Origin of the sequence: Paenibacillus sp. FSL H7-0690 (genome assembly GCF_037980415.1) — a bacterium.
Lineage (GTDB): Bacteria > Bacillota > Bacilli > Paenibacillales > Paenibacillaceae > Paenibacillus_AQ > Paenibacillus_AQ odorifer.
Window position 1 is genome coordinate 2018503 of the sequence record NZ_CP150281.1, and the last position, 57671, is coordinate 2076173.

Here is a 57671-nt window from a genome sequence, read left to right on the forward strand (position 1 = left end):
CGATCTTGGAGCTACGTATAATGCTGACAAAACAGCCACATTGAAATTATGGGCACCTAAAGCAAGCGGAGTCGTTGTAAATCTTTACGATAAGAATGACTCTAACGTGCAAGTGGGTAGTGTTGCTTTAACACTCGGCGAGCAAGGGGTTTGGTCAGTCCAGCTGAAGCCAGCTGATTTGACAGGCACAGCGGCAACAGATGTAAGGGGCTTCTTTTATCAATACGAAGTAACGAATGACGGTGTAACCCATAAGGTCCTTGATCCTTATGCTAAATCAATGGCGGTATTCACTGTTGATACCACAGGTGCTGCTGGTGCCGGCGGGGATACAGTGGGCAAAGCGGCTATCGTTGATTTAAGCCAGACGAACCCTGATACCTTTGGGTATGCTGATATAAAAGGCTACGAAAAACGTGAGGACGCCATCATCTACGAAGTCCACGTGAGAGATTTTACATCAGATGTATCGATCGAGGATAGTCTGAGTGGGGAAAGATGGGGTTCTTATAGCGCTTTTGAAAAGAAACTTGATTATATTAAATCTCTTGGTGTAACGCATGTTCAGTTGCTTCCTGTGATGGCTTGGTATTACGGGGATGAGACGAAGATGGGGACTAGAGAGCCAGAGTATTCCGCAAAAAACAATGAATACAACTGGGGGTATGATCCTCACAGCTATTTCTCTCCGGACGGGGCTTATTCACAGAATCCTGCCGATCCAGAAGAGCGGATTAAAGAATTAAAAGGTTTGATTGATGCCGTGCATGAAGCTGGAATGGGTGTCGTTCTGGACGTAGTGTATACTCACATGGCTAAAAAAGAATTTTTAAACGACATCGTACCTAATTATTATGCCTTCCAAGATGCAAACGGCAACTTTATCGGGGGGTTCGGCAACAATTTAGCCACCAACCATAAAATGGCTGAGAAGCTGATGGTTGATTCGGTAAAATACTGGTTTGAAGAGTATAAAATTGATGGAATGCGCTGGGATATGATGGGCGATGCGACAGCTGATGCTGTTCAGCATGCTTATGATGCCGCGGCAGCAGTGAATCCGAAGGCACTCTTTATTGGTGAAGGCTGGAGAACATTCGGCGGCGCTGCGGCTGATCCTTCTCTCGCTGGGCAAGGTGCAGATCAGGATTGGATGGACAAAACGGATAGTGTCGGTGTTTTCTCCGATGAATTCCGTAATGAATTGAAGTCTGGTTATGGTTCTGAAGGTCAGCCTAGATTTATTACCGGTGGAGCACGTCCGATCGCTACAATCCTGGACAATATTAAAGCTCAACCTTCGAATACACCAGCAGATGATCCGGGTGATATCGTCCCATACATCGAAGCTCATGATAATCTGACACTTCATGATGTCATAGCACAATCGATCAAGAAGGATCCGGATATTGCTGAGAATGAGCTTGAAATTCAGCAGCGGATCAGATTAGGAAATATGCTCGTATTAACTTCTCAAGGTACAGCCTTTATCCATGCCGGTCAGGAATATGGGCGGACTAAGCAGTGGAAGGGCACAACGGATCCTGAGGATAAATTCACAGAGATGTTCGACAATAACAACCAATCGTTTGGCTATTTCATTCATGATTCTTACGATTCATCGGATGCAGTTAACATGTTTGATTGGACCAAAGCAACGGATGAATCTAAGTTCCCGGTACAGAACACGACAAGAAAATATACGTCGGGTCTGATGGAGCTGAGAAAATCAACGGATGCCTTCCGATTGGGCGATAAGGATTTGGTTGACTCTAACATTAACCTGATCCCTGCTCCAGAAATGAAGGATAACGATCTTGTCATCGGTTATTCCAACAAAGCAACAGATGGTACTGGCATCTATTATGTCTTCATGAATGGTGACAGCACAACTAGAAAGCTGACCTTATCTGAGGATTTGACGGGTGGTCAAGTGCTTGTGGACAACGATGAAGCTGGTGTTACAGCGATACCGGCTGCGCAGCAGACAGGTTTTATTTTGACAGCAAATTCAATTACATTAGAGCCTTTGACGGCTGTGATTATTCAAAAGGAAGCTTCACCAGCTACGCTTACCTCTTTGGAAACAGATAGTGCAAGCTACACGCTGGCAGCAGGCAATACACATCAAACCGCTGTTTTTGCGAAATATGATGACAATAGCAGAAGTAATGTTACTAAGAAGGCTACTTACCTTTCCAATAAACCTGAAGTGGCTACAGTAACTGATAAAGGTCTAGTCAAAGCGGTTGGGCTAGGAACGGCAACCCTTACTATCTCTTATGAGGGTGTTTCCACAACCGTCACCGTTAAAGTTACTGACAAACGATATGTTCAATTCACTTATACCCGTAGCGATAAGGACTATAAGGATTGGAATATCTGGGTTTGGAACACTGGAGCTAAAAATGACCAGATTGATTTCACAACCTTTAAGAATGGCACAGCGAGCGTTCTGATTGAGGTTGCGGAGAATGCAACAAGCGTTGGATTTGTCCTGCGCAAAGGTACGGATTGGAACACGGGAAAACAAGACTATCCGGACGATCGTGTCATACCGTTGACCCCTGGTGAACCGTTCACTAAGGTGTATGTAACCAGTATGGTTAAAGAGCTTGATATCAAACCAAGTATTAGCGGCCCTATTTTAAAAGATGGAACGATTACTTTCAGATACCGCGACGACGCTTTGTTCCGTAATGGAAATATGGACGCAATAACAGCTGCTAAAGTAAAAGTGAACGGCACTTCGTATCCAATGATCTATGATCCGGCTAACGAGTGGTTCACTTATACACTGGCTGATTTAAAAGAAGGTATGTATAAATATACTTTCTTGATTACTAAAGACGGCGTCACTACCGAAATTACAGATCCAAAGAATACGGTGAATGATGAATCTGTTATTGATTATCATCAACCTGTCGTTACGATTACGGCATCCGTAAGTCCAGAGGCAGTCACATCCAATCAGAATGCTGTTGTAAGCATCAACGCTTCCTCTTCGGAAGAAGTAACTTACTCTGAAGCATATATGGATTTAACCAATCTTGGAGGACCTAGCAAAGTTAAGCTGGATACGGAACTCTTGAAACAAACGGTTGCTGTGAAAGACACGGTGTCAGCGGGCATCAAGGATATTCCGATTACGCTCGTAGACCAATACGGCAATGCACATAAGGAAAAGGCTACACTTGAGGTAAAAGCAAGAACCTATACAGGGGATAAGCTGGATTTTGATTGGGATGAGGCCCGGATTTATTTCGCGCTTACAGACCGGTTTAAAGACGGTGACCCAACGAATAATGAGAATGTAAATAAAGATCATCTGGAAGCTTATCATGGTGGAGATTTCCGGGGGATGATCGACAATCTCGATTATTTGCAAGAGCTAGGAATTAACACGTTATGGATCACGCCAATCGTAGATAATATTGATTTTAACAAAGGCGTTGACTTTGGCAGCGAACAATATGGATACCATGGGTATTGGGCAAAAGATTTTACCAAGCTCGACGAGCATCTTGGCGATATGGCAACCTTCAAGGAGCTAATCGAAAAGGCGCATGACAAAGGGATCAAGATCATGGTTGACGTTGTACTCAATCATACGGGTTACGGTCTGAAAGCTGAGGATACCTATCCGACAATTACAGCTGAGGATAAAGCACGTTTCGAAGGGATGCTGCGCACGGATGGTGTATCCGCAGATACAGATCCAATTAAGGGTGAGCTTGCTTTCCTGCCAGATTTCAAGACGGAAGATCCAGCCGTTCGTGAAAAAATTATCGCTTGGCAAACAGGCTGGTTAGACAACGCACGTACGGAACGTGGAGACACGATTGATTATTTCCGTGTGGATACAGTCAAGCACGTGGACGATACGACTTGGAAAGCCTTTAAAAATGCACTGACAGCGATTGATCCAAACTTCAAAATGACCGGCGAATACTTCGGTGGAACCATTGATAACAATGGTGGAATGCTCGAAACTAGCCAGATGGATGGTCTGCTTGATTTTGGATTTAAAGATGCAGCCAGAGATTTTGCAAATGGTAAGGTAAACAGTGTGGATGCTTATCTGCAGGAACGTGAATTAAAGATCGACAATACGAAGATGATGGCTCAATTCCTGAGCAGTCACGATGAGAATGGTTTCTTGTCTGATTATGTGGGAGGCGATAAAGGCAAGCTGAAGATTGCTGCAGCTCTGCAAATTACCGCCAAAGGACAGCCGGTAATATACTACGGAGAAGAACTGGGGAATTCCGGAAGCAATGCTGGAAATATGTCTGAAGGTCAATTCAGTGAGAACCGTAAGGATATGCCTTGGGATCAATTGACGGCAGAGAAGCCACTACATGACCATTATCAAAAGCTGTTGAATATCCGTGCGAAGTACTCCAAAGTGTATTCCAAAGGTGCGCGCACGAAGCTCGCAGGTTCAGATGATTCAGGTTATTTAGCTTTCAACAAATCTTATGAAGATGAGAACGTAGTGACGGTAATCAATACTAAAACTAGTGGGAATTCTGTAACGATTCCAGTACCGTTTGCTGCCAATTCATCGGTAACCGATGAATACAGCGGTAAAACATACATGGTTTCCGAAGATCAAAAGGTAAATATTGATCTGCCAGGCAGAGATGATGGAGGCACGGTTATTTTGGCGGAGGTATCGGATGTTGTACCGACACCAACGCCGACACCAACGCCGACGCCGACACCAACGCCGACACCAACATCGACGCCAACGCCGACACCAACGCCGACACCAACATCGACGCCAACACCAACGCCGACACCAACACCAACGCCGACGCCGACACCGACACCAACGCCAACGCCGACGCCGACACCGACACCAACGCCAACGCCGACACCAGAAGTAACACCGTCGCCTGAGGTGACACCAACACCAACATCGACGCCGACGCCGACGCCGACACCAACGCCGACGCCGACACCAACGCCGACGCCGACACCAACGCCAACGCCAACGCCGACACCAGAAGTAACACCGTCGCCTGAGGTGACACCAACGCCAGAAGCCACCGCGGCACCAACCTCTGGAGTTGTTGTTAACCCTAGCCCTACACCGCCAGCGGATACTCAGGTTGTGAATGAGGATAGCTTGAAGAATGGTAAAGACGGCAAGGTGCAAATTGATGTTGTTGCCGGTAAGACAGCGGTACGCTTACCTTTACAAGCTGCACAAATACTAGGAACTAATGATCTTGTGTTTAAAATGGGAGATCTGTTAGTTACTATCCCTAGCCAGCTTTTAAGTACAATGCCAAGTTTAGCTTCAGGTATTGATGGGGTAGGTGCCCAAATCTTGCTTGAACTGAACCCACTGGCGCAGTCTGCTGCGAAAGCCATAGTAGACGGTTTAAACAAAGACAGTGCTCATGTTAGCTCTCTTTCCGATGTATTTGAATTCAGACTTAGCGTGCTGATGAAAGACGGTACTCGGATTGTAATTAAGCAGTTCGATGAGCCGATTACGATCTCATTCAAGATTAAAGGGCAATTCAACAAGGACTTAATCGGAATCTATTATTTAAGTGATAATGGCGGGTTAGAGTACGTGGGAGGACAGCTGAATGGAGAGGTGATCACGGCACAAGTCACACATTTCAGTAAGTATGCTGTGCTTGAAATCGATAAGTCGTTCAAAGATGTTCCTGCAACCTATTGGGCATTTAAGGCGATTCAATCACTTGCCGCCAAACAAATTGTGTCAGGGGTCACTACCTCTGAGTTTGATCCGAAAAGTAATGTTAGCCGTGCGGAATTTACAGCACTACTAGTACGTGCACTTGGCTTAAAAGCGGAAGGGCAGGTCCTGTTTACTGACATCAGGTCAGATGCATGGTATGCCTCATATGTAGCCACAGCTACTAAGCTGGGTATTGTTAGTGGACGGAGTAATAATATTTTTGCGCCAAATGCATCAATTACCCGTGAGGAAATGGCTGTTATGGCGATCCGCGCACTTGAAATGAAGTCTGGTAAGAAGCTTGAACCTTTAGCAGCCTCTACGGCATTTACTGACGCTTCAAGTATTAGCAAGTGGGCGGAAGCCTATGTGAAGACTGCAGCAGACTTAGGACTCCTGCAAGGCCGAGAGAACAATCGATTCGCTCCAAAAGCATGGATGACCCGCGCAGAAAGCGCACAGGTTATTTATACGCTGCTGAGCAAGTAGGCTAAACTAAGGTGTGCTGAATTCTGGCACCCCTTAGTTTGAGCAGCGGTTAGCATTTTAGTATGCTCCAAAAGAAAACAGGGTATCCCGAAGCGATTATCGCTTGCGAGATACCCTGTTTTGTTATGCTGTATGGCTGGGCAGTGGGAAGAAAAGAAATCTTTTAGATGATTGCCTTTAGGATAGCGAATCCATAGGCTGGCATTTTCACGATCAGCTTGCTGCGTTCTGTGCGCATTGTTTCGCCTGTAAACAAGTTCTCCCAATCCCGCTCGTCTACGTCAATACGGAAGGTCTGAGCGGTCTCTTCACTGTTGATTAGTACCACAATCGTCTGCAGATCCAGCCGGCGCTCATAGGCTAGTTTGCTGCCTTGTTGTCCTGCCTCCAGGAAGGTAAATGTACCTGTGCGGAGAGCAGGGTGGTCGTTGCGTATTTTAATAAGCTGACGATAGAACTCGAAGAGCTCTCGATCCTGCTTTTCAGGGTTCCACTCCATGCATTTGCGGCAACCAGGGTCACCTTCACCGTCCATGCCGATCTCGTCACCGTAATAGATGCAGGGAGTGCCCATAAAGGTGAATTGGAACAGTGCCGCTAATCGCATCTTGTTTTTGTCTCCAGCAGCCAGCGTAAGCAGTCGTGGAGTATCGTGGCTGTCCAGCAGATTAAAAGCAACTTCACTAGCCTGCAGCGGGTAGCGTGATAACTGTTTACCAATGGAATTGGCGAATCCTTCAGCATCAAGAGTGCCATTCACAAAGAAGTCAAGGACGGCGTCAGTGAAAGGATAGTTCATAACGGCATCAAATTTATCGCCTTCCAGCCAAGGTGCAGATTCATGCCAGATTTCCCCCAATATGTAAGCCTCAGGATTAGCACGTTTAACCACCTTGCGGAATTCCCGCCAGAAATCATGATCCACTTCATTGGCAACGTCCAGACGCCAGCCATCGATCCCGACTTCTTTGATCCAGTATTCTGCGACTTTCAGTAAGTATTGTTTAACTTCAGGGTGTTCTGTGTTTAGCTTTGGCATTAGCGGTTCAAAAGCAAAGGTGTCATAAGTAGGGACACCGTTTTCAATCTGAAGCGGAAACTTGCGAATATGGAACCAATCTTTAAAGGCGGAAGCCTCTCCTTTTTCTTGAACATCTACAAAAGGAGCAAAGGTTTTGCCAGAATGATTGAATACGGCATCTAGCAGGACACGAATCCCACGTTTATGGCAGCTATCGACGAGCTTTTTTAAAGTCTCAATATCTCCAAAATGCGGATCGACTTTCATATAGTCTTCTGTATCGTATTTGTGATTAGTAGTTGCATCAAAGATAGGTGTGAAATAAATAGCAGTGATCCCAAGCTCGTTAAGATGATCTAAATGATCAATAACCCCTTGCAGGTCGCCGCCAAAAAAATTGGTTGGTGTTGGTTCGGAGCCCCATGGCTGAACATTTTCCGGATCAAGGCTCGGGTCACCATTTGCAAAGCGTTCTGGGAAGATCTGATAAAAAACAGCGTCCTTTACCCAGGCAGGCGGAGCGAATACGTCAACGCGGTTAATGAAAGGGAATTCGAACAGCTTGTTTGGGTTTTCCGGCCGCACCGTTTGAAAGTCACTTTCGGTCATCCAAATTCGTTCGTTATCTTTTTGAAGTAAGAAACCGTATTTCAAGCGGCGGTAGAGAGGTACTGAAGCACATTCCCAATAGTCAAACATAGCATCGGAGGTGAAGAGGGTCATGGGAATTAGCTCTTTTGTGGTATCCCAAGCATATTTATCTCCAGCAAAGGCGAATACTTCGGTTAAATCCCCTTTTTTAGCGCGTAGACGCAGGTGAATCGTACTTTCATTATAGGCATAAGACCAATTTAACCGCGGACGATGATACACTGCTTCCAGTAACATGATAAATCCTCCTAAAGTTTTGTTAGCGTTACTTCCTCGGATACTTCGGCAAAACCACATCGAAAGCATAGGCTAAGTTTTGTTAGCGCTACTTCCTCGGATACTTCGGCAAAACCGCATCGAAAGCATAGGCTAAGTTTTGTTAGCGCTACTTTCTCGAAAGCATAAACTATTCCCGGACGATACTCCACAGAGCGCGTGGAATGTAGAATGTCGCTATTGTTATTGGTTGCACAGTTTTTTATGCAACATGCACTAAATCAGTAGCAGAGTAGCACATAACAAAGAGGCACAACCACCGCGAAGTAGCTTGCCCGAGGTTGTACCTTTGATAAGTAACATTGCCTTTTAATTATATAGAACAGGAGGCAGACAAGGGATGTTGTGCTTCATGCTGGACAGCCTCTTAACGTTTTGGATTATAGCATGGAATAAAAGGGCTTTCAATACTCTTGTTCAAACCATTGCACTAAATTTCACTAAAGTAAACGAGCATTGTGTAGGGCAATTTATGAGAAATCTCTTGAAATAGAGAAAATGTGGCATATTAGGGGCAAATAAAATAGATATTCCAATAATAAACACATGAATTATCGACTAATTAAAAGATATCATGTGAAAAATGGAGATATATGCCTATAATGTATATCAAATAATGGAAAATGACCCAATACAGTATATGCAAACGTTTTTAAAAACAATCGTTACTGTTGTATGATGTACTCATGAATGAAGCGCTTTCTTACCTGTGAAATGCAGATACAGAAGGAGCAAGCTAAAAGAAGAACTTTTTTTTTTAGCCTTTCTGAAATCGTTTGCGCAGATTGCAGCACTACTATTTTCCATCTTACGTTTTTAAAAATTGGGAGGGGTTAAAGTAATGAAATTGAAAAAAATGATGGTTATCACCGCAGCTTTCTCAATGGCTCTGTCCGTTACAGCATGCGGTTCCAACAACAACAGTACGAATAACGGGGGCAACAACGCAGCAAAAGCTACTAATAATGCTACTACAGAGACTGCAGCGCCAGAGAGCACAGATGCAGCAGCAACAGATGAAATTGTACCTGAAGATGGCGCAACTCTAGTGGTATGGGAAAGTAAAGAAGAAAGACCTTTTGCAGATGAGATTGCTAAACAGTTCACAGCAAAATATAACGTTCCAGTCAAGGTTGAAGAATTGGCACCACCAGATCAAGTAACTAAACTTACTCAAGATGGTCCTTCAGGATTAGCGGCAGACGTTATTCTTATCCCTCACGATAACTTAGGTAAAGCGGCAAGCGCGAGCTTGGTTCTTCCTAACGATGTCTTCGGTGAAGAAACAAAAGCTAACAATACTGAAGCTTCGATTATCGGATCTTCGTACGAAGGCGAATTGTATGGTTACCCAAGAGCAGCAGAAACTTATGCATTGTTCTACAATAAATCGCTTGTTAAAGAAGCACCTAAATCATTTGATGATGTTCTTGCATTCAGCAAAACATTCACGGATAAATCGAAAAATAGATATGGGATTATGTGGGAAGTAGGAAACTTGTACTTCAACTACATGTTTATCGCTTCCGATGGCGGATACCTCTTCGGTAAGGATGGTACGGATAAAGATGATATCGGTCTTGCTAACGATGGCGCAATTGCAGGACTTAAAGAATTTGTGAAACTGAAGGAAGCATTGCCAATTAAGAGTGGTGATATCAACAGTGATATCAAACGCAGCTTGTTCAACTCTGGTGATGTAGCTATGGATATCACAGGTCCATGGGAGCTTGGAGGATACAAAGAAGCTCTTGGTGACAACCTTGGTATTGCTCCAATCCCTACAGTGAATGGCAAAACAGCAATTACATTCTCTGGTATTAAAATTTTCGCAGTTAACTCGTTTACTCAATATCCGAATGCTGCTAAATTGTATGCGAATTTTGCTTCAAGCAAAGACGCTCAGCTGTTACTGAACAAAACGATTGGTTCGGTTCCTACAAACAACGAGGCGCTTCTTGATCCACAGATCTCTAGCGATCCATATGTCTCTGTTTTTGCAGAACAAGCTAAGAACTCCCAACCGATGCCTTCTATTCCTGAAATGGGTAACGTATGGAGCCCAGTGAATGCTGCCCTTCCAGAAATTTGGGATAAAAATGGGGATCCAAAAGCAGCAATGGACAAAGCTGTACAACAAATCAAAGATTTGAATAACAGTGCATCCCAATAAGGATCATAATTCACTGTCTTAACAGCATACAGTGAATCAAGCTGCCCGCCGCATGTTTAGCGGCTGGCAGCTTCTTATTTTCACTCGGAGAGGAGAACGGAAGCGAAATGCAACGACATCGCACGAGGGCCGCAATACTGTCGACGATTTTTATGGGATTGGGACAAATATATAACCGCCAATTCGTTAAAGGAATATTATATTTAGCCGTAGAAGCTGTAGCCGTTTTTTATTTTATTGAGAACCTTGCCAACTCTTTATGGGGCATCGTAACACTAGGAGAGAATCCGAGTCGTCTGGTTAAAGTGAAGGGGATCGCCAAGATGGTTACCGGTGATCACTCGATTTATATCATGATCCAAAGCTTGATCACCATCCTTATTCTTATTCTATTGATTATCGCCTGGTATTTGAATATCAGAGATGCTTACAAGATTGGAGAAAAACGTGATAACGGTCTTCAGGCAAACACTTTTAAACAAAGTGTTCGTTATATCCTGGATTACAAGTTTGCTCAAGCGTTTCTAGTCTTGCCGGGCATTGGTGTTCTATTCTTTACGATTATGCCAATTATCTTCATGATCCTGTTGGCCTTTACGAACTATTCCGCACCTGATCATCTTCCACCCGCCAAATTGGTGGACTGGGTTGGATTTCAGACCTTTCGTAATTTATTGGTCCTTAAAACATGGAGCCACACTTTTTATGGTGTATTAACATGGACAATTATATGGGCAGTTCTTTCAACCATTACTACATACTTCGGAGGACTGTTGGTCGCTTTGCTGGTGAGTCAGAAGGGCATTCGCTTCAAAGGAATGTGGAGAGTAATTCTGATTGTGCCTTACGCGGTGCCACAGTTAATCTCGCTTCTGCTCATGCGCAACTTATTTAACGGTCAATTCGGGCCTATCAATCAATACATGGGGTATTTTGGATTGGATGGATTACCGTGGCTGACTGACCCATTCTGGGCTAAGGTTACCGTAATTATCGTTAATATGTGGGTAGGTATTCCTGTTTCTATGCTGCTTATCATGGGCGTTCTGACTACTATCCCACGGGATATGTATGAAGCTGCTGAGGTGGATGGAGCCTCGGGTTATCAGAAGTTCCGTATCGTAACGTTGCCGATGGTATTGTTCTCTACAGCACCAACCTTGATCACGCAGTTTGCAGGTAACATCAACAACTTTAACGCGATCTTCCTATTAACTGGTGGTAGTCCGGTAAATGGTGACTATCAATATGCCGGTTCTACGGACTTGCTAGTAACCTGGTTATACAAATTAACGCTAGATCAGAATAAAAACAACATGGCTTCGGCAATAGGGATTATTATCTTTATCATTGTCGCTTCATTCTCCCTGTACAATTACCGCCGGACAAAGTCATTTAAAGAGGAGGATATGATCCAATGAGCAGAAAAGTCGCGAACATTATTCGCTTAGCAGGTAGTTATATTATCTTGATTGCTTTGTCGATAGCTGCACTCTATCCTGCCCTTTGGATTCTTTTAGCTTCTTTCCGACCTGGTAAATCATTGTACAGCAAAACGTTTATTCCCGAGCAATTCACTTTATCACATTACAGAGAATTGTTCACATCACCCAGCTATATGTTTGGGACTTGGTATGCCAATACCTTGAAAATAGCTGTGTTCTCGATGCTTATCGGGGTAGTTCTTACTTTGTTAACCAGTTATGCCGTATCCAGATTCCGGTTTAAAGCGCGTAAAACAGCGTTATCCACCGTATTGATTCTTGGTATGTTCCCTGGTTTTATGAGTATGATCGCTATTTATATGCTGCTTAAAGAGTTTAATTTGCTGGATACACATATTGCGTTAATTATCGTTTATGCGGCTGGGGCGCCGCTGGGGGGGACCTTTATCGCCAAAGGGTTCCTCGATACGATTCCTCGTTCCTTGGATGAGGCCGCTCGTATTGACGGGGCGAGCAATTTCGGAATATTTATGCGAATCATCTTACCTTTGTCACGTCCTATGATCACATATATGGCGCTGACTCAGTTTGTTGGACCATGGGTGGACTTCATTTTTGCGAGACTCATTCTGCGGACTAAGGAGAACTGGACAGTTGCAGTGGGGATGTGGGATATGGTTAACACCAATCAAAACACTAACTTTACCTTGTTCTCTGCGGGTGCGGTTTTGATCTCCATTCCAATTATGATTTTGTTTGTATTCTTGCAACGTCTGCTAGTAGATGGCTTGACAGCAGGAGCTAGTAAGGGGTAAACCCATTCGCTCGCTTCATGCTAATAAATGATCAGGGTACAGCCTTTATACAGAAATGGAGGGCTGTACCCTTATTTCGTCATGGGGAGTGAACTTAATGAAAAAGTCCTGGACTCTATATTTTAAATCTGTTGGAGTTAAACTGTTCGTTATTTTATTTAGTTCTATAGTTCTCTTATCCTCCGTGCTAGGATTGACTTCCTATTTTGCCGCTAAAAATATCATTACGAATGAGGTTGCTGCAGCCTCCACACAATCTGTAGTTCAGGCAGCGGACAAGCTGGATTTTGTGCTGTCAGAGTATGAGGCACTATCAAGGCAGTTTGCACTCGACTCTGTGTTAAAGGGTGATTTAGAAAAAATAAATAGTGGCGAGCTTACAACTGTGGCCAAAGCGGGGGCTGAAGATCGGATTCGCAGAAAGCTGGACTTGGTAAAAGGGTCTGATGAGCGGATGTATGGCGTCAGGCTGGTATCCAAGAGCTTGGTAGACTCAGAATCTTATAAGTCTGCTGGTATAAGTGGGATTCGTAGTGATGAAGGCATTTCCGCAAGATTAGAGCAAATTGCCGCAGCTAAAGGAGAGCCAGTCTGGTTTCCCGTTCGTGAGAAAGGCTTTTTTGATGCTTATACTGAGCCATCCTTAACTATGGGGAGATTGCTACGTAATCTTTTACATCCCGAAGCGGAGTATTACATGCTAATCGAAGTGAAAGGGAAGGCCATGACTGAAATGCTGTCTAACCTTCAGATTGGGATGACCGGTGAAATTCGTATCTTGAGTGCGGATGGCAGCATTGTGTATGGTGCGGATCATGCCAAGCTGGGTCAACCCTCTTACATAAAAGTTTCAGAAGAACAAGGGAAAGAGCAAAATCATTCATTTACAGCGGAGGATGAGAACGGAAGTTCTCAGCTTGTTGTATACCAGCCCCTGGCGACTGCCAAGTGGATGCTTATGGGGTATGCTCCTGTCAGTGATTTTACTAAGTCTGCGGACAAGCTTTTATATATCACATTTTCTGTGGTGCTGGCGGCAGCCTTAATAGCACTACTAATTGGTTATATTCTTGTTCGATTGGTAGGGCGCCCGCTGGGTAAGCTGGCAATCTTGATGGAGGAAGGAGAGCGTGGGAACCTACAGGTACGAACCAATTTCAAGGGCAAAGATGAGATTGGCCGCTTGGGTCAAAGCTTCAACAAAATGATGGAGCAGATCTCCTTACTTGCAAGGCAGAGCGGGAATTCGGCAGATGAGGTCCTCCTTACTTCGGAACAATTAGTACAAGCATCAAGTACAATCTCCCTCCATGCCAGAGAGGTTGCGACCGCTACCGGTGAGATTGCAGCGGGGTCAGCCAGCCTCGCTGTTGAAGCCGAACGCAGTTATCACAATGTTGAGATTATCGGCAACAAAATGAGTGAAGTGACGGAAATAAATACAGTGATGGACCATTCAGCAGAACGGGTCATTGAGGTTAGCAATCAAGGTACAGAGCTGATGAAGCTGCTGGTAGAGCAAAGTGAGTCTACGGTAGAGATGATCAATCGAATTCAAGATAATTCTACTAAGCTCAGAGAAAGCACTCATTTAATTCGCAGTATACTCAGCCCTATGATTGCTGTGAATAAGCAGACCAATATTTTGGCACTAAATGCTACCATAGAAGCAGTTAGAGCAGGTGCGGCAGGTAGAGGGTTCATAGTGATTGCTGATGAAATCAGGCAGCTCGCTAACCAGTCGAATGAATCGATTCAATCGGTCTCCAAGATCACGGAAGAGATTGGTCTACATATCGAGAACACCGTTAAGGATATCAATGAAGCCGCTCCTAAGTTCCGTGAACAAATCTCTTCTGTAAGAGAGTCGTCAACGATATTCGCGAGTGTCAAAGAGGAAATGGAACATTTCATGAAACATATTAGTGAATCTTCTGCTTCTGTCCTCGAACTGATTGAGTTCCAGCGTCAACTCGGTGAATCCATGGCCAGCGTAAGCTCCATCGTCCAGCAAACCACTGCTTCGACGGAGGAGGTAGCTTCTATGTCATCTCAGCAATTCACGGTTAGTGAGGAATTGGTTGCCCTATCGGAAAAGCTGGAGGGCTTGGCAGCCGATCTTAAGCACTCTTTGGTTTCTTTTCAAGTATGACAATATTATTCTAATAGAGACGGGCAATTTTCCAATATAATGGAGAGTTGCTCGTTTTTGTTGATTTGATTGCTATCGGACGTTATCTTGTCTTCGAAGTGGCTAAAGAGATACACTTGTATTAAGTAATAAATGAAGAAAGTAGTGATCCATTGACGAACTTAAATCTGAGCCCCAGCGGGAGTCTTTTTCAGCAGGTTTTAATCGAGGGAGATTATAGTCCTCATTTTTTTGCTTACTATTATAAACAGTGGAATAACTACAATATGTCTTACCATCAGCATAATTCAACGGAAATCATGTATTTGATCTCAGGAAGTTGTATCGTGGATGTCCGTCCAAGCTCAGGAGGAGAAGAGAGAGTTCGGCTGAAGCGGGGAGAATTGATCATTTTAGACGCGAATGTTCCGCATAGGCTGATTGTTGAAGAGGGGGCACCTTGTCGGATGCTAAATGTGGAATTTGGCTTCATGGAATATAGAGGGGTTGCACCCTCTGTTGGCAAGCTAGCCCGTAAAGAAACGGCGCTCGCAGAAATGCTGCAGCTTCCTTTTTCCAGTTTAGTAATGCCTGATCCGGAGGAAATCTATCATGTTCTAAAGGGACTTGTGTTAGAGCTTGATCAGAGCGGCGGAAAGGGTGGAAGTATGGTTGATTTATTATTTTGTGAGCTTCTGTTGCGGTTATCCAGACTTCGGCAAGAGCAGCTTCATACCAGCCAACAGCCCTCGCAGCTTTATGTGCGCCGGAGCATTGAATTCCTGCATCAGAACTATGACCAGAACATTCAGGTTAAGGACATCGCTGCCGCAGTTAATCTGCATCCCGGATATTTGCATCGAATTTTTAAGAGCCATACGGGTCGGACGCTCAGCGATTACTTGAATATGCTGCGAATGGAGAAAGCGAAGATGCTGCTTGGGCAGAGCGACATCCCGATTGCTGAAATTGCAGATTACGTAGGAATTAGCAGCAGGCAATATTTTCACCTTCTTTTTAAAAAATACGCCGATTGCACGCCTGTAGAATTCCGCAATTCCATTGAGCGTCACGCCTGGAGTTATGAAGAGTATGATTTTCAGTAGATAGGTTAGGATTTTTGACACCTTCTTTCAAAAGAGGTCATGATATTGGTTACGCTTTCCTTAGGTCCCTTGCTACAATGGACAGGAACAACCAATTCATTACCGGAGGATGGTAACCATGTCATTTAAAGTGTCTTTTATAGGGGCAGGCAGCATTGGATTTACCCGTGGATTGTTGCGGGACTTACTAACTGTACCGGAATTTAAAAATATCGAAGTCTCATTTATGGATATTAACAGCCACAATCTGGAGATGGTCACGGAGCTATGCCAGCGTGATATTAAGGAGAATGGTTTAAATATACAAATTCAGGCGACAACGGATCGCAGAGATGCACTGAAGGATGCTAAGTACGTATTTTGTACTATTCGGATGGGTGGGCTTGAAGCCTTTGCTACGGATGTGGACATTCCCTTAAAATACGGAGTCGATCAGTGTGTGGGAGATACTCTGTGTGCGGGTGGCATCATGTACGGGCAACGCGGAATTGCGGAGATGCTGAATATTTGCCGTGATATTAGGGAGATGGCAGCACCGGATGTACTTTTGCTTAACTATTCGAATCCGATGGCTATGCTGACCTGGGCCTGCAATAAATATGGTGGTGTTCGGACCATCGGTCTATGTCATGGTGTACAGCATGGGCACCAGCAAATTGCAGATGTGTATGGTCTTAAGAAATCCGAAGTTGATATTATCTGTGCGGGCATCAATCACCAGACCTGGTATATTTCAGCAAGTCATGAGGGGAAGGATCTGACCGAAGGTCTTTTAGAGGCTTTTGAGAAACATCCGGAATTCAGCCGTACGGAAAAAGTGCGCATCGATATGCTTCGTCGCTTTGGCTACTATAGTACAGAATCCAATGGACACTTAAGTGAGTACGTGCCATGGTACCGTAAACGCAGTGATGAAATTATGGATTGGATCGATCTGGGGAGCTGGATTAACGGAGAAACTGGCGGTTATCTGCGTGTCTGCACGGAAGGTCGGAATTGGTTCGAGACCGATTTTCCAAACTGGATGAAAGACCCGGCATTGGAGTATACGAAGGAAAATCGCGGGGAAGAGCACGGCTCTTATATTATAGAAGGATTGGAAACGGGACGAGTGTACCGGGGGCACTTTAATACAGCGAACAATGGTGTAATCTCTAATCTGCCAGATGATGCCATCATCGAAGCACCGGGATATGTAGACCGGAACGGGATCTCCATGCCATTGGTAGGTGAATTGCCGCTGGGTCCTGCCGCCGTATGTAACGTGAGCATTTCAGTGCAACGTCTGGCGGTTGAAGCAGCTGTACACGGCGATGATAAGCTGTTACGTCAGGCATTTATGATGGACCCACTCGTTGGTGCCGTATGCAATCCAAAAGAAATCTGGCAGATGGTCGATGAGATGCTCGTCGCAGGGGAACAGTGGCTGCCTCAATACAGCGAAGCTATTGCTAAAGCCAAGGAACGTTTGGCTTCAGGAGAGCTTATCCCAACGAACGCTAACAACGAGGGCGCTGCTCGCCTGAAGGTGAAGTCGGTGGATGAGATGATGCAGGACCGGGAAGCAGCGAACAAAAATGCTGGTGAGTCTGATAAAGGCAAGGATAGAGAGAAGGTTCATTAGGCTGTAGCGTGAAAGCTGTTTAACTATAAATAACCTCCACATTCCAGAGTTTGGGATTGGAGGTTTTTTTAGGATGGAAGTCTAAGAGGGGAAAAACAAAACAGCAGTCATAGCTTACGAAAACAAGCTGACATGGGTGGGGAGTACAAGTTTATCGGTACCGATCCAAATTGTGAAATTAGGTTTATAGTAGGAGTTATTATGTAACTGAAAAAAGAAAGTTAGTTTAATTTCACTGGCTTATTTTTTTATCTATACCGTAGCGCCGAGGGCTACAGTAATCCCACACAGTTGCCCTACATACTATACTGACGCATTCCTCGATACTTACGGACTCAGATGAGCAATTTGCCCATCCCCGATACTTGCGGACCCAGATGACGCTATTCGCCCATCCCCGATACCTACGGACCCAGATGACCCTATTTGCCCATCCCCCGATACTTGCGGACCTAGATGACGCTATTTAGCAATTTATCACCTTTGGAGCGTATTATCGGACTCCAGTGCAGCTATTGCTCAGAATGAGGCTCGTTTTTGGTATTTTTCGTGCTAATAGTAGCTATGGGGTCCGCTAGGAAGCCAAATATGCGATAAAGCTACGTATAAGGTCATCTGTGTCCGAAAGCGCCGAACCCCCAGTAATCCCTCAGTTGCCCTAATTGGATTTCCAGCGCATTCCCTGATACTTACGGACCTAGGTGACACTATTCGTCTATTCCCCGATACTTGCGGACCTAGATGACGCTATTCGCCCATTCCACGATACTTATGGACCCAGATGACGCTATTCGTCCATCCCCGATACCTACGGACCTAGATGACTCTATTTAGCAATTTATCGCCTTTGGAGCGTATTATCGGACTCCAGTGCAGCTATTGCTCAGAAAGAGGCTCTTTTTTGGTGTTTTTCGTGCTAATAGCAGCTATGGGGTCCGATAGCAATCCAAATGTGCGCTAAAGCTACTTATAAGGTCATCTGTGTCCGAAAGCGCCGATCCCCCAGAATCCCACAGTTGCCCTACATACTATTCTGACGCATCCCCGATACTTACGGACCCAGATGACCCTATTTGCAAATTTATCGCCTTTGGAGCGTATTATCGGACTCCAGTGCAGCTATTGCTCAGAATGAGGCACGTTTTTGGTGTTTTTCATGCCTATAGCGGCTATGGGGTCCGATAGCAAGTCAAATATGCGATAAAGCTACGTATAAGGTCATCTGTGTCCGAAAGCGCCGATCTCCCAGAATCCCCAGTTGCCCTAATTGGATTTCCAGCGCATTCCCTGATACTTACGGACCCAGATGACGCTATTTGCCCATCCCCTGATACTTGCGAACTTAGATGACGCAATTTACGAAGTTTGTTGTTTTGGTCAAGAAGGTGAGACGCCAAAAACGCGGATGTTCCATCAGCCATTTTTGGCTTTTGGGACATCCGCGTTTTGGAGTGGGGGATTAAGAATTAACCGTACCTTTTGGACTAAAGAAGGTCTTCAGCGCCTGATACACTTCTTTTTTGTCTTTAATGACGTAATGCATGAATTGTTCATGTTTCAGATGGCGATAAGCTGACATCAAGGTACTGCTACGATTGTATTGGTTCACCTCACCGTAGCCGAACATATTGCTTCGTTTCAGCAGTTCTCCGATCAGCTTCACGCAACGTTCGTTGTCGGAGGTGAGATTATCACCATCGGAGAAGTGAAATGGATAAATGTTGTACTGCGCAGGCGGGTAGCGGCTATCGATAATTTCAATCGCTCGCTGATATGCCGAGGAACAAATCGTTCCCCCGCTTTCGCCACGGGTGAAGAAATCATGCTCACTGACTTCCTTAGCCTCCGTATGGTGGGCGAGAAAAACAATCTCTACCTTCTCATATTGGCGGCGCAGAAAACGGGTCATCCAGAAGAAGAAGCTGCGGGCGCAGTATTTTTCAAATGAACCCATCGAACCTGACGTATCCATCATCGCAATAATGACCGCATTGGAATGAGGTGTTCTAATATCATCCCATGTTTTGTAGCGCAGATCATCTGGGCTGATACTGTGAATGCCGGGATTTCCGCTGCTTGCATTGCGTCGGAGATTCTCCAGCAGCGTACGTTTTTTATCGATGTTGGACATCATCCCTTTTTTACGAATATCGTTAAAAATAATGGATTTGACCTCGATCTCTTCCTTATTCTTAGGCTTCAGATGAGGCAATTCCATATCCTGAAACAGAATGTCCTCCAGATCTTCCAGATTGACCTCTGCTTCCACGGTATCTTGGCCCGGCTGATCGCCTGCTTTTTCTCCTTTACCGGGCTGTGCCGATTGTGAATCGCGCCCAAGCACATCGCCAACCTGACTTTCCCCGTCCCCCTGTCCTACATGCTTCTGTTTACGGAAGTTATAAATAATCCGGTATTCATCCAGACTGCGAATCGGAACCTTCACAATCTGCTTACCGCCTGACAAAATAATATTTTCTTCGGTAACGAGGTCAGGCAAATTATCCTTGATGGCTTCTCTGACCTTTTGCTGATGGCGTTCCTGATCCTGATGACCTTTACGATGAAGGGACCAGTCTTCTTTTGAGACTACGAAGGAAAAGGGACCGGATGATTGCGACAGGATGACCACCTCCCATGGAATATGAATGTTGATTGAGGGAATTTTTTGCAAAGTATATATTTGGATCCCCCGCAAAGTACCTGAGTACGCATAGAAAGCAAAGCCTCACTTTGTGGGGATGTTTTGGGGTTGTAACTAAAGTATATTCATGGGGATGAGGGATATGTGATTTCTTATTCACTGATCTCATCTACGGTTAGCACATAGCTGTTAGATTGGCTTTCGCCAGAGTAGTTACGTCCATCCATATTGAAAGAGAATTGAGCATTTACGGAGCCCTTAAGGAAACGACCCATTACCTGTTCACTCACCTGGACAAAATAATGAATGTTAACCATAGATGCAGCATTAACTACCCCCAGCGGCAAGGTGCCGGCAAATGAAGATTGTGGATTCGGAACTCCATCAATCACAATGCTGTTGGGATCAAGAAAACATTTTTCCGGGGTTAGCCGATTCAGAGATATTTCCGCAGGCCAATTTCCGCTATTGGTTAGTGAGATCCAGCATTGGACTCGCTCTCCTGCTTCTACAATAGTTGGTTTTGCATGGACTACGAGTGAAATGACAGGTGTGACTACTAGGGTGGTAACTGTATTGGAACGAGAGGTTTGCCGTACGGTCCGTCCGTCTGGAAGCACAAAGGTATACTGAACACTACCATGGTTTTGTACGGCTGCGATTTCATGAATGTTAATGGCTGCAGGTATACTCACTTGAAAAACTACAACTGCTGTAGTTCCGCCTCTTAAAGTACCTAACTGGATGCCTTCAGCTGGTCGTGCACCTTTTTGCAACACTCCATTTAAGAGAACACTATCCCATACGAAAAGAGTACCTGAAGGTATGGCATCTGTTAGGACTGCATTTACAGCCAGATTCCCGTTGTTCGTTACCGTAAGCTCATATCTCAAATTATCGCCCGGAGCTGCTGTAACATGATCTACTTTTTTGCTAATGGTGACCCCCGCTTGGACAAGTGAGACAACCGCAGTGTTACTTTCGGTCGTAATTGTATGCTCATCGACTGAATAGGTGACAACCGCGCTGTTGGTTAAGGCCAACGAGGGAGAAAACTCTGTTACTCGGACACGAAAAGTAATATCAACGCTTAGGTCTGTGTCCAGGGAACCGAGTAATATCCCCTGTGCCGGGTCTGATTCTGGGTAATAAATCCCACCTGCGATGACACTCCCCGGTATAAACACCGCCCCGTCTGGAATAGAAATTGTTGCACTGATTTGAGTTAAGAGGCTGTTTCCTTCATTTGTAAGCCGCAAGGTGTAAGTGACTACATCCCCTATAAAAGAAGTCGGAGTACTTGCAGACAAGGAGGTCGAGAGCTGGTAGGAGCGTAAAGAAACCAGCACAACGTTAGACGTAAGCTCACCTTTAACGATTCTTCCCTCCGGTGTGGAAAAAGAAAAACGGCCCAGCGCTTTATTTTGCAGCACTAGGGAAGACGGCAGGGAAATGATGACGACTTGAAAGGCGATGCTCACTTGACTCTGCGGTGCAATAGAACCAAGGGGGATGCCTGAAGACGGTGTAGCCCCCGGAAGAGGCACACCGTCTCTGAGCACACTGTTGGAAATAAAGGATACACCTTCTGGAAGAATGTCAAACACCGTCAAAAAAGCATCTGTATTTCCATTATTACTGGCTTTAAAGGTATACACCAAAGTGTCGCCTAAAGAGGCGTGGAGTTTATCTGTACTCTTCAGCAATGAAAGCACGGGGCCCACGACCGGGGTGTTAACGGTATTGGAATAGACAATTCCGTCAACACCCGCTGCCGAGTTGAAGAGTACCATGGACTGATTGGTTACGACAGGTTGGGTACGTGAGCCGGGAATCATAACGCTACTACCTGAACCTGGAAGGTAATGGTTGAAGAAGCACCTGCAGCAATTGTACCAATTGCGATTCCCGAAGCCGGACTGCCACTAGGACGTGGGGCTCCATCTACGGTAATGCTTCCCGTTACGAACTGGCTGCCAGCTGGAATAGGGTCAACCATGATGACATTATTAACTGGTGAAATCCCTAAGTTGGTGACAACAATCGTATAGGTGATGATATCGCCCACAACCGCATCAATAGAAGTAGTGCTCTTAACCACACTTACGTCTGGTGAAGATACAGGGATAATTAGGACGTTTGAGACAGAGGATCCCGTGAGTGAACGTCCATCTGGTGGTGTGAATGTGAAATTTGCTGTAGCTTGATTGACTAACTGTTGTGGCGAAGGGAGGGAAGCAATAGTAACCTGCAACGTAATGGTTACTGTTACTGTACTTCCCGGAGCTACCGACCCAATACTTAAGCCAGTAGCCGGATCTGATCCTGGTTGTGGTACCCCATTCACGAGCACGCTGTTTGGAACAAAGACAGCTCCGTTCGGAATGGTATCGGTAATAACTACATTTGCTATGAGGTTACCAGTATTTGTCACATTTAAGGAGTAAGTAATCGTATCTCCGACAGTTGCGGCGGTTCTGTCCGCCCCTTTGACAACTACAATGATAGGTTGATATACCGGAATAACAAGTGTATTTGAGAATGAAGATCCTGAGAATGCGCCGGAGGTGAAACTGACGGAAGCTTGATTACTAAGTGTTGCAGGATTAGGCAGCACATTGACAATCGTGTTGAACGAGACTTGGAAAGATGCTCCCGGTGCAAGAGTACCGAGCGAGATCCCGTTCGCTGGGTTGGCGCTAGGGCGTGGAGTGCCATCTACGGTCACGCTGCCTGCGACAAAGCTAGAGCCCGCAGGTATTGGATCACTGAGGTTAACGTTACTGATATTTGCTATTCCACTATTGGTAACAGTGAGGTTATAAGTGATGGTATCGCCAACAACGGCATCGGTAGCTGTCGAAGATTTAGTGACGATAACGTTCGGTGAGGATACTGAGATTGTTGTTGTATTGGAATTGATCGAATTGTTAAATGTCCGTCCATCTGGAAGTGTGTATGCAAACGCGACGGAAGCTTGATTGAGCAGCTGTTGGCTTGCCGGCAATGTTGTGATAAGCACTGAGAACATTACAGATAGGCTTCCATTCGCGGAGATTACCCCCAGTGGGATCCCGGCAGCTGGGTCTGCTCCTGGAGCAGGAGCGCCTTGAATGAGTACACTATTTGGAATAAACGTTGTACCCGCTGGAATGGTATCACTCAGGGTTGCTAAAGCTCCGTAGTTACCTGTGTTGGTCACATTTATAGTATAAGTAATCGTATCCCCAACGGTAGCATTGACTGAATTAGAGCTTTTTGCTGCTGCAAGAATAGGCAGATAGACAGGCGTCGTGACGATATTTGAGAAGGCTACATTTGAGACAACACCTGAGGTGAAGCTGACTGTTGACTGATTATTTAACAATCCGGTAGGCGGCAGTGAAACTACATTTACGGTAAAAGCAACAGTTACGGTTACACCAGGTGCTATGCTGCCTAGGGTTACTCCAGTAGCTGGGCTGACTCCTGTACGAGGCACACCGTCCACAAGCACGCTGCCTGTCACAAAGGTGGTGCCGGCAGGAAGGGCGTCTGTGAAGACCACATTATTTACAGTGGCAATCCCGTTATTAGTTAAAGCTATGGAATAAGTGATCGTGTCACCGACTGTAGTTGATGTTGTGGTTGTAGTTTTAACTACAGCAATATTAGGTGAGGAGACCGGAATAGTGACGGTGTTAGAGAGTGCAGACCCATTAAGTGTACGTCCGTCGGGTAAGGTGAAGCTATATGCTGCGGTTCCTTGATTGACCAGTTGCTGAGGACTAGGCAATGAAGTGATGTCAACCGTGAAAATGACTACGGTCGTTCCTCCAGGCTGTATTAATCCAGCTGCAATTCCGGTGGAAGGATCCGCTTGCGCTAAAGGGAGGCCGTTGATGAGCACACTATTCGGAACGAAAGTCGTACCTGCGGGAATATTATCCGTCAGTATTAAATTAGCAGCATAGTTTCCTGTGTTACTCACTGTCAGTGTGTAGCTAACGGAATCGCCAACCGTGGCATTGGCTGTACTAGCACTCTTGACTACGGCAATGTTCGGCTGGAACACAGGGACTGTAACGGTATTAGAAAAAGTGGAGCTTGAAATAACGCCTGAAGTGAAGGTAACGGATGCCTGATTGATGAGTGAAGCTGTAGGAGGGACGGAGGTAACAGTAACACTGTAAGTAACCAGCGCTGATGCACCAGCTGCTAGAGTGCCGATAGATATCCCCGAAGCGGGGTTCGAATTCGGGAATGGGACTCCGTTGACAGACACGCTGCCTGTTACAAAAGTACTTCCTACCGGTGTAGGATCATTGAGCAAGACGCTAGTAACAGATTCTATACCATTATTAGTTATATTGACGGTGTATGTGACTGTTTCACCAACAGCAACTGATGTTGAAGTAGTGCTCTTGGTAGCGACAATGTTAGGAGCAGAGACTTGCAGTGTGACAGTGTTAGACACAGCAGTCCCAGATAACGGTCTACCGTCAGGCGGAGTAAAGGTAAAGCTTGCAGAAGCCTGATTACTAATCTGCTGCGGTGTTGGCAGGGAGATGATATCAACGGTAAAGCTGACTGCAATACTGGCACCAGGAGCCACATTTCCTACAGCTATCCCTGTATCTGGGGCTGAGCCGGGTTGAGGCATACCACCTACAATGACACTATTAGGAACAAAAACTGTACCTGCTGGAATGTTATCAGTTAGCGTAAGATTTGCAGCCAGATTACCTGTGTTGCTAACAATCACTGTGTAGATGACAGAATCACCGACGACTAAAGCATCGAAATCGCCGTCTCCATCAGCGGCACTTTTTACTAAGGAGATTTGGGGCTGAATAACTGGTGTAGTTGTGATATTAGATGAAGAAGAACCGGAGAATACACCGGATGTAAAACTGACAGATGACTGATTGTTAATCTGTGATGGTATCGGCATCGTTATCCTCACCTCGAATGTTACGGTAGCTGTGGCGCCAGGGCTCAAACTACCGATTGGAATGCCGGCGAACGGAACTGCTAGCGGCAGGGGAGTGCCACTTACAATTACGGTTCCGGGAATAAAAGCGACATTCTCAGGCAGAGGATCACTGAGAATGATATTGCTTACTGTTGCAATACTATTGTTGGTCAATACAGAGGTAAAGGTAAGGATATCACCAGTAACAGCAGTAGCAGCGTTTACGCTTTTTACAACACTGACGTTAGGGGCAGATACTGGGACAGAGAGCGTATTGGACACTACATTTCCTCCGAGCTGACGCCCGTCTGGAAGAGTAAAGCTATATGTCGCTGAAGCAGAGTTTAGCAATACTTGTGATGGAGGTAGGGCTGTGATTGTGACCAGAAAACTTACGGTGACACTATCACCAGGAGCGAGCGGTCCAACTGGAATGCCAGTTGCCGGATTATATCCGGGCAAAGGTGTTCCTCCAATAATGACACTATTCGTGTCAAACACGGCTTGGGGTGGCAGGATATCAGTTACTAATAGAGTAGCTGCAATATTCCCGGTGTTGCTGATCAGGATGGAGTATGAGAGAGATCCCCCTACAGATGCCTGTGCTGCATTGGCGCTTTTGACCATATTAAGGATGGGCTGAAATACAGGTGTTACTATCGTGTTTGAGAGCGAAGAACCGGTGAACGCCCCAGAGGTGAAGGAGGCACTGGCTCTGTTTGTAAACTGTGCTGGACTTGGCAAGGAAGCAACATTCACTCTAAAAGACACCGTGACAGAGCTGCCCGCGGCGATACTTCCGATTGCTATCCCTGTACTTGGGTTAGCCGCTGCAACCGTCGAACCGTTGACAGTCACACTGCCTGCTACAAAAGCTCCCCCCGTAGGAATAGGGTCAGAGACAACAACATTAGTGACAGTGACGCTGCTTGGGTTGGACACTATGACTGAATAAGTAAGATTTTCTCCAACTGCTACATTAGTTAGATTTGCAGTTTTGGTTAGTGTAATGTTTGGAGCGGAGACCGGAATGGTTAGGGTATTGGATAGACTGGTCCCGGAGAATGATCTTCCACTTGGCAGTTGGTAGGTGTAATTGCTACTGCCTTGATTATTCAGAACAGGTGGAGCAGGCAGAGATTGTACAGAGACAAGAAAGGTCACAGGAACAGCTGCCCCTGAAGCTAAAGTGCCTAAGTTAATTCCTGTAAGTGGAGAGTCAGCAGGTCTAGCAACACCGTTAACAGTTACACTTCCCGAGACAAAGGCGCTTCCTGAAGGAATATTGTCGCTCAGGGTTACAGCCGCCCCGATATTTCCAGAATTCTGAACATTTAACGTATAAAGAATATTGCTCCCTACAGTTGCACTGGATACGTTCGAGCTTTTTGCAATTTGGATTACAGGCTGATACACGGGAGTTGTAGTCGTGTTTGAGACTGAAATGCCAGTAAAAGCACCCGAGCTAAAAGAGGCACTAGATTTATTCAATAGCTGAGCGGGATTTGGTAATGAGATAACGTTGACTTGAAAAGTGACGGCGACGGAGCTTCCGGGAGCGATGGTACCGACAGCAATCCCTGTTCCAGGATTAGCTGAGGGTTGTGATACACCGGCGACGGTGACACTTCCGGGAACCAGCGATGTACCCGCAGGTATGGTATCTGAGAGTGAAACGTTGGTAACTGCTGCAATTCCGTTGTTACTGATTACTGAGGTGTAGAGCAGTATATCTCCGACAGTTACGTCGGTGAATCCAGCGCTTTTGACTACGGTAACATTGGGTGTTGTAACGGGAATAGACAAAGTGTTGGACGAGGCCGAACCAGCTACCGTTCGCCCATCTGGAACTTGAAACGTATAAGCGGCGCTTGCTTGGTCAACCAACTGCGGCGGTGAGGGAAGACTATTCACGATGACCCGAAATTGAACAGTAGAACTGCCACCGGCGGCAACCGTACCGATAGCAATCCCTGTGGCAGGGTTACCAGCGACAGGATTTCCATTGACGGTGAAGCTGCCTGCGACATAAGAGCTGCCTGAAGGAATATTATCCGTAAGTGTTGTTACCGCGCCGATATTTCCTGTGTTCGTGATTTGAAGAGTATAGGTAATTTGATCTCCAACCGTAGCATTGGTGGTATTGGCTGATTTCACAATGTTAAGGACGGGTGAATATACAGGTAAGGTTACTGTATTAGATGGAATGACCCCCGTCATGATAGGGCCTCCGGCTACACTTTGAAACGTAAAGGCAGCGTTGGCAGTATTTGCGATATTTTGTGGACTTGGCGGCAATGAAGTGACTTTGGCTTGATATGTAACCGTTATTGAACTGCTTAAAGCTAATGAGCCTAATGGGATTCCTGCTGTAATATCAAAAGTAGGCCTTACGACGCCAGCAACGACTACGCTTCCAGTTACAAAAGTGGATCCTGCCGGCAGCGCATCTGATAAAACGACACTTGCTGCTCCCGCTGTTCCTGTATTACTGACAGTCACCGTATAAGTTACCGTATCACCGACTATGGGGCCGGCTACATTAGCGCTTTTAGTGAGGTTTATTTTAGGAGCATTGATATCAACCTGTATGGCATTACCGTTGAGTACATAAGCATCGCCTGAGGTGGTTAATTGTAATACGGCTGAAGATTGATTGTTTATCAGCCGTGCGGAGACGTCAACGTTGGTAATGTCCCAGCCTTGACGGCCACCGATAATGTTGGTCCCTGGGTTTCCATTTATTTGATTGCGGTTTCCAAAGGTACCTGTTGTGTTTAGATTACCTGCATCATTGTTAATCTGTGACGCAAAAAAGTTGTTGGCAAAGTTATTAGGTCCCGATAAAGCAACAAGTGTAGCTGAGGTTGGACCAAATAACGCTTGATCCCCCGAACGGTTGGCATCCCCCTCCTGTGCGCTGAATAACGCTCTGCCGCCAAGCGCACCTGTAATTGGTGTTGCGAAGCCTGTGATCGTAGTTGAAACTGGGGCTGAGTTTGCCTGTACAAGTATTGCACCTGCCCGTAGGGACATATTGCGAAAAGGTAAGGCTGTATTTTGGTAGATTACGCCTAATGTCCAGCCAGCATGGTTGGCCGTGGAATCACTAGGGATAACAATCGTACCCACTACACCGCCAGTGGTGTAGGTGCCGGCGCCGCCTTGTTGGATAATGCTGGTCACGTTGGCGGAACGAACATATGCTGATGCACCACCTCCCAAATCGACTACGTTGCTCGTTGCTGAATCGGGAGTAACGCTGAATGTAGTGCCAGCAGGAGTTATGAAGGAGACAGGGTTGTTAATGGCCGAACTGAGGTTAACGGTTCCGTTAATATAGGTACCGCCCCATATCAGTTCTGCATACAGCACTGTGCTGCCAGATGGTAGGACTAGTATGGCTGCTGAACTGTTGCTTGTATAAAGACTAGTAGTTCCGCTAGGATAGGAACCAAATGTCGATGAAGTATTAACAGTAGTAAAGCCACCGATGCTGTCTAATGTCCCTGGCACTCCGATCGTATCGGAGCGGCTAAGTCCAAGCGTGTTGCCGGTAAATGTGATAGCACCGGTCGCATTGATCGTTGCCCGTACGACTAGTGGAATGATTCTCACCTCCTTCGAGGTTGATTTTGGCCAAAAGTGAACCGTCCTATAGTTAGGACGGCACAGTTAATACCTGTATGTTAGCCTATGATACAAAATGGGTATTAGTGTATGTCCCATCTTAAAATTATAGAAAAAAATGTCTGTTTTGTGATTTAAGTCTTCGTTCGACAAGAACATGAGGTTCAGGATAATGACTTCTGCTCATCAGCTCCAGCTCCTGATCAGTGATATTGTGCTTGACTACGACAAAATGGTACATGATTTCATGCACTACATTTGCTTGAAGGGTCTTTAGTATTTCTAGTTCTTCAGTTTCGTAAAGCGGATCTTCATAAGGGTGTTGATAGAATAACTCCATCCGCAGCAACCGATAATCGAAGGGTGGTGCGGGTACAGGGTAGTCTGGAATAGCTGGGCATACTGGACCGGATGGGGGTTGGAAGAAGGATCCCGTAAAATGCCGGGGGGTATATTCGTCAAACTTCTGCTTAAAGGAAGGATTGGACATATGGGCAAAGCTGTGGGCATAGGGTGCTAGAATGCAAACAACTGCTTTATGGATGCTAATTCTGTGAATTTCCGCCATGGCTGCGAATAAATTGTCCACATAAGGCAGGACACGGCTAGCCATAACAAATTCAGCACTATTGTCAGGGAGAGGAATCTCTTGGCAAATATCACAGACAATATCTACAACAGGACCCGCGATCCGATCGATCCCGAGATAACCTGCTTCCTTATTAGATCCACAGCCGATATCGATTTTCAAGGGGCTCACTCCTTTGGGATAAATCAGGCTCACACTATTGTATTAATACCGCTGTAGCCTGCATCCGACGGATGCCTAATAGAGGCTGGAAGTTATCTAAAATTACTTCATATGAAACTTTCATAGAGTGGTTAACGTTATAAGAGTATACTTATGAAGATGACTTTGAAAATAATCGCCACATAGAGGAGGCACTCAACATGAAAAAACAACGTTCATTACCCGCCATAGCAGCGATTGCTGCCTTAACATTTGCCTTAACCGCTTGCGGTGGGAATAATTCGGCACAGACTTCAGGAGAACCGACTGCAACACCTTCTCCAACTCCAACCGAGAGCGCAAGCACAGCTGAGCCTACAGAAGCTCCAAGCACTCCCGTACCCACTGAGAACCCAAGTACAGCCACACCAACCGAAAATCCGAGCACAGCTAAACCTAGTTCTACTCCAAAAGCTGAAGGTAAAACAATAAAAATGACGGCCGTTTATATCGGACAAATAGATAGTCATTCCGTTGAGATTGCGACAAAAGAAGGTCCAACCGCTTTTGAGATTTCAGCTGGAATGGAGAGTATACTTGATACTTTGAATTCAGATGATTCCGTGGTTATTGAATACGTGGAAAAAGCAGTGGAGGGCGATCCGTCCGTCAAGCAGCGTGTGCTGACAAAGCTGGCTCTAGCAAAATAATTGAAGGTATTGATTTGTAAATAGAGGGTGTCTCAGCAATCATATAGTGGTTGCTGGGACACCCTCGTATTTTTTAAGCATAGTTCTTGCTCAAAACACTAAACTTTGTTTGATCGATCACAGTCCGCATACCTAGCACCATTATGGATTAGGAGCCACACTATTGGAACTAGCAGCACCACTAACGGAACTAGTAGCCCACTAACGGATCTAGTGGACCATTAACAGAACTAGAATCACCACTATGGATGTAGCAGCCCACTAACGGATCTAGCAGCACCTAGTAGCCCCACTAACGGATCTAGTAACCTCTATATTGGACTCAGCATTATCGGACCCAGCAGCCCTTAAACGCAGCTTTTCCCTACATTTAATTCGCTATCGGACCCCATAGCAGTTATTTCTATGAAAATCGCTCAATATGATCCTTTTTTAATGCAATAGCGTCACTGGGGTCCGAAACTGTGCTCCAAAGGCGAAAAAAACGTAAATAACGTCATCTGAGTCCGTGAGCCGCGGATGACGGGGAAAACTCAGCATTATCGGACCCAGCAGCCCTTAAACGCAGCTTTTCCCCACTTTTGATTCGCTATCGGACCCCATAGCAGCTATTGCCATAAAAACCGCCCAATAGGATCCTTTTTCGATGCAATAGCGTCACTGGGGTCCGAAACTGTGCTCCAAAGGTGAAAAAAACGTAAATAACGTCATCTGAGTCCGCAAGCCGCGGATGAGGGATAGGATCCAGCATTATCGGAATTATCATCATCGGAATCAGTATTATCGGACCCAGCAGCTCTTAAACGCAGCTTTTATTCACATTTGATTCGCTATCGGACCCCATAGCAGCTATTGCCATAAAAATCGCTCAATATGATCCTTTTTCGATGCAATAGCGTCACTGGGGTCCGAAACTATGCTCCAAAGGGCGAAAATCCGTAAATAACGTCATCTGAGTCCGTGAGCCGCGGATGAAGATGAGGACTCCCCAATGCAGATTTTAGATTCATACATAAATAAAGGTATCCTCACAACCCGCTCAAAGTTGTTGGGATACCCTTTTTAATGAAGTTAGCATGTTTAAAAGAAGCTTAAAGCGTTCCAGCATTGACTAGGAAGGTTGTAATAAGCAGCATAAAGAGTAAGATAATAACACCATTGACTATCGTGCCAATAATGCCAAACACCTTGCGACGTTTCCGAATGGAAAGCCCAATGATGCCGATGACTACACCGATTACATTAAGAGCAGCCAGAATAATAACCGTTAATCCTAGAAGCATTATGAATTGCGAGGACTGGCTTAATAGTTCGGAATTCTCATTAACCAATGAAGAAGACTTCATTATAATAGAGATAAAGATGGCTGCATAGCCGATGATCGACACGAGACAGATAATGAACGAAGCAATACCAGGTCCAGAATGTTGAAGATCATGTTCTACTTTTTGATGCGTAGATGATAAATCAGCGCTTGGGTAATCCGGATGAGGGTTGGGATTTCCCACCTCTGCCGCAGGTACGTCTGATTTTGACAGAGAATTTAAGTCCATGGTTTGCACTCCTTGAGAGATTAGAATGAAAATGTTGTTAATATCCACTTTTTCATATTGATGCTAAAAAAGCAACCCCTGAATGAGGCAAAATAAAAAATGACTGCTGGAAATAGGAACTGGCATTACGTTATGATAGAATGAGTCTAAAATTAAGGGGGTGTAATCATTTGCAACGGAAATTTATGGCCTGGGGGGCTGTGCTAGCAATGCTGGCAGTAGGAATTGGTGCTTTCGGTGCCCATCTACTAAAACCAGTGATCAGTGAAGACTATATGAAGGTATATGAGACTGGTGTGCAGTATCACTTGGTACATGCGCTGGGGGTAATTCTCATCGCACTGGCTGTGGGCCAATGGGGCGAAAGTGCCCGATTACGTTGGGCGGGCCGATTGTTAATTGCAGGTACCATTTTGTTCTCTGGCAGTTTGTATGTTCTGAGTATCTCCGGAATTAAGGTGCTAGGAGCGATTACACCTATCGGTGGGGTATGCTTTATAATTGGCTGGTTATGCCTTGCGATAGAGGGATTTTCACGTAAAACGTCGTCTTAGTTGTTAAAAAAAGAAAGACCAATAAGCACCTGTTCCCCAAAGAGGGAGGGTGCTTATTGGCTTGTAACGCATGCGCTTACAGAAACTCGTCGATTTCATTTAGATTAAAGCTGTACACCTGCTTCTCATCCACATGGTAGACACTTATAGAGTTGGCTGCTTCATCAAAGTTTAAAATACGACAGGGCATGGACACTTGTTTCCCGTACCGGTTCGCTCGTAAACGTACCAATTGATTATTCTGAATATACTGACGAATCTTCCCGTATGCATCAGCTGGCGTCTCAATGGCCGTTTGCTGTGCAGGCGTTTCTGCCTGTTTTTTTATCGGTGTATCCAGCTGCTTCTTCGTAGATTTTGGAGGCAGCTTTAATGAAATGGGAGGAGCAGAGTTTTGATTCAAAGCTAGTTTAGCGGAGCGTAGCAAGCTGTCAATGGTTCTCCCTAATTCAAGACCGGAGTTAATGTTGAAATCTGTGATATGGTCATTATTGTTCAACATTTCGAGCAGAAATTGCAGTGCAAGCGGGTTGGTACGGGCATTAATCAGGATGTCGACGTTAAATAAATAATTGCCGTCTGTGCGTTGTAGTTTCTCGTCCATAAATCCCCCAGCTTTTCGTTTAGAACATCTCTGAATGGTTACAGGAATGTAATTAACTATAACATTAAACATGCAATATTCATATACCCAGGACTACTGGAATAGGGACTATTATACTGCATTTTATACTAGGCATAGGACTACCGTCAGCACACCCACAGGAAAATTAGCATACATATACAACGTGGATAGTGAAAAAAAGGAGGTGCTGCTATTGGTTACTATGGAGCCTATTACAGTAGGTGAACATACGCTGATCGGGGTAGAGGTTAAGCTTCCCAAAACTACACTGCTCTCCATCAGCACGAACCGAGGTTATATTATGTGCGGTGCACTGGATGTCGGTCTCCTCAATGAAACACTTAGTGATCGGCATATCATCGCAGCTCGTGCGGTGGGTGTACGGACGCTTGCCCAGCTTTTAGCTGCCCCGTTGGAGTCTGTAACGATAGAAGCAGAGAGTCTTGGCATCGTACCAGGTATGACGGGTGCGGAAGCGTTACTTCTTATGGTCTGACCGGAAAATTTAACAATTCCAAACAAACGGGGCTTAGGCCCTTTTTGTTTGTGTGCAAGTATTCACATTTAAGCATAATCGGGTGTGTCTTTGCTAATGCTAGAACAAATAAAGGTGTTATGGAAGGCTTCTCCTTGTTTCGTATTACAGGTAAAAGGGTAAATTAAGAATAGACAAGTTACTACCGGACGAAGGAAATAGTAACCGGTAAATATAATGGATAAGGTAGGGATCATCTCATGGCTAAAGCATCGAATAAAGTAAATACAACTTCACTGGAACAGATCATGAATCGTCAGGTTGCTAACTTAAATGTCCTGTACGTAAAAATTCATAACTTTCATTGGTATGTCAAAGGAGAACAGTTCTTCTCCCTTCATGTGAAATTTGAGGAATTATATAATGAAGTAACCCTTCACATGGATGAAGTAGCAGAACGCTTGCTAACCATCAAAGGCAGTCCGGCAGCAACATTGAAAGAATATTTGGAATTAGCTACAATTCAAGAAGCTACAGGTAAGGAAGATACACGGGGAATGGTTCAGTCTCTGATTGAAGACTTCGCCACCATCTCTGAAGAGCTGACAGAAGGCATCGAGCTTGCCGAAGAAACCAAGGATCAGCCAACCTCAGATATGTTCATTAAAATCCGTAGTGATCTGGAGAAACACCAATGGATGCTACGTTCGTTTCTTAGCTAATCATTAAGCTGTTTGAATAAGGCTTCCTGCGGGAAGTCTTATTTTTGCGTAGTCTTATGTTTAATGAAAATCTTCTCTGAGTCACAAGTGATTAGCTAAAGAGAAATTTGTAAAAAAACAAGGTTTGATATAAAATTAGTGAGAATCATTGATAATCATTGTGATTCAATTTATAATAATTATAATGTGATAGAAAATCTAATTGTGCTGGGAATCAGGATTATCCTGTTTCAATACAACTTTTGATTTCGCAAATCGATCAATGGAGGGAATAATATTATGGCAGCAGAATTTGTCATTGAGGGTCTTAAAGCGACGATTGAGGGAAAAGAAATTTTGAAGGGGATTAACCTTCAAATGAAAGGTGGCGAAATTCACGCCATCATGGGACCAAACGGTACAGGTAAAAGTACTTTGGCTTCGGCGCTAATGGGTCATCCTAAATACGAAGTAACTGATGGAACTGCAACTCTTGATGGTGAAGATCTTCTGGAGATGGCTGTTGATGAACGCGCACGTGCAGGTCTTTTCCTTGCAATGCAATATCCAAGCGAAATCTCTGGAGTAACTAACTCCGACTTCTTGCGTTCTGCCATTAATTCCCGTCGTGAAGAGGGAAGCGAAATCTCGTTGATTCGTTTTATTCGCCAAATGGAAGCAAAGATGAAAGAACTAGATATGAACCCTGAGTTTTTACACCGTTACTTGAACGAAGGCTTCTCCGGTGGTGAGAAGAAACGTAATGAAATTCTACAAATGATGATGCTGGATCCAAAAATCGTGATCTTGGACGAAATTGACTCCGGTCTTGATATTGATGCTTTGAAAATTGTAGCTGAAGGCGTAAACTCCATGCGGAGCGAAGAACGCGGCTTCTTAGTTATTACCCACTATCAACGTCTTTTGAACTACATCAAACCTGATTATGTTCACGTTATGATGCAAGGTAGAATCGTGAAATCCGGTGGTCCAGAGCTTGCACAGCGTCTGGAAGCAGAGGGTTATGAATGGATTAAAGAAGAACTCGGAATTGAAGATGAAACTGTAGGGCAAGAAGCGTAAGAAACGCCAGGAAGGAGGAGACCACTATGACGACACAGACCATTCTTCCGGTGGATGCCGAACGCTTGAGCGAATTATCGCACAGCAGCGGCGAACCGGGTTGGCTGAAAGAAAGCCGCTTGAAGGCACTAGAATTGGCAGCTACTCTGACACTGCCTAAATTAGAGAAGACACGGATTGATCGTTGGAATGTCAATAATTATGGTAGCTATAAAGCAAGTGAACCTTTTGCTTCGCTAAGTGATGCACCTGCATCTATTTCTTCCTTGATCAAGGATCAGGAGGAAGGCAGCCTGATTATTCAACGCAACTCCGGTGCAGTATATACACGTATCGCTCCTGAGCTTGCAGAACAGGGTGTTATTTTTACAGATCTACAGACAGCTGTTAAAGAACACGGAGATTTGGTTCAACGTTACTTGCATAAAGCCATTCAGCCAGACGAACATTCTATCGCAGCGCTTCATGCTGCATTGTGGAATGGTGGAGTATTCCTCTATGTTCCTAAGAATGTTGTTATTGAAACTCCGCTTCAAGCAGTGCTGTTAACGGATGATGCGGAAGCTACTTTTGTTCCACACATTCTGGTCGTAGCTGATACTAACAGTTCCGTAACCTATGTAGACAACTACGTATCGGATAAAGAAGAAGCTGGACTACACAATGGTGCGGTAGAGGTATTCGTGGGCGCTGGCGCTAAAGTTCGTTATGCCACAGTGCATCAGCTTGGTGTAGATACTACAGATGTAACTTATCGCCGGGCTGTTGTTGAGAATGACGGAGTCATCGAATGGATCGTTGGTGAGATGAACTACGGAGATACTGCGAGTGATACCAAGTCTGTGCTTAAAGGCAACGGTTCTAGCTCCGATGCTAAAGTAATTGCAGTAGGTACGGGATCACAGAAACTGAATTACACCACTCAAGCTCAGCATTTTGGCAAAAGCACACCAAGTGACATGATCACTCGTGCAGTTATGCGTGATTCTGCTACTTCTATCATCAACGGAATCACCAAGATTGAGAAAGGTGCTACTAGAGCGGACGGCCAGCAAACGGAAAAAGTATTGATGCTGAGTCCAAAAGCCCGTGGTGACGCCAATCCGATCCTGCTTATTGATGAAGATGATGTTACAGCCGGCCATGCCGCTTCCGTAGGACAGGTCAATCACGAGCAAGTCTTTTACCTAATGTCCCGCGGAATTACACGGCATGATGCAGAGACTCTGATCATCTACGGCTTCTTGGCTCCTGTTGTGTCACAAATTCCACTGGAGGGACTGCGCAATCAGCTCCAATCTCTTGTGGAAAGGAAGTTAGTGCAATGATTAGCAACGCCATCCGGGAGCAATTTCCCATACTGAACCAAAATGTGAACGGACATCCACTGGTCTATCTGGACAGTGCTGCTACTTCACAGAAGCCTCGGAAAGTAATTGAGGCGGTCAAGTCGTATTATGAGTGGGATAACGCCAACGTACACCGTGGCGTCCATACTTTAGGCAGCCGAGCAACCGATGCCTACGAGGGAGCCCGGGAGAAGCTAGCTAAGTTTATTAACGCCCGCAGCACTAAAGAAATTATCTTTACACGCGGAACAACTACAGCCTTAAATCTTGTGGCCTCTTCTTACGGACCCTCTGCTGTGGGTGAAGGCGACGAAATCGTCATCACCTTAATGGAGCATCATAGTAATCTGATTCCATGGCAGCAGCTCGCTAAGAAGACAGGTGCTACATTAAAATATATACCGTTGCAACCTGATGGAACGGTTACGTTGGAAGCTGCCGAGCAGACGATTACGGATAAAACCAAAATCGTTGCTATCGCTTATGTATCCAACGTTATGGGAGTAACTCATCCTATTAAAGAGCTTGCGGCTATTGCTCATCGTCATGGTGCAGTAATTGTCGTAGATGGTGCACAAAGCACACCACATTTGAAGGTCGATGTGCAGGATCTGGATTGTGATTTCTATGCACTATCTGGTCATAAAATGCTCGCACCCACCGGAATTGGCGCTTTGTATGGCAAGAGAGCACTTCTCGAAGCCATGGAGCCTGTCGAATTTGGTGGCGAGATGATCGATGATGTGGGTCTTTATGAATCCACATGGAAAGAACTGCCTTGGAAGTTTGAAGGCGGTACGCCGATCATAGCTGGTGCTGTTGGTCTAGGTGCAGCCATTGATTTCTTACAAGAAATCGGTTTGGATGAGATACACCGCCATGAGAAAGCTCTTGCAGCGTATGCAGAGCAACGTCTCTCGGAGATCGAGGGTCTGAACATTTATGGTCCTCGAAATCGTGAAGTCGGCGTTGTCACCTTTAATCTGGGTGACGTTCACCCGCATGATGTCGCTACAGTGCTAGATGCGGAAGGGATTGCCATCCGCGCTGGACATCACTGCTGTCAGCCGCTGATGCGCTGGCTGGAAGCCAGCTCTACAGCACGTGCAAGCTTTTATCTGTATAATAACGAGCAGGATGTAGATCGACTGGTGGACGCTTTAATCAAGACAAAGGAGTACTTCGGCTATGAACTTGGATGACTTATACAGACGCGTAATTATGGATCATTATAAAAGTCCTCGAAATCGCGGTTCATTTGAAGATGATGCTCTAAAAATTGAACTGAATAACCCAACCTGTGGTGACCGGATTACTCTTCAGCTTAAGGTAGAGGATGGAATCGTAAAGGATGCCCGTTATAATGGTGAAGGCTGTTCGATCAGTATGTCATCGGCTTCGATGATGACTGAGGCGATCAAAGGACAAACGGTTGAACGTGCGCTTGAACTGGCTGATAACTTCTCCTTACTGATGAAGGGTGAAGACGTGGATTTTGGAGATTACGAAGACATTGAAGCCCTTTCGGGTGTGAATAAATTCCCTGCGCGGATCAAATGCGCAACACTGGCTTGGAACGCACTTCGTAAAGGAATTGACGAAGAAGAGCAACATAAATAACAGTAGAACAAGGAGGCTGACACCATGGCTAAGAAAGCGCCTGATATGGAAGAATACCAGTACGGGTTCCGTGATGAGCATAAATCGATATTCCAGTCTGGTAAAGGTTTGACGGCCGAAATTGTTAAAGAAATTTCAGCAATCAAAAATGAACCACAGTGGATGCTTGACTTCCGCTTGAAATCTTTGGAGCAGTTCCGTAAAATGCCAATGCCAACATGGGGCGGCAATATGGATGATTTGGACTTCGAGGATATTCAATACTATGTAAGACCTTCAGAGAAGCAAGGGAAGACTTGGGAAGAAGTTCCTTCCGAAATCAAAGAAACCTTTGATAAGCTGGGGATTCCGGAAGCGGAACAGAAGTTCCTCGCCGGCGTTTCGGCACAATATGAATCTGAGGTAGTCTATCACAGCATGCAGAAGAGCCTTGAAGATCAAGGGGTTATTTTTACAGATACCGACACTGCATTGCGTGAGCACCCAGAGCTTCTGAAAAAATATTTCGGGACGATCATCCCTCCAACCGATAATAAGTTTGCCGCACTTAACAGTGCAGTTTGGTCAGGCGGCAGCTTCATCTATGTTCCTAAAGGTGTGAAATGTGAAGTTCCTTTGCAGGCTTACTTCCGTATTAACTCTGAGAACATGGGACAATTCGAACGTACTTTGATCCTTGCTGATGAAGACAGCTTCGTGCACTACGTAGAAGGATGTACTGCTCCAATCTATAGCACGAACTCTCTGCACAGTGCGGTTGTTGAAATCTTGTGTATGAAGAACGCCCGCGTTCGTTATACCACAATCCAGAACTGGGCTCCAAACATCTACAACCTCGTTACGAAACGTGCGGTTGCAGAAGAGAATGCTACCATGGAATGGGTCGATGGTAACATCGGTTCCAAGCTGACCATGAAATATCCTGCGGTTGTTCTTAAAGGCCGTGGTGCTAAAGGTTCAGTACTATCCATCGCGGTAGCAGGTAAAGACCAGCATCAGGATGCGGGTGCCAAGATGATCCATTTGGCTCCAGATACAACATCCACCATTGTATCGAAATCCATCAGTAAACATGGCGGTAAAGTAACTTACCGTGGTCTAGCTTCCTTCGGCCGTCAAGCAGAAGGTGCGAAATCGAACATTAAATGTGATACGCTGATTTTGGATAATGAGTCCACTTCGGATACTATTCCTTACAATGAAATCATGAACGATAACATCGTTCTTGAGCATGAAGCAACCGTGTCTAAAGTTTCTGAGGAGCAACTGTTCTACCTGATGAGCCGTGGCCTCACAGAAGCAGAAGCGACTCAAATGATCATCATGGGCTTCATCGAGCCGTTCACAAAAGAACTGCCGATGGAATATGCGGTCGAAATGAACCGTCTGATCAAGTTCGAAATGGAAGGTTCAATCGGTTAATAAGAGCGCTTATGAATGGAGGCCCGTCCTCCTAACGCTTATATATTTCTTCAAAGCATCCGTAGATATTTTTCTGCGGATGCTTTTTTATTGGCACAATTGAAAAAATCCCCGAATGCTCCGGGGACACACCTTTAATATTTTTAATTATCCATTTCCGGCAACGGCAATTCCACTGAAGGATCTGGCTCCCAGAGATGCCGTTCTAATTGCTGATGCTACAATGGTGTATTGGATCTGGCCGGTAAGCACATCGGTCGAAGGCGGATAGTCGACAGCGGTTATTCCAACCATTTCATATTGGGTCGTTGTATTATTAATGTTTCCGGGGTAGGTTGTACTAAAAATTAATATATTATTGCGGTAAATACTAAAAGTAACATCATTCTGAACTATAATGCTGACATCAACACTAAGTCTGGCAAAAGCATTCAATGTGACTCTCACTAAACCTGCATTGGCAGGGGTAACATTTACTGTCTGAAGTCCAATGTCACCGAAAATTGCACTTGAACGAACTAAATTAAGACTTTGTGAATCCATAGTGCTGCCCTGTGAAATTCGCATATCAAGAAACTGTATACTCATCCTATTCACCTAACCTCTCATTGTAGATTTTATATTTTATGAGAGAAAGAATAGAATGGTGTGTAAGATACAACCAGATAGCGGGGTGATTATATGAAACGCTGCTAAAACCCAATTATAAACAGAACCCCCGCCAATCACTTGGCGGGGGTTTTTATATGGTATAGGTTACTGTTTTGCCAGATCATTCACTTCTTTACTAAAAGCCTCTGAATATTGATTAAATTTACCTGCATCAAGTTTTAAGCTGTTATCGTTTGCTTTTGGAGGTGTCTCCTGGATCTGTTTATATAAAAGATCAATTTCTGGGGAAAGCTTGGCCCATATTTTTTTTATAGAATCATACTTAATATCTAACTCGTTCATATATGTATCGTATTCTTTTTTCTCTTCCATGGCTTTGCCAAGCTGTTCGATCGTAAAGTCAATGTCCATGCTCGCTCCTGTACTGCTTGTACCACTTCTAGTGTATGAGATAACATCTACAAACCCAACATTCCAAATGTCAGCAATAACAAAATTGCTTATTTCTCTTAGCATTTTTTCAGGTGAGGGTGCTGTATCAGTTTTTGAGGAGATTTCCCCGAAATTAAACAAGTTTTTAGATTCGTTGATCGCTGTGTTTGCGTCCGTAGGGTTATTGTTATTTGTATTGCTACACCCTGAAAGAAGGATAATGGCGATAATACAAGATAAAACAAGCTGCTTTTTCAATATAGTTCCCCTCCATAATATAAGTAAAAAGTGTTGTATTACTATATTACGGTAAATTGTGGTAAAAGTTTTACATCTGAAGCAAATTTAAGACGGCGAAAAAGTGAACTCTTCGTAACCCGGAATAAATTCCAATAATTATGCAAAAAACCGAATAAAGGTCCTCCTAATATTACACGATGATTACAATAATCATGTAGATTCTTAATTCATCAGGATTAAGGAGGAAACACGAGCATTTTAAGATAACGAGGGCCCTTTATATCATGTAGATGCTGCTTTTTTCCGAAATAACCGCAAAAACGCGCAATTCTCCCCTTTGCCGCATTAAATTATGGATGATACACTGCTTAAAGTCACTAAATTGTAAGCGCTAAAAAAGCTAGCTTACGATGTAACATTTGCTTTATACAAAAAAATGCTTACTAAGTAAGCCTTAAGGAGGAGAGATATGGATGTTCTCAGGCAACTGCGCGGTTATTATCGGGAGAAGCTGCATTTTCTGATTCTTTCGATTATATGTTTGGCCGCTGCAACTGCAGTGGGGCTGATTACCCCCAATTTGTTAAGAAAGCTGATCGATGATGTTATTGTGCCACTTAAGTTTACAGAGGTGCCAGTGCTCGCATTGAGCGTGTTAGCTGTAGTAATAGTAAAAGCATGCCTGCAGTTTGCACATGGATTTTTTGGAGGACGGCTAGGTAACTTTCTTGCATACCGGCTGCGTAATGCTTGTTATGAGAAGCTGCAATTCCTATCTTTCCGTTATTATGATACCGCGAAAACGGGAGATTTGATGTCCCGGCTAACCGGAGATTTGGAAGCGATTCGTAACTTTATCGGTTTCGGTTTTGCTCAGTTGCTGAATGTCTTTTTTATGGTCATTTTTGGTTCGATTATGATGTTCTCACTCAATTGGCAGCTTACTCTAGTAACTTTGATTACGATGCCCATCCTGGCGTTTATTGCGCTAAAATTCGAGTCTAAGATTCACCCGGCCTTTCAAGAGATGCGTCTTGCACTCAGTTCTCTGACAACGGCTGTACAGGAGAATATCACGGGTGTGCGCACCGTCAAATCATTTGCGAGAGAGGCTCATGAAGTAGAGAAATTCTCACACCGCAACGAACGTTATAAGAATAACCAGATTTTTGCCGCTGAGCTCTGGAGTAAGTTTTTTCCGGCGATGGAGTTTTTAGCATCGATCAGTGCAGCTATTCTGCTTGGAGTAGGTGGAACGTTAGTTATTAAGGGGAAAATGTCACTAGGCGAACTGGTTGCTTTTTTCAGCTTAATTTGGTACATCATTGGACCGATTTGGGGTCTTGGATTCCATATTAATAACTATACACAGTCCAAAGCATCGGGAGAACGTGTATTGGAAGTACTTAATCAGAATATTGATGTGAAGGATAAAGAGAACGCCCGTGAACTGGTACCTTCTGAGGTTAAGGGAGATGTAGCGTTTAATCACGTCACATTTGCTTATGGGAACAAAATGCCTGCGGTTACAGACATTGATTTTGAGGCCAAATCTGGTGCGGTTATAGGGTTCCTTGGAGGTACGGGCTCTGGTAAATCGACCATTACACAGCTGATGATGCGTGCTTATGACGTTAATGAAGGCAGCATCACACTGGATGGGATGGACATCAGAGAATACAATGTTCGCAGCTTGCGTTCACAGATCGCGACGGTCTTTCAGGAGACCTTCCTGTTCTCCTCCTCAATTCGCAACAACATCTCCTATGGGTTGAAGAATGTAAGCATGGAAGAAATTATCCGAGCTGCACAACTTGCCAAAGCCCATGATTTCATCATGGAGATGGAAGACGGTTATGACACTGTGGTGGGTGAGCGCGGAATGGGTCTTTCCGGTGGACAAAAGCAACGGATTGCCATCGCTAGAGCGCTGCTTAAGAATCCGCGGATTCTTATCCTCGATGATGCGACCAGTGCAGTCGATATGGAGACGGAGCACGAGATTCAAGCCGGATTCCAAGAGGTCATGAAGGGGCGCACTACACTTATTATTGCCCATCGGATCTCCTCCTTGCGCCATGCGGATCAGATTATCGTCATGAACGAAGGTCATGTGCAGCAGCGTGGTACCCATAAAGAGCTAATTGAAGTGCCGGGTCCTTATCAGGATGTATACCGGATACAGTATGCTGATTATCTGGCCAGAGCGACCGGAAGAGGGGAGGAGTGAGGCATATGAAACTTGAAGCCAAACCAATGACCGCTACGGGAGCAAAAAATAAAGCAGCCGAGCAGCAAGAACTGGATGAACGTTTTGTATATAAAGATGATGATGTCATCGATAAGGCTTTTGACTGGAAGCAATTCACCAGACTGTTCGGGTACATGAAGCCTTATGCAAAGCAGATGCTTCCATTGGTGTCCATCATGATGATTCTGGGAACCATCACGAAGTTGACCGTCCCGTTCCTAACAAGTTTAGCCATTGACCGTGCGATTGCGCCAAAGGTAGGGAATCCCAGCTTATCACTGCTTTATTCGCTTACAGCTGGGGTAATCGTCTTATATCTGATTCAATGGATTGCGGGAGTGTACCGGATTAAATATACGAACATCATAGGCCAAAGAGTGATTTATGATTTGCGCTCAGATTTGTTCAAGCATATTCAGAAGCTCTCCTTTAACTTCTTTGATAAACGACCGGCAGGTTCGGTATTAGTACGGGTAACCAATGATATCAACTCTCTGCAGGATCTGTTCACAAACGGGGTTGTCAATCTGATGATTGACTGCGTGCAGCTTATGGGGATTACCATTATTCTGCTAGTGATCAACTGGAAGCTAGGTCTTGCAGTAATGGTCACGGTTCCGATTATGTTCTTTGTTTCAACTAAGCTGCGCCAAAAGATTCGGATCGCTTGGCAGGACGTGCGGATGAAGAACTCCAGAATTAATTCTCATTTAAATGAATCGATTCAAGGAATCAGAGTCACACAAGCCTACACTCAAGAACAAGAAAACATGAATTATTTTGATGTTATGAATACCGACAGCAAAAAATCCTGGAACAAAGCCTCTGCGATGAACCAGGCGTTCGGTCCGATTATTGAGGTCACAGGTGGTTTTGGAACAATGATCCTCTTTTGGCTGGGGGCTTATCTGATCCAATCTGGAGAACTCACAGTAGGTATGCTGGTAGCATTCAGTTCTTATGTCAGCAATTTCTGGGACCCGATTAATCGCCTTGGGCAGATGTACAATCAGCTGCTTGTGGCAATGGCTTCCTCGGAACGGATCTTTGAATATTTGGATGAGCAACCGGCGGTGCAAGATAATCCTGGTGCTAAGCCAATGGGAACGATTCGTGGGGATATTAACTTTGAAAAGGTCATTTTTGAATATGAAAAAGGCCGGGCTGCACTAAAAGGTATTGATCTGGATGTTCAAGCAGGACAGTCGATCGCGCTCGTAGGTCATACAGGTTCTGGTAAAAGTACGATCATTAACCTGATTGGCCGGTTCTATGATATTAAGAGCGGCCGAATCACGATAGACGGTGAAGATATCCGCGGGGTTACGTTAGACAGCCTGCGAAGGCAGATCGGAATCGTGCTGCAAGATACCTTTATTTTCTCGGGAACGATTCGGGATAATATCCGTTTTGGCCGTCTGGAGGCTACAGATGAAGAAGTGGAAAATGCCGCAAAAGCCGTGGATGCCCATGACTTTATTATGAAGCTGCCCGGAGGGTATGAGACTGAGGTGGAAGAGCGCGGTAGCGCATTGTCGATGGGACAACGTCAGCTGCTCTCCTTCGCCCGGGCGCTTTTGGCAAATCCGCGGATACTAATCCTGGATGAGGCAACTGCCAGCATTGATACGGAGACGGAGCTGAAGATTCAGGAGGCACTCAAAATCCTGCTTCAAGGCCGAACCTCCTTTATCGTAGCGCACAGACTCTCTACCATCCGTCATGCGGATAAAATAGTCGTCCTCGATCACGGAGAGATTAAAGAAGAAGGAAACCATCATGAGTTGACATCCCGTGATGGGGTATACAACGGTCTGATCGAAGCGCAATTCCGCTTCCTATAGACCGACAGAACGGAATAGAACAAAACAAAACAGAACAGTACAGAACAGAACAGAACAACAGCTCATTCCCGTTGCTTAGGCAACTGCGGGGTGGGCTGTTTTTTATAGGGATATAGTGATTAAGGTGGTCGGGGCTTGGTGGATCAGAGTAGAGTGGAATATGGCAGAGGTATTACGGAACAAGGCAACCGAAGAACGGAAGAACGGAAGAACGGAAGAACGGAAGAACGGAAGAACGGAAGAACGGAAGAATGGAAGAACGGAAGAACGGCAGAACGGAAGAACATAATGCAGCAGGGTAAGATTTCTATGATTCAGTTACTTGGGGCGTTTGGATACCCTGCCCGTCACACGCAGCTCAAACATTTGTGCACAAATATCTTGATGCCATTGTAGATCAGCTGTCTGTTCCGCTAATAGGATTTCATTTTGTAATCGGGCCATCTCATAGCAGTAGGTTGCGTTAATTTGCAGGCACTGCTGTTGCTCCGTTTCCTCAGCAGCAGTAAGCTGCCGTCTACGGCTCAGGGTGAACAACTCGGCAAGGCGTTCATGGACAGGAAGCATGCTTTTTTCCTCCTATAGCAATTTAAAACCACATATTAGTCTCGCCATTAGAAGAGGAATTCAAACGTTACGTCAGATAATTAAATTGAGGGGCCTTACTATGTTGAGGGTAGGGAGGAACTATCTTAGAAGTCAGAAGGAAACAATAGAGGTGAGAGAGGTGAGAGAGGTGAAAATTGAGGAATGTTTAGGAGTAATCTGGAAACCAATCTTTAGTTGCAGTTTGTACAATAGAAACCATCATTCTCGTTATAAAAATACTGTTAATTGCACTTTGTGCAGCTATTTTCGAGAAATGTGCTTATAAAGAGCATTTTCCTTAATTCTAATTGCACAAAGTACAACTAAATCACAATTCAGCTCGCTAGACATGGATTCTGTTGCACAAAGTACAACTAAATCAGAATTCAGCCTGGTAGACATGGGTTCTGTTGCACAAAGTACAACTAAAAAATCCCCCGTAGTTAAACCGGGGGATTTAGTGTACAAACAGCAGCTCTGAACCTTCTGCTAAGCAACGCAGGACCTCAAGTAACGCCCTAGTCCATGTAGATTTCCACAATCGTAACGTTACGTTCGCGGGCTAGATCGACAAATAATCCATCGATCTTTACCAGCGGACGGAAAATATCAACTGGATTGTTCATGATAATCACACCTGTATCCCCCGTGTTCAGTAACACACGCTTGCCGATAAAGTTGGGCATTAAATGTTGTATAAAGGCTTGAACCGTTCTGCCGTTCAGCTTACCAAAGCTGAGGTCATTTAGTTCACGTAGGACAGAAATAAGCTCTTGCTTGGACTGATAGACGCGTTTAGAAGTCATCGCACTATAGATGTCAGCTACAGCAGCAATTTGCGCATAAGGATGAATCTCGGATTTGGTTAGCTTATTAGGATAGCCAGAGCCGTCCTCACGTTCATGATGCTGTAGGGCTGCCAAAGCTGTATGTGAGTCATCCATCGAATTGCGGATAATTTCGTAGCCGTACTTAGTATGTAGTTTAACTTCTTCGAATTCTTCCGCGGTTAATTTCCCAGGTTTATTTAATAGAGCAGGTGAGATTCTACATTTTCCAATATCAATTAAATATCCAGCTCGTCCAATCTCATAGCATTCTTGTTTGGAATACCCAAGCCAGATTGCAATATAATAAGAGAGCATACCTACCTGCAAAGAGTGGTTGTAGGTATAATTATCTTCGCGATCGAGCAGAAGCAGCAGGGAGACTACATCCTTTTGCTTGTCCAACGATTGAAGTGAAGGCTGAAGAATGTCGTTAACCACGGATTGGTTAAAGCTTCCTTTTAATAGTGCTTCCATATAAAGATTCTCAAAGCCGTCAATCATGGTATCAAAACTAGTGGTCACCGTCTGAATAATTGAAGGTCTGCTTAATGGGGCAGGTTCTTCCACTAACGTCTGGATATCAACATAATCAACTCCATGCTGCATCAGCTTGGCGATATCATCTATCTGGAGCAGCGATCCCTTTGGTAATACATGCAGACCTCTTGAACTATAAGCGTCTGAGTTGAGGTGATTACCAGGTTTTAGATCCGAGACGTGTACTCTCAATGCCTATGCCACCTTTTATCCGATTTTATCCAGAATATCAACAAAGTGCAGATTTTTCAATGAAAAAGGAGTGAAGATTAATTGTGGAGGGAATCGGCAGCCTTTTGTTCAGAGCCTACCCAGTGCTGGCCTGATTCATTGATGTCTTTTTTCCAGATAGGGACGGTCTGTTTCAGCAGTTCAATGGCCCGACGACTAGCCTCGTAACAGGTATCGCGATGAGGGGTGGAGACAGCAATGATAACGCTTGCTTCCTTAAGACCAACAAGCCCAATGCGGTGGGAAATCGCGCAGCGTGCATTCCAGCGATTCTGTACCTCATCACCAATTTCTTTCAGCTTATTTAAGGCCATAGGAATATAGGCTTCATAGTCTAATGCTGTTGTGCGTTGTTCTCCGGTCATTTCGCGTGTAGTTCCTACAAATAATAGGGATGCTCCATGATTGGCATCGAGGACGGCATCCAGAAGCTTCTCAGCATTTAATGGCAGATCCGTTATGCTATAGAGGCCGTCAGGAGTGCTCTCATATAAAGAACCATTCTCTCCCCCGGAAACGGGAGGGATTAATGCAACTTCGGCAGACTCGGTGATGAGGGCTTCATCAGGTGCATATTCCCGGTCAATAGCGACCAAAGAAGTTCCAATTAGGGATGCTGCATCCGGATAAGAGGTTGAAAGGAGTTCTTTTAACTTCCCAGCGGTTAAGGGATTCTCCGTCGCATGAAAGGTCAGAGAAGATGAACCGATAATCTCAGCCAAACCCGCGAACAGGCGGATTGTGATATGCATACTTATTCACCTCTGAAATATGTTGTAATGTCTACAATATACCATAATGAGCCTGAAAATGTTATGCTAGGCTCTATAAGATCATGCATCGGCTGCTTCATTAAAGAGCGGCTCAACAGGTAGGAGGAATGTTGCTAATGGGGCATGTGCCGCAAAGACTGACCATACTTCATACCAATGATATACATAGCCATTTCGAAATGGTGAGTCCATTGGCAGCAGAAATCGGGAGACAAAGAGCTGCAGCGGGAGAAGCGCCTGTGCTGCTGCTGGATATTGGCGATCATATGGATCGTGCAGCCGTCGAGACAGAAGGAACTATGGGTCAGGCTAACATCGATGTACTTAACTTAACAGGATATGATGCTGTAACCATCGGTAATAATGAGGGGTTAACATTCTCACAGGAGATGTTATCCTCTATTTTCTCCGGGTTACAGTGTCCAGTGGTATGCTGTAATTTTGTGGAGACTGCAACAGGGGAACCTCCCCACTGGATGAAGCGTCATGCCATCTTGGAGAAGGACGGAATCAGAATAGGAGTGACTGGAGCGACAGCGGCATTTACTTCGTTTTATTCCTTGCTGGGCTGGGATGCTCTGGATCCCGAGACAACCCTTCGGGAACAATGCCTTCTTCTAGCTCCTCAGGTGGACATTCTAATCATCCTTTCTCATTTGGGGCTTCCCGCAGATCGAATTCTGGCAGAGCGGCTGGAAGGTGTGCATGCTATTCTAGGTGGACATACACATCATATGCTGGAAGAACCGCTCATGATTAACGGAACAGCTGTATGTGGAGCCGGGAAATTCGGGCGTTACCTCGGGCGGCTTCAATTTGAGCGGAGAGAGGGACAACCTGGATTTAGCCTGGTGGCGGGTGAATGTATTCCGATTGACCCAGGACTGAAGGAAGAGATTGTAGGTCCTGCCGCTACTATTCATTTGGAGCGTGGTCGTGAGGCTCTTCAGCAGACCGTTGCGATCACAGATCGTGAGCTTCCTTTGAATTTGCAGGGAGAATCCCCTTTTGGCAATCTTTTAGCCCAAGCTGTACGTAGATTTACAGGCACTAGTTTGTCGATAGTTAACACAGGTCAGCTTCTAGGACCTTTGCCTGAAGGGGAGGTTACAGCGGGAATGCTGCACGCCCTATGTCCTTCTCCCATTAACACCTGCGTAATCAAGCTGAAAGGCCTAGATATTCGCATAGCTTTGGAGCAGAGTCTTACTGAAGAATTTTATAATAAGGTGATTTTTGGGTATGGCTTTCGCGGGAATTATCTGGGCAGCTTAGCAGTAGATGGGATAAAAATCTTGTACGATCCGCAGAAGATACCGTATGATAACAATATTGCAGTTTTTGTCGAAGGAAACCCGCTGGAGGATGATAAAGAGTATAATGTTGGTACGCTGGACATGTTTACTTTCCGTGCAGGCTATGAGACGATCGCCAATGGGAAGGATCCTGTATTTTTGCTGCCTCATTTTTTACGCGACCTGCTTGGGATGGAATTGCAGCGTCCGGACAGTCTTGATGGATGCATGCTCACTCGGTGGGAGATCAAGTCTGAGTAAACCTGCAGCTCACAAGATATACTTTTTGATTCCATTTAAACAGTGCTAGATTCCCGAAAAATAGGAGGAGATTATGGACACGATTACAGCTATTATTTTAGCAATTGTCGAAGGGATCACTGAATTTATTCCTGTTTCTTCTACAGGACACATGATCTTGACCTCGAAGCTTCTGGGCTTTGAGGAGCAGGATTCGATTATGAAGACTTATGAAATCGTTATTCAGCTAGGGGCAATATTGGCGATTGCGCTTGTTTACCGCGAGCGTGTGCTTAATTTGCTGGGCATTGGGCGTAAGAACTCAGGAAGAGGCGGTGTGATGCCGGCGTCTCGTTTGAACTTAATCCATGTAATACTTGGGATTGCCCCAGCACTAGCTGTGGCATTTTTTGCCCGCGATTTTATAAAAAGTCTCTTTGGAGCCACGACTGTTCTTTGGGCGCTTGTCGCCGGCGGGATTCTAATGATTATCGCAGAATGGGTAAACAGACGCAAAATTAGAATTACAGCGCATGAGCTGGACGATCTTTCTTACGGACAGGCGCTGGCTATCGGGATGTATCAGATTATTTCAGTGCTGTGGCCAGGATTTTCCCGTTCGGGATCTACGATCTCCGGAGGGATGTTAAGTGGGGTTAGTTATAAAGCGTCTGCGGATTTCTCCTTCCTTATAGCCATTCCTATTATGTGTGCGGCTTCCGGATATGAAATGTTGGATTCTTATAAGAACTTCACTAGTGAGACGATTGGCTATTTTGTAATTGGATTTCTGATTTCTTTTGTAGTGGCTTATGTAGTGGTTATTTTGTTTATGAAATTGATTCAAAAGATTAGATTGACGCATTTCGCGATCTACAGATTTATTCTTGCTGCTATATTCTGGTTGTTTATTATGCGTTAATGCCCATAGGCAAAGACCTAGACACACCCGATGTTCTTCATGGTGCACCTGTCTGATCTCTACATAAACGGTATAGACAAAGCGTGTGACCCAAGGATTTCAAAACAGAATAGCATTTTACCGTTAAAGGCAGGAGTGAGCTAAGTGCGTTTAGTATCCGTGAATCAGCTTCAAGCAGGCATGAAATTAGGTAAAAAAATATATAATGATGAAGGTCTAACTCTCCTCGCGGATGGGGTGGAGCTTACTGATGCATTGATCAAGAGGCTTTCAAGAATTGACATCGGTTATATTTACATAGAGGACTCTGTCACGGACGATGTTGAAATTATAGGTATGCTTCAAGATGAGACACGTAATCAGGCACTGAAGGTGATTCGTAATCAGTTTCAGCAAATGACAGGCGCTTCAGGAATAAGCAAGGGATTCTACCATCTGGATAAAAAATTCTCAAAGATCATGGATAGCATCCTGGATGATTTGTCTTTACAAGAAGATCCGATGATCATGCTGCTTGATATGCACACCGCTGATAACTACTTGTACGTCCATTCCCTGAATGTCTGCTTGTACACTTTGGTGCTTGGCATTGCGCATGGGTACAGCAAAGAGGAGCTTCGAGTGATTGGTCTGGGTGCGCTGCTGCATGATATTGGCAAGACCCAAGTCCCGATAAAAATCATTCAAAAACCCGGTAAGCTCAGTGAAGATGAATTTCGCCATATGCAGGCACACACCGAGATCGGGTATCAGATTCTCAAGGAAGAACCGAATATCCCGCTGCTCGCGGCTCATTGTGCGCTTCAGCATCATGAACGCATTGACGGATCCGGATATCCGCGGGGATTAAAAGGGCCTCAAATTCATGAATATGCCAAATGGTTGGGCGTGGCTGATTCCTACGATGCCATGACCTCCAACCGGGTCTACAAAAAGGCTATGCTGCCACATCAAGCCGTTGAGGCGCTTTATGTAGGTTCTGGTACATTGTATGAGCAGAAGCAGCTAGAGTTATTTAGAGATCGTGTGGCTATCTATCCTCTTGGTCTTACGGTGAAGCTCAGTACGGGGGAAAGTGGAGTTGTTGTCAAAATAGACCCAAGTACGCCTCACAGACCGATTGTACGTGTGCTTACAGGGCCTGAAGGAGAGAAAGTCGTACCGTTCGAAAGGGATCTAGGAAAAGCCCTCTCCGTTGTTATCGTTGACGTCGCAGATCAAGGCGATTCTGTGGGAACGCCAAAATATTTATCATAGCAGCGAAGAGAGAAGATTAGGCTTGTCCGCATAACTCGCGGAAGCCTATTTTTCGTCTCGCTGCTATTATTTTTTACAGTGAAAAAGCTTGTAAGGACAGTCTGAAAGACATCCGAAGTGCAGTTTTTCTGACTAACGTGGTATGATATAGGATAAGACACCGTTCAATCTTCATGATTATGGGTTAATAATAGGAATAAGATTTAAAGGAGCTAGTACAAATGAATGTTTTAAGACCATTAACATCTCCACCGAAGGAGCTGTCGCCAAGCTACGATCCGTGGGATCCCATTACTTCTTTACGTAAGCATGGACGCCATGTGCTAACGAGTGTGGAATTCACAGTAACCAATTTATGTAATATGCGGTGTGAACACTGTGCGGTAGGTGATAGTTTAACCTCTAGAGAAGGGGATATGCTGCCGCTTAAAAATATGTTGGACCGTTTAGATGAAGTAGAGCATCTGGAGACGATTAGTATTACCGGCGGAGAGCCTATGTTCTTGGCTGGAACGGTGGATAATATCATAGTGCCGCTCTTAAAGTATGCCAAAGAGCGGGGGATTAGATCGCAAATTAATTCTAATCTGACGATGCCGTATGCTCGATATGAAAAGCTGCTTCCGTATTTGGACGTTATGCATATTTCTTTTAATTATGTGAACGGAGACGATTTTCATGAAGTTGGTTTTGCCAACAGCGGGCATGCAGTTTCAAAAGAAAGTGCATATCGGTTATATAATGCAATGATTGAGAATTCTCGACGGCTAAGTGAGGATGGTATGCTAATTTCTGCGGAAACTATGATTAATTACCGTACACATACTAAGCTGCCTGAAATTCATAAGTTGATTCTCGATATGGGCGCCAAACGGCATGAGGTACATCCTATGTACAACTCCAGTTTTGCTTCGGCTTTGCCAGTGTTGTCCTTGAATGAAATGCGGACGGCAATCCATAAACTACTGGATACCCGTGATCCGGAGATTTGGATGCTGTTTGGGACCCTTCCGTTTTTTGCTTGCAGCTTCCTGGAAGAAGATCAGAAGCTGATAAGCAGAATGCGCGGCGAGAAGAATGTTACCCTTCGCAATGATCCGGATGGCCGGAACCGAGTGAACGTAAACATGTTTACTGGCGATGTTTTTGTTACAGATTTCGCTGATATCGCAGCCTTTGGCAACATCGAGAACCAAAAGCTGGATGATATATTTATCGATTGGCAGACTAAACACCCGCTGAACCAAAAGGTGAACTGCCACTGCGATGCAGCAGGCTGCTGCGGACCTAATCTGTTAGTGGCTGATATGTATTATCCGGAAGTTGACTTCAAAACTAGAAAAGCGATCAATCTGTAGAAATGAGGCGTTGTTAAGTGGTGCATACGGAATTTGAAGTAGGGAGATTATTGCTTAATCTTTTGCTGGTTCTGGTGCTCGTATTATTGAACGGTATTTTTGTAGCAGCGGAATTTTCATTAGTTAAGGTCAGGCAGTCCCGCCTGACCCAACTTGTCAGTGAAGGTAATAAAATGGCTGGATATGCTCTGAAAGTAAATAAGAGACTGGATTCCTATTTATCCGCCACTCAGTTTGGGATAACACTTGCGTCGCTGGGCTTAGGTTGGGTTGGAGAGCCCGCGATTTCTGAGCTGTTGGTCGAACCTTTAATGTACCAGATGGGGATCACCGATCATACCCTGATTTCTACCGTATCTGTGATTATTGGATTTTCGATCATTACATTTTTACATATTGTACTTGGGGAGCTTGCTCCTAAATCGCTCGCGATTCAAAGAACAGAAGGTTCGGCACTGTTGTTATCTGCACCCCTGATGTTCTTCTATAATGTGTTCATGCCTTTTATCTGGGTGCTGAACGCTTCAGCCAACGCGTTGCTTCGGTTGGTCGGTGTGGAGCCTGCAAATGAAAGTGAAGCAGCACACTCGGAAGAGGAAATACGTATTCTGATGAATCAGAGCGCCAAGAGTGGTGTCATTGACAAAGATGAAATGAAACTAATGGATAATATCTTTGAATTCTCAGATCTGCTTGCACGTGAAGTCATGCTGCCTCGTACAGATATGGATGTGCTTTACAGCAATCTTTCGTTAGAAGAAAATATGAAGATTATTACCGAAACGAGACATTCACGTTATCCGGTTGCTCTGGAAGATAAGGACCGTATTATCGGTTTTATTCATATTACCGACCTGTTGTTTGCACCCCCGGAGCAGCAGAATGATCTTACAACTCTGGTTCGGCCTATCCTTAACGTTCCGGAATCGATGGAGATCAGCCATACTCTTCGTTTTATGCAGAAGAATAAGGCTCAGCTGACGTTAGTTGTCGATGAATATGGCGGCACAGCAGGTTTGCTGACAGCAGAAGAGATTCTGGAAGAAATCGTAGGCGATCTGCATGACGAGTTCGAAGATGAGCGTCCAAGTGTGGAACATAACGGGGAGTACATCTCTGTTGAGGGCCGGATGCTGATTGAGGATGTCAACGATCTTACGGGTGTTGTGATTGAAGACGATGAGGTGGATTCCATCGGCGGCTGGTTGTTTAAGGAGCTGGAGGGTAATCCAACCAAAGGAAAACGTGTCAAAGTAGAAGATGTTATTTTTGAAGTCGAGGAATCGACAAGATTGCGTATCACTAGAATTAATATCCACCGGGAACCACGTGTCGAGGACGAAGAAACCTCAGCAGAACTGAATGAGGATAAAGAATAACCTATTAAAAATTATAACGTATTGTTCCGGTTGATCAGGGATATAATGAACTCCTCCTGCAAGAGCTGTATGGCTCATGACAGGGGGAGTTTTTTGTGGACACATAAAGGACATAAGGGTCGTCTATGCTAATGTTTATTAATTGTTTGAAAGCGGGGTCTAGATTGAAAAAGAAACTTCTTCTCGTTGAGGATGAAATTCGTATTCGTGAACTGGTATCTGATTATTTCTTACAGAATGATTGGGAGGTACTTGAAGCGGATAATGGAAAAGATGCATTGGTTTGGTTTGATTCACTGCTGCCGGATCTGCTGATTCTGGATATCATGATGCCTGCTATGAATGGCTTTGAAGTGTGCCGTGAAGTTCGTGAGAAATCAGCGGTACCCATCATTTTGTTAACCGCCAAGTCTACAGATGACGACAAAATCTACGGTTTTGAATTAGGAGCCGATGATTATGTTACAAAACCATTTAGTCCAAAGGTGCTAGTAGCCCGGGCAAATGCACTTATGAAACGGGTTGAAGGCACCCATCAGCCTGAATCTAGCATAATAAGATTTGGTTCCGCGATGTTCAATCCCTTGGCTCATCGGTTGGAGGTAGAAGATGCGGAAGTGGAGCTTACCCCTAAGGAATATGATCTTTTATGGCTTTTAATACGAAATAAAGGGATTGTCATTTCAAGGGATACGATCCTAAGTCGGATCTGGGGAATTGAATTTGAAGGAGATTCCAGAGTTGTGGACAGTCATATCAAAAAGCTGCGAAGTAAATTGGGTTATGAATCACGTTTTATTCGTACGGTAATTGGCACAGGATACATGTTCGAGGAAGAGGCATGAGAAGACGGGGAATTACTTTTAAACTGTTTGTGATGACCGTTATCTTTTTCCTTTGCTTCTATGGCATGGTGATTCTAAGCCAATTGCTGTTGTTTGACAATTTCTATCAGAAGCAAAAAGAGCACCGCGTGGAGAAACACCTTAAGAGCTTTGCGGCAAGATATATAAGCGAGCCATGGGGAAGCACCCGAACCTCTCAGGAGCTTGTCCGGTTTATGCTGCGGAATAAAACACAAATGGTTATTTTGAAGCTGGATGGAAAGATGAATTCAGAAGATCCATTTCATATAAAGCTAATCGATGATGACGGGAAGAGTATGGTTGTTTCTTTATCCCTATTCATGAATCAGTACGGAGATTCACTGAGAGCAGCAAACATTAAAGTAGATGATCAGTTGAGCGTGGAAGGCGAACTTCTGGATGAAGAGAGTGCTTCACCCGTTATACTCTACCCCATAAGCATTACAAAAAAAGGGGGCGGAACCATAGGGGAGACGGGAGAGACTGGGACGATTCATGCATCTGGTACTGTTGCAGAAGTTGTACTGCCTGATTTAAAAATATGGAATCCCCGCCAGGGAATATTGTTTGAGGCTCTTGAGGAATGGTTTCCTTTGACACCAGCGCAGATAGAAGACTTTAAAAATTTGAAAATACAGAAGCAAGACTGGGTTGCTCCCTGGAGTGGGAGTCGCAATTCTGTGGTTATTCTGCCCCTGAAGCAAAGTAACGGAGAAATTGAATTACTATTCACAGTCACTTCATTACAGGAAGTTAAGGATTCGAACGATGCCTTACGTTGGTTCTTTTTATATCTGGGAATGGGTGGCTTTGTCCTGATTCTGGTGCTTTCTCTCTTTTTCTCGAAAATGGTAACGCGTCCGCTAATTAAGTTAAACAAGATAGCAAAACGGATGGTTTCTCTGGACTTTACAGGGGACACATCGATTCGGCAGAAGGATGAGCTAGGCAGCCTTTCTAACAGCATGTTCACCTTATCACTAAGTCTGGACTCTGCTTTAGGGGAGTTAAGAGAGGCCAATCAGCAGCTAGTTGAGGATATGGAACAGAAGCAAAGAATGGAGATCATGCAGCAGGACTTTTTTGCCAACGCCTCCCATGAATTGAAGACACCCCTCAGTATTATCAAAGGTTTTGCTGAAGGCTTGGAAGACGGCGTTAGTGCCGGCAAGCAGGATCACTACATTAAGGTGATTATTGAGGAAGCCGATAAAATGGAGTTTCTTGTTAAAAATATGCTAGATCTAGCGCGGTTGGAGTCGGGCACGATTAAACTACGGAAATCTTCCTTTATGTTAAGTGAACTGACGGAAAAGGTGACAGACAAGCTGGTCCACTTGCTGAGTGAAAAACATTTGGAGGTCATCATTATTCCTGCGAATGAATTACCGGTCTATGCGGATGTGAACTGGATCGAACAAGTTATGCTAAATTTTATGACCAATGCTATCAGGCATGCGGAAGAAAGAAGTTCTATCACTGTCAATATTGAGAGTCATGCCCAGACTATTGTATTCACTATTCAAAATATAGGAGAATCAATCCCTGAAGATCAGCTGGAGCAGATCTGGGAACGGTTCTATCGGTCGGAGCCATCCCGCAGTCGAATGACAGGCGGTACGGGTCTGGGGCTTTCCATTGCAAAGCGAATACTAGATATGCACGCTTGTCTTTATACAGTGAAAAATACGGAGAACGGTGTCAGCTTTACTGTGACCTTTGAAGGTTAAACCGAATCAACAGAAATACTGCTATGAAAGGGGTGAAATTGTATGAAATTGAACTGGTTGCCTTCAACGTGCACACTCGGAAACTTGGGACTAGGATCACTATCCTTGTATTTTACGATTCAAGAACGATATAGCCTAGCTTTATTAATGATATTGCTCGCGGCAATATGCGATGTACTGGATGGATTACTGGCAAGAATATTGCAATGTACTAGTGAATTCGGTAAACAATTGGACTCATTGGCGGATATTATATCATTTGGTTTAGCGCCTACCTTCCTTATCTTGTTGTATAGGTTAGAAGATGCCGACTGGATTGGACCTGCAGCTGCAGTTTTCTTTTTGATCTGTGGCGCACTTCGTTTGGCCAGATTTAATCTGTCGGCGCCTTCCAAAGGGTTCGTGGGGATGCCCATTACTGCTGCTGGAGTCATTCTGTCGATGATTTCTTTACTAGATGAACGGATGAAACCAGGACTGGTCATCGGATTAATGGCATTGCTGTCCGTAATGATGATCAGCCGTATCCCATTTCCGTCCCTTAAAAAATCCTTCAACAGGAAGTGATACACCCATGCCTTGGATTATAGAGTTCATTTCACAATACGGATATTTAGCCATATTTGGCCTTATGGCACTTGGGATTATCGGACTTCCTGTGCCTGATGAGGTGTTAATGCTGTTTGTAGGCTATTTATCCTCCGTTATGGTTTTGGATTTTTCTCTTTCTGTATTGGTTTGTTTTATGGGATCTATCACAGGAATGCTTATCAGCTATACCAT

Annotated in this window: 40 protein-coding genes (2 of these 40 only partly in view); 28 read left to right on the forward strand and 12 right to left on the reverse strand. The window is 44.8% G+C overall.

From position 1 onward, the window contains the following. Positions 1–6211, forward strand: the 3' portion of a protein-coding gene (locus tag MHI32_RS08755; protein ID WP_340012169.1) for a pullulanase. It extends 1694 nt beyond the left edge of the window; only the last 6211 of its 7905 coding nucleotides appear in the window; its start codon lies beyond the left edge, outside the window; its stop codon occupies positions 6209–6211. Between the two features lie 163 nt (positions 6212–6374). Here MHI32_RS08755 and MHI32_RS08760 read toward each other — a convergent pair whose 3' ends face one another. Beyond that, positions 6375–8120, reverse strand: a complete 1746-nt coding sequence (locus MHI32_RS08760) for an alpha-glycosidase (protein ID WP_340012170.1) — start codon at positions 8118–8120, stop codon at positions 6375–6377. An 880-nt stretch (positions 8121–9000) separates the two neighbouring features. Here MHI32_RS08760 and MHI32_RS08765 point away from each other — a divergent pair. From MHI32_RS08765 to MHI32_RS08790, 6 genes are all read left to right on the forward strand, one after another. Further along, a complete protein-coding gene (locus tag MHI32_RS08765) occupies positions 9001–10332 on the forward strand; it encodes a maltose ABC transporter substrate-binding protein (protein ID WP_076126469.1) in 1332 nt (443 codons plus the stop codon). Between the two features lie 107 nt (positions 10333–10439). Then, the gene (locus tag MHI32_RS08770; RefSeq protein WP_036684375.1) at positions 10440–11753 is read left to right on the forward strand and encodes a sugar ABC transporter permease; all 1314 of its coding nucleotides are present in this window, start codon (positions 10440–10442) and stop codon (positions 11751–11753) included. Further along, positions 11750–12592 carry a sugar ABC transporter permease gene (locus MHI32_RS08775; RefSeq protein ID WP_036684372.1) on the forward strand — a complete coding sequence of 281 codons (843 nt, stop codon included), beginning with the start codon at positions 11750–11752 and terminating at the stop codon, positions 12590–12592. Before MHI32_RS08770 ends, MHI32_RS08775 begins: the two co-directional genes overlap by 4 nt. A gap of 97 nt (positions 12593–12689) precedes the next feature. Continuing rightward, positions 12690–14744, forward strand: coding sequence for a methyl-accepting chemotaxis protein (locus MHI32_RS08780; RefSeq protein WP_340012172.1), 2055 nt, complete (start codon positions 12690–12692; stop codon positions 14742–14744). A 167-nt stretch (positions 14745–14911) separates the two neighbouring features. After that, a complete protein-coding gene (locus MHI32_RS08785; protein WP_076184739.1) occupies positions 14912–15829 on the forward strand; it encodes an AraC family transcriptional regulator in 918 nt (305 codons plus the stop codon). Positions 15830–15947: 118 nt separating this feature from the next. Continuing rightward, positions 15948–17453, forward strand: a complete 1506-nt coding sequence (locus MHI32_RS08790) for an alpha-glucosidase/alpha-galactosidase (protein WP_340012173.1) — start codon at positions 15948–15950, stop codon at positions 17451–17453. Positions 17454–18912: 1459 nt separating this feature from the next. Here the strand turns inward: MHI32_RS08790 and yhbH are convergent. The 4 genes from yhbH to MHI32_RS08810 form a co-directional block, all read right to left on the reverse strand. Beyond that, on the reverse strand, positions 18913–20076 hold the full coding sequence (gene yhbH / locus MHI32_RS08795; RefSeq protein ID WP_036684553.1) for a sporulation protein YhbH: 1164 nt from the start codon (positions 20074–20076) through the stop codon (positions 18913–18915). A 173-nt stretch (positions 20077–20249) separates the two neighbouring features. Continuing rightward, entirely contained in the window at positions 20250–21935 is a 1686-nt protein-coding gene (locus MHI32_RS08800; RefSeq protein ID WP_340012174.1) for a hypothetical protein, read from the reverse strand. After that, positions 21932–28669 (reverse strand): hypothetical protein, encoded by a 6738-nt coding sequence (locus MHI32_RS08805; RefSeq protein WP_340012175.1) that lies wholly within the window; start codon positions 28667–28669, stop codon positions 21932–21934. The genes MHI32_RS08800 and MHI32_RS08805 overlap by 4 nt, the downstream gene beginning before the upstream one ends. A gap of 118 nt (positions 28670–28787) precedes the next feature. Next, a complete protein-coding gene (locus MHI32_RS08810) occupies positions 28788–29432 on the reverse strand; it encodes a methyltransferase domain-containing protein (protein ID WP_076126477.1) in 645 nt (214 codons plus the stop codon). Positions 29433–29632: 200 nt separating this feature from the next. On the opposite strand from MHI32_RS08810, the gene MHI32_RS08815 reads away from it, so the two are divergent. Beyond that, positions 29633–30121 carry a hypothetical protein gene (locus MHI32_RS08815; protein ID WP_036684361.1) on the forward strand — a complete coding sequence of 163 codons (489 nt, stop codon included), beginning with the start codon at positions 29633–29635 and terminating at the stop codon, positions 30119–30121. 1091 nt (positions 30122–31212) lie between these two features. Here the strand turns inward: MHI32_RS08815 and MHI32_RS08820 are convergent. Then, positions 31213–31674 (reverse strand): hypothetical protein, encoded by a 462-nt coding sequence (locus tag MHI32_RS08820; protein ID WP_076124771.1) that lies wholly within the window; start codon positions 31672–31674, stop codon positions 31213–31215. Positions 31675–31844: 170 nt separating this feature from the next. On the opposite strand from MHI32_RS08820, the gene MHI32_RS08825 reads away from it, so the two are divergent. Further along, the gene (locus tag MHI32_RS08825) at positions 31845–32228 is read left to right on the forward strand and encodes a DUF423 domain-containing protein (RefSeq protein WP_036684358.1); all 384 of its coding nucleotides are present in this window, start codon (positions 31845–31847) and stop codon (positions 32226–32228) included. Positions 32229–32304: 76 nt separating this feature from the next. Here MHI32_RS08825 and MHI32_RS08830 read toward each other — a convergent pair whose 3' ends face one another. After that, a complete protein-coding gene (locus MHI32_RS08830) occupies positions 32305–32832 on the reverse strand; it encodes a hypothetical protein (protein ID WP_036684355.1) in 528 nt (175 codons plus the stop codon). 214 nt (positions 32833–33046) lie between these two features. Between MHI32_RS08830 and MHI32_RS08835 the strand changes: the two genes are divergently transcribed. The 7 genes from MHI32_RS08835 (at position 33047) to sufB (ending at position 39503) form a co-directional block, all read left to right on the forward strand. After that, the gene (locus tag MHI32_RS08835) at positions 33047–33349 is read left to right on the forward strand and encodes a DUF1805 domain-containing protein (RefSeq protein WP_036684352.1); all 303 of its coding nucleotides are present in this window, start codon (positions 33047–33049) and stop codon (positions 33347–33349) included. A 239-nt stretch (positions 33350–33588) separates the two neighbouring features. Continuing rightward, on the forward strand, positions 33589–34050 hold the full coding sequence (locus MHI32_RS08840) for a Dps family protein (protein WP_036684350.1): 462 nt from the start codon (positions 33589–33591) through the stop codon (positions 34048–34050). 279 nt (positions 34051–34329) lie between these two features. Further along, entirely contained in the window at positions 34330–35112 is a 783-nt protein-coding gene (gene sufC, locus MHI32_RS08845; RefSeq protein ID WP_036684347.1) for a Fe-S cluster assembly ATPase SufC, read from the forward strand. Positions 35113–35138: 26 nt separating this feature from the next. Next, entirely contained in the window at positions 35139–36440 is a 1302-nt protein-coding gene (gene sufD, locus MHI32_RS08850) for a Fe-S cluster assembly protein SufD (protein ID WP_036684344.1), read from the forward strand. Further along, positions 36437–37663 (forward strand): cysteine desulfurase, encoded by a 1227-nt coding sequence (locus MHI32_RS08855; RefSeq protein ID WP_340012176.1) that lies wholly within the window; start codon positions 36437–36439, stop codon positions 37661–37663. Before sufD ends, MHI32_RS08855 begins: the two co-directional genes overlap by 4 nt. After that, complete coding sequence (gene sufU, locus MHI32_RS08860) at positions 37650–38081, forward strand: Fe-S cluster assembly sulfur transfer protein SufU (protein ID WP_036684339.1); 432 nt, start codon at positions 37650–37652, stop codon at positions 38079–38081. The genes MHI32_RS08855 and sufU overlap by 14 nt, the downstream gene beginning before the upstream one ends. A 24-nt stretch (positions 38082–38105) precedes the next feature. Beyond that, positions 38106–39503 (forward strand): Fe-S cluster assembly protein SufB, encoded by a 1398-nt coding sequence (sufB, locus tag MHI32_RS08865; RefSeq protein WP_036684335.1) that lies wholly within the window; start codon positions 38106–38108, stop codon positions 39501–39503. A 147-nt stretch (positions 39504–39650) separates the two neighbouring features. Here the strand turns inward: sufB and MHI32_RS08870 are convergent, their stop codons facing one another. Together MHI32_RS08870 and MHI32_RS08875 are read right to left on the reverse strand one after the other, a co-directional pair. Then, on the reverse strand, positions 39651–40091 hold the full coding sequence (locus tag MHI32_RS08870; protein ID WP_340012177.1) for a hypothetical protein: 441 nt from the start codon (positions 40089–40091) through the stop codon (positions 39651–39653). 168 nt (positions 40092–40259) lie between these two features. Next, positions 40260–40805, reverse strand: coding sequence for a hypothetical protein (locus tag MHI32_RS08875; RefSeq protein ID WP_076277536.1), 546 nt, complete (start codon positions 40803–40805; stop codon positions 40260–40262). A 451-nt stretch (positions 40806–41256) separates the two neighbouring features. On the opposite strand from MHI32_RS08875, the gene MHI32_RS08880 reads away from it, so the two are divergent. The 3 genes from MHI32_RS08880 to MHI32_RS08890 all read left to right on the forward strand — a co-directional run bounded on the left by MHI32_RS08880 (position 41257) and on the right by MHI32_RS08890 (position 45171). Further along, positions 41257–43017 carry an ABC transporter ATP-binding protein gene (locus MHI32_RS08880; protein WP_036684103.1) on the forward strand — a complete coding sequence of 587 codons (1761 nt, stop codon included), beginning with the start codon at positions 41257–41259 and terminating at the stop codon, positions 43015–43017. 26 nt (positions 43018–43043) lie between these two features. Next, entirely contained in the window at positions 43044–44882 is a 1839-nt protein-coding gene (locus MHI32_RS08885; protein ID WP_172628886.1) for an ABC transporter ATP-binding protein, read from the forward strand. Between the two features lie 160 nt (positions 44883–45042). Beyond that, a complete protein-coding gene (locus MHI32_RS08890) occupies positions 45043–45171 on the forward strand; it encodes a hypothetical protein (protein WP_340012178.1) in 129 nt (42 codons plus the stop codon). Positions 45172–45200: 29 nt separating this feature from the next. On the opposite strand, the gene MHI32_RS08895 is transcribed toward MHI32_RS08890, so the two are convergent. The 3 genes from MHI32_RS08895 to MHI32_RS08905 all read right to left on the reverse strand — a co-directional run bounded on the left by MHI32_RS08895 (position 45201) and on the right by MHI32_RS08905 (position 47820). Next, the gene (locus MHI32_RS08895; protein ID WP_076124783.1) at positions 45201–45449 is read right to left on the reverse strand and encodes a hypothetical protein; all 249 of its coding nucleotides are present in this window, start codon (positions 45447–45449) and stop codon (positions 45201–45203) included. Positions 45450–45988: 539 nt separating this feature from the next. Further along, positions 45989–47029 (reverse strand): HD-GYP domain-containing protein, encoded by a 1041-nt coding sequence (locus tag MHI32_RS08900; RefSeq protein WP_076219643.1) that lies wholly within the window; start codon positions 47027–47029, stop codon positions 45989–45991. Between the two features lie 77 nt (positions 47030–47106). Then, positions 47107–47820: a molybdenum cofactor biosynthesis protein MoaE gene (locus MHI32_RS08905; RefSeq protein WP_076187089.1), complete on the reverse strand. Its 714-nt coding sequence runs from the start codon at positions 47818–47820 to the stop codon at positions 47107–47109. A gap of 137 nt (positions 47821–47957) precedes the next feature. Between MHI32_RS08905 and MHI32_RS08910 the strand changes: the two genes are divergently transcribed. From MHI32_RS08910 to MHI32_RS08950, 9 genes are all read left to right on the forward strand, one after another. After that, positions 47958–49397, forward strand: coding sequence for a bifunctional UDP-sugar hydrolase/5'-nucleotidase (locus MHI32_RS08910; protein ID WP_340012179.1), 1440 nt, complete (start codon positions 47958–47960; stop codon positions 49395–49397). A gap of 73 nt (positions 49398–49470) precedes the next feature. Continuing rightward, entirely contained in the window at positions 49471–50298 is an 828-nt protein-coding gene (locus MHI32_RS08915; protein WP_339247510.1) for an undecaprenyl-diphosphate phosphatase, read from the forward strand. A 144-nt stretch (positions 50299–50442) separates the two neighbouring features. Further along, the gene (locus MHI32_RS08920; protein WP_076187093.1) at positions 50443–51555 is read left to right on the forward strand and encodes an HD-GYP domain-containing protein; all 1113 of its coding nucleotides are present in this window, start codon (positions 50443–50445) and stop codon (positions 51553–51555) included. 221 nt (positions 51556–51776) lie between these two features. Then, complete coding sequence (yfkAB, locus tag MHI32_RS08925) at positions 51777–52913, forward strand: radical SAM/CxCxxxxC motif protein YfkAB (protein ID WP_340012180.1); 1137 nt, start codon at positions 51777–51779, stop codon at positions 52911–52913. Positions 52914–52933: 20 nt separating this feature from the next. Next, a complete protein-coding gene (locus tag MHI32_RS08930) occupies positions 52934–54292 on the forward strand; it encodes a hemolysin family protein (protein ID WP_076125129.1) in 1359 nt (452 codons plus the stop codon). A 164-nt stretch (positions 54293–54456) separates the two neighbouring features. Further along, positions 54457–55137: a response regulator transcription factor gene (locus MHI32_RS08935; RefSeq protein ID WP_340012181.1), complete on the forward strand. Its 681-nt coding sequence runs from the start codon at positions 54457–54459 to the stop codon at positions 55135–55137. Then, positions 55134–56888 (forward strand): HAMP domain-containing sensor histidine kinase, encoded by a 1755-nt coding sequence (locus tag MHI32_RS08940; RefSeq protein WP_340012182.1) that lies wholly within the window; start codon positions 55134–55136, stop codon positions 56886–56888. Before MHI32_RS08935 ends, MHI32_RS08940 begins: the two co-directional genes overlap by 4 nt. A gap of 42 nt (positions 56889–56930) precedes the next feature. Beyond that, a complete protein-coding gene (gene pssA / locus MHI32_RS08945) occupies positions 56931–57455 on the forward strand; it encodes a CDP-diacylglycerol--serine O-phosphatidyltransferase (RefSeq protein WP_076301334.1) in 525 nt (174 codons plus the stop codon). Between the two features lie 7 nt (positions 57456–57462). Beyond that, positions 57463–57671, forward strand: partial view of a DedA family protein gene (locus MHI32_RS08950; RefSeq protein ID WP_340012183.1) — the start only. The gene runs 286 nt beyond the window's last position; only the first 209 of its 495 coding nucleotides appear in the window; its start codon is at positions 57463–57465; its stop codon lies off the right edge, out of view.

Coding starts and splice junctions, on each gene's coding strand:
- MHI32_RS08760 (WP_340012170.1), bottom strand. CDS start 8,120: ATGTTACTGGAAGCAGTGTATCATCGTCCGCGGTTAAATTGGTCTTAT.
- MHI32_RS08765 (WP_076126469.1), top strand. CDS start 9,001: ATGAAATTGAAAAAAATGATGGTTATCACCGCAGCTTTCTCAATGGCT.
- MHI32_RS08830 (WP_036684355.1), bottom strand. CDS start 32,832: ATGGACGAGAAACTACAACGCACAGACGGCAATTATTTATTTAACGTC.
- MHI32_RS08915 (WP_339247510.1), top strand. CDS start 49,471: ATGGACACGATTACAGCTATTATTTTAGCAATTGTCGAAGGGATCACT.
- MHI32_RS08890 (WP_340012178.1), top strand. CDS start 45,043: ATGGCAGAGGTATTACGGAACAAGGCAACCGAAGAACGGAAGAACGGA.
- MHI32_RS08870 (WP_340012177.1), bottom strand. CDS start 40,091: ATGAGTATACAGTTTCTTGATATGCGAATTTCACAGGGCAGCACTATG.
- MHI32_RS08880 (WP_036684103.1), top strand. CDS start 41,257: ATGGATGTTCTCAGGCAACTGCGCGGTTATTATCGGGAGAAGCTGCAT.
- MHI32_RS08940 (WP_340012182.1), top strand. CDS start 55,134: ATGAGAAGACGGGGAATTACTTTTAAACTGTTTGTGATGACCGTTATC.
- MHI32_RS08780 (WP_340012172.1), top strand. CDS start 12,690: ATGAAAAAGTCCTGGACTCTATATTTTAAATCTGTTGGAGTTAAACTG.
- sufC (WP_036684347.1), top strand. CDS start 34,330: ATGGCAGCAGAATTTGTCATTGAGGGTCTTAAAGCGACGATTGAGGGA.
- sufD (WP_036684344.1), top strand. CDS start 35,139: ATGACGACACAGACCATTCTTCCGGTGGATGCCGAACGCTTGAGCGAA.
- MHI32_RS08790 (WP_340012173.1), top strand. CDS start 15,948: ATGTCATTTAAAGTGTCTTTTATAGGGGCAGGCAGCATTGGATTTACC.
- MHI32_RS08910 (WP_340012179.1), top strand. CDS start 47,958: ATGGGGCATGTGCCGCAAAGACTGACCATACTTCATACCAATGATATA.
- sufB (WP_036684335.1), top strand. CDS start 38,106: ATGGCTAAGAAAGCGCCTGATATGGAAGAATACCAGTACGGGTTCCGT.
- MHI32_RS08855 (WP_340012176.1), top strand. CDS start 36,437: ATGATTAGCAACGCCATCCGGGAGCAATTTCCCATACTGAACCAAAAT.
- MHI32_RS08800 (WP_340012174.1), bottom strand. CDS start 21,935: ATGATTCCCGGCTCACGTACCCAACCTGTCGTAACCAATCAGTCCATG.
- MHI32_RS08770 (WP_036684375.1), top strand. CDS start 10,440: ATGCAACGACATCGCACGAGGGCCGCAATACTGTCGACGATTTTTATG.
- MHI32_RS08885 (WP_172628886.1), top strand. CDS start 43,044: ATGACCGCTACGGGAGCAAAAAATAAAGCAGCCGAGCAGCAAGAACTG.
- MHI32_RS08775 (WP_036684372.1), top strand. CDS start 11,750: ATGAGCAGAAAAGTCGCGAACATTATTCGCTTAGCAGGTAGTTATATT.
- MHI32_RS08905 (WP_076187089.1), bottom strand. CDS start 47,820: ATGCATATCACAATCCGCCTGTTCGCGGGTTTGGCTGAGATTATCGGT.
- MHI32_RS08840 (WP_036684350.1), top strand. CDS start 33,589: ATGGCTAAAGCATCGAATAAAGTAAATACAACTTCACTGGAACAGATC.
- MHI32_RS08895 (WP_076124783.1), bottom strand. CDS start 45,449: ATGCTTCCTGTCCATGAACGCCTTGCCGAGTTGTTCACCCTGAGCCGT.
- yfkAB (WP_340012180.1), top strand. CDS start 51,777: ATGAATGTTTTAAGACCATTAACATCTCCACCGAAGGAGCTGTCGCCA.
- MHI32_RS08820 (WP_076124771.1), bottom strand. CDS start 31,674: ATGGACTTAAATTCTCTGTCAAAATCAGACGTACCTGCGGCAGAGGTG.
- pssA (WP_076301334.1), top strand. CDS start 56,931: ATGAAATTGAACTGGTTGCCTTCAACGTGCACACTCGGAAACTTGGGA.
- MHI32_RS08815 (WP_036684361.1), top strand. CDS start 29,633: ATGAAAAAACAACGTTCATTACCCGCCATAGCAGCGATTGCTGCCTTA.
- sufU (WP_036684339.1), top strand. CDS start 37,650: ATGAACTTGGATGACTTATACAGACGCGTAATTATGGATCATTATAAA.